The organism is Microvirga tunisiensis (genome assembly GCF_009296175.1).
Lineage (GTDB): Bacteria > Pseudomonadota > Alphaproteobacteria > Rhizobiales > Beijerinckiaceae > Microvirga > Microvirga tunisiensis.
In genome coordinates, this window is sequence record NZ_VOSK01000011.1 from 1 (window position 1) to 57,671 (window position 57,671).

At 63.3% G+C, this 57,671-nt stretch carries 50 protein-coding genes and 1 tRNA gene (1 of these 51 running past the window's edge); 7 read left to right on the top strand and 44 right to left on the bottom strand.

The window, feature by feature from the left end; all coding sequences use genetic code 11:
* Positions 1-122 precede the first annotated feature (122 nt).
* The 31 genes from FS320_RS05775 to FS320_RS05930 form a co-directional block, all read right to left on the bottom strand.
* On the bottom strand, positions 123-389 hold the full coding sequence (locus FS320_RS05775) for a helix-turn-helix domain-containing protein (protein ID WP_244626989.1): 267 nt from the start codon (positions 387-389) through the stop codon (positions 123-125).
* A 215-nt stretch (positions 390-604) separates the two neighbouring features.
* Positions 605-1,405 carry an MBL fold metallo-hydrolase gene (locus tag FS320_RS05780; RefSeq protein WP_152710146.1) on the bottom strand — a complete coding sequence of 267 codons (801 nt, stop codon included), beginning with the start codon at positions 1,403-1,405 and terminating at the stop codon, positions 605-607.
* Positions 1,402-2,211 carry a TatD family hydrolase gene (locus FS320_RS05785; protein WP_152710147.1) on the bottom strand — a complete coding sequence of 270 codons (810 nt, stop codon included), beginning with the start codon at positions 2,209-2,211 and terminating at the stop codon, positions 1,402-1,404. Before FS320_RS05785 ends, FS320_RS05780 begins: the two co-directional genes overlap by 4 nt.
* Positions 2,212-2,269: 58 nt before the next feature.
* The gene (locus FS320_RS05790) at positions 2,270-3,601 is read right to left on the bottom strand and encodes a family 1 glycosylhydrolase (RefSeq protein WP_152710148.1); all 1,332 of its coding nucleotides are present in this window, start codon (positions 3,599-3,601) and stop codon (positions 2,270-2,272) included.
* Between the two features lie 48 nt (positions 3,602-3,649).
* Positions 3,650-5,200, bottom strand: coding sequence for a methionine--tRNA ligase (gene metG, locus FS320_RS05795; protein WP_152710149.1), 1,551 nt, complete (start codon positions 5,198-5,200; stop codon positions 3,650-3,652).
* A 44-nt stretch (positions 5,201-5,244) separates the two neighbouring features.
* A complete protein-coding gene (locus FS320_RS05800; protein WP_152710150.1) occupies positions 5,245-6,309 on the bottom strand; it encodes a DNA polymerase III subunit delta' in 1,065 nt (354 codons plus the stop codon).
* Positions 6,299-6,973: a dTMP kinase gene (gene tmk / locus FS320_RS05805; protein ID WP_152710151.1), complete on the bottom strand. Its 675-nt coding sequence runs from the start codon at positions 6,971-6,973 to the stop codon at positions 6,299-6,301. The genes FS320_RS05800 and tmk overlap by 11 nt, the downstream gene beginning before the upstream one ends.
* Complete coding sequence (locus FS320_RS05810; RefSeq protein ID WP_152710152.1) at positions 6,973-8,190, bottom strand: D-alanyl-D-alanine carboxypeptidase family protein; 1,218 nt, start codon at positions 8,188-8,190, stop codon at positions 6,973-6,975. Before FS320_RS05810 ends, tmk begins: the two co-directional genes overlap by 1 nt.
* A 127-nt stretch (positions 8,191-8,317) precedes the next feature.
* The gene (locus FS320_RS50170) at positions 8,318-9,244 is read right to left on the bottom strand and encodes a septal ring lytic transglycosylase RlpA family protein (protein ID WP_338105296.1); all 927 of its coding nucleotides are present in this window, start codon (positions 9,242-9,244) and stop codon (positions 8,318-8,320) included.
* Positions 9,245-9,802: 558 nt separating this feature from the next.
* Positions 9,803-9,892 (bottom strand) — tRNA-Ser (locus FS320_RS05820).
* Positions 9,893-10,006: 114 nt separating this feature from the next.
* Entirely contained in the window at positions 10,007-18,502 is an 8,496-nt protein-coding gene (locus FS320_RS05825) for a DUF4429 domain-containing protein (protein WP_152710154.1), read from the bottom strand.
* A gap of 8 nt (positions 18,503-18,510) precedes the next feature.
* Positions 18,511-19,959 (bottom strand): HlyD family type I secretion periplasmic adaptor subunit, encoded by a 1,449-nt coding sequence (locus FS320_RS05830; RefSeq protein ID WP_152710155.1) that lies wholly within the window; start codon positions 19,957-19,959, stop codon positions 18,511-18,513.
* Positions 19,956-22,142, bottom strand: coding sequence for a peptidase domain-containing ABC transporter (locus FS320_RS05835; RefSeq protein WP_152710156.1), 2,187 nt, complete (start codon positions 22,140-22,142; stop codon positions 19,956-19,958). The genes FS320_RS05830 and FS320_RS05835 overlap by 4 nt, the downstream gene beginning before the upstream one ends.
* Positions 22,139-23,803 (bottom strand): peptidase domain-containing ABC transporter, encoded by a 1,665-nt coding sequence (locus tag FS320_RS05840; RefSeq protein WP_162002849.1) that lies wholly within the window; start codon positions 23,801-23,803, stop codon positions 22,139-22,141. The genes FS320_RS05835 and FS320_RS05840 overlap by 4 nt, the downstream gene beginning before the upstream one ends.
* A 455-nt stretch (positions 23,804-24,258) precedes the next feature.
* On the bottom strand, positions 24,259-25,221 hold the full coding sequence (locus tag FS320_RS05845) for a catechol 2,3-dioxygenase (RefSeq protein WP_152710197.1): 963 nt from the start codon (positions 25,219-25,221) through the stop codon (positions 24,259-24,261).
* A gap of 65 nt (positions 25,222-25,286) precedes the next feature.
* A complete protein-coding gene (locus tag FS320_RS05850; protein WP_152710158.1) occupies positions 25,287-26,420 on the bottom strand; it encodes a 5-methyltetrahydropteroyltriglutamate--homocysteine S-methyltransferase in 1,134 nt (377 codons plus the stop codon).
* A 24-nt stretch (positions 26,421-26,444) separates the two neighbouring features.
* Positions 26,445-27,179, bottom strand: coding sequence for an ABC transporter ATP-binding protein (locus FS320_RS05855; protein ID WP_152710159.1), 735 nt, complete (start codon positions 27,177-27,179; stop codon positions 26,445-26,447).
* Positions 27,172-27,924 carry an ABC transporter ATP-binding protein gene (locus FS320_RS05860; RefSeq protein ID WP_152710160.1) on the bottom strand — a complete coding sequence of 251 codons (753 nt, stop codon included), beginning with the start codon at positions 27,922-27,924 and terminating at the stop codon, positions 27,172-27,174. The genes FS320_RS05855 and FS320_RS05860 overlap by 8 nt, the downstream gene beginning before the upstream one ends.
* Position 27,925: 1 nt before the next feature.
* Positions 27,926-28,963 (bottom strand): branched-chain amino acid ABC transporter permease, encoded by a 1,038-nt coding sequence (locus FS320_RS05865; RefSeq protein ID WP_152710161.1) that lies wholly within the window; start codon positions 28,961-28,963, stop codon positions 27,926-27,928.
* A gap of 19 nt (positions 28,964-28,982) precedes the next feature.
* The gene (locus FS320_RS05870) at positions 28,983-29,837 is read right to left on the bottom strand and encodes an ABC transporter permease subunit (RefSeq protein WP_162002850.1); all 855 of its coding nucleotides are present in this window, start codon (positions 29,835-29,837) and stop codon (positions 28,983-28,985) included.
* Positions 29,838-29,897: 60 nt separating this feature from the next.
* Entirely contained in the window at positions 29,898-31,061 is a 1,164-nt protein-coding gene (locus FS320_RS05875) for an ABC transporter substrate-binding protein (protein ID WP_152710162.1), read from the bottom strand.
* Between the two features lie 38 nt (positions 31,062-31,099).
* Entirely contained in the window at positions 31,100-31,855 is a 756-nt protein-coding gene (locus FS320_RS05880; protein WP_152710163.1) for a GntR family transcriptional regulator, read from the bottom strand.
* Positions 31,855-32,829 (bottom strand): PDR/VanB family oxidoreductase, encoded by a 975-nt coding sequence (locus FS320_RS05885; protein ID WP_152710164.1) that lies wholly within the window; start codon positions 32,827-32,829, stop codon positions 31,855-31,857. Before FS320_RS05885 ends, FS320_RS05880 begins: the two co-directional genes overlap by 1 nt.
* An 8-nt stretch (positions 32,830-32,837) precedes the next feature.
* A complete protein-coding gene (locus tag FS320_RS05890; protein ID WP_152710165.1) occupies positions 32,838-33,920 on the bottom strand; it encodes an aromatic ring-hydroxylating dioxygenase subunit alpha in 1,083 nt (360 codons plus the stop codon).
* A gap of 164 nt (positions 33,921-34,084) precedes the next feature.
* The gene (locus tag FS320_RS05895) at positions 34,085-35,263 is read right to left on the bottom strand and encodes an ABC transporter substrate-binding protein (protein ID WP_152710166.1); all 1,179 of its coding nucleotides are present in this window, start codon (positions 35,261-35,263) and stop codon (positions 34,085-34,087) included.
* A gap of 102 nt (positions 35,264-35,365) precedes the next feature.
* On the bottom strand, positions 35,366-36,382 hold the full coding sequence (locus FS320_RS05900) for a Bug family tripartite tricarboxylate transporter substrate binding protein (protein ID WP_152710167.1): 1,017 nt from the start codon (positions 36,380-36,382) through the stop codon (positions 35,366-35,368).
* Between the two features lie 20 nt (positions 36,383-36,402).
* Positions 36,403-36,777 (bottom strand): YciI family protein, encoded by a 375-nt coding sequence (locus FS320_RS05905; RefSeq protein ID WP_152710168.1) that lies wholly within the window; start codon positions 36,775-36,777, stop codon positions 36,403-36,405.
* Positions 36,778-36,781: 4 nt separating this feature from the next.
* Positions 36,782-37,648: a class III extradiol dioxygenase family protein gene (locus FS320_RS05910; RefSeq protein WP_152710169.1), complete on the bottom strand. Its 867-nt coding sequence runs from the start codon at positions 37,646-37,648 to the stop codon at positions 36,782-36,784.
* 2 nt (positions 37,649-37,650) lie between these two features.
* A complete protein-coding gene (locus FS320_RS46990; RefSeq protein ID WP_202882833.1) occupies positions 37,651-38,751 on the bottom strand; it encodes an alpha/beta fold hydrolase in 1,101 nt (366 codons plus the stop codon).
* Between the two features lie 107 nt (positions 38,752-38,858).
* Entirely contained in the window at positions 38,859-39,842 is a 984-nt protein-coding gene (locus FS320_RS05925) for a Bug family tripartite tricarboxylate transporter substrate binding protein (protein WP_152710170.1), read from the bottom strand.
* Positions 39,843-39,909: 67 nt separating this feature from the next.
* Positions 39,910-40,794 (bottom strand): amidohydrolase family protein, encoded by an 885-nt coding sequence (locus FS320_RS05930; protein WP_338105299.1) that lies wholly within the window; start codon positions 40,792-40,794, stop codon positions 39,910-39,912.
* Positions 40,795-40,941: 147 nt separating this feature from the next.
* Between FS320_RS05930 and FS320_RS05935 the strand changes: the two genes are divergently transcribed.
* From FS320_RS05935 to FS320_RS05955, 5 genes are all read left to right on the top strand, one after another.
* Positions 40,942-41,904: a LysR family transcriptional regulator gene (locus FS320_RS05935; RefSeq protein WP_162002851.1), complete on the top strand. Its 963-nt coding sequence runs from the start codon at positions 40,942-40,944 to the stop codon at positions 41,902-41,904.
* Between the two features lie 96 nt (positions 41,905-42,000).
* On the top strand, positions 42,001-43,089 hold the full coding sequence (locus FS320_RS05940; protein ID WP_152710173.1) for a 4-oxalomesaconate tautomerase: 1,089 nt from the start codon (positions 42,001-42,003) through the stop codon (positions 43,087-43,089).
* 30 nt (positions 43,090-43,119) lie between these two features.
* On the top strand, positions 43,120-43,842 hold the full coding sequence (locus FS320_RS05945) for a PIG-L deacetylase family protein (protein ID WP_152710174.1): 723 nt from the start codon (positions 43,120-43,122) through the stop codon (positions 43,840-43,842).
* Positions 43,839-44,531 carry a 4-carboxy-4-hydroxy-2-oxoadipate aldolase/oxaloacetate decarboxylase gene (locus tag FS320_RS05950; RefSeq protein ID WP_152710175.1) on the top strand — a complete coding sequence of 231 codons (693 nt, stop codon included), beginning with the start codon at positions 43,839-43,841 and terminating at the stop codon, positions 44,529-44,531. Before FS320_RS05945 ends, FS320_RS05950 begins: the two co-directional genes overlap by 4 nt.
* A gap of 36 nt (positions 44,532-44,567) precedes the next feature.
* A complete protein-coding gene (locus FS320_RS05955) occupies positions 44,568-45,386 on the top strand; it encodes a DUF1932 domain-containing protein (RefSeq protein WP_152710176.1) in 819 nt (272 codons plus the stop codon).
* A gap of 184 nt (positions 45,387-45,570) precedes the next feature.
* Here FS320_RS05955 and pobA read toward each other — a convergent pair whose 3' ends face one another.
* On the bottom strand, positions 45,571-46,740 hold the full coding sequence (pobA, locus tag FS320_RS05960; protein ID WP_152710177.1) for a 4-hydroxybenzoate 3-monooxygenase: 1,170 nt from the start codon (positions 46,738-46,740) through the stop codon (positions 45,571-45,573).
* Positions 46,741-46,885: 145 nt separating this feature from the next.
* Here pobA and FS320_RS05965 point away from each other — a divergent pair, with 145 nt between their 5' ends.
* On the top strand, positions 46,886-47,779 hold the full coding sequence (locus FS320_RS05965) for a helix-turn-helix domain-containing protein (protein ID WP_162002852.1): 894 nt from the start codon (positions 46,886-46,888) through the stop codon (positions 47,777-47,779).
* Positions 47,780-47,898: 119 nt separating this feature from the next.
* Positions 47,899-48,066, top strand: a complete 168-nt coding sequence (locus tag FS320_RS45810; protein ID WP_162866258.1) for a hypothetical protein — start codon at positions 47,899-47,901, stop codon at positions 48,064-48,066.
* A 6-nt stretch (positions 48,067-48,072) separates the two neighbouring features.
* Here FS320_RS45810 and FS320_RS05970 read toward each other — a convergent pair whose 3' ends face one another.
* The 12 genes in view from FS320_RS05970 to FS320_RS06025 are tightly spaced (at most 53 nt apart) and all read right to left on the bottom strand, a layout consistent with a single transcriptional unit that may run on beyond the window.
* A complete protein-coding gene (locus FS320_RS05970) occupies positions 48,073-49,140 on the bottom strand; it encodes a 3-carboxy-cis,cis-muconate cycloisomerase (RefSeq protein ID WP_152710179.1) in 1,068 nt (355 codons plus the stop codon).
* 13 nt (positions 49,141-49,153) lie between these two features.
* Complete coding sequence (pcaF, locus tag FS320_RS05975; protein WP_152710180.1) at positions 49,154-50,359, bottom strand: 3-oxoadipyl-CoA thiolase; 1,206 nt, start codon at positions 50,357-50,359, stop codon at positions 49,154-49,156.
* Between the two features lies 1 nt (position 50,360).
* Positions 50,361-51,149 carry a CoA-transferase subunit beta gene (locus tag FS320_RS05980; protein WP_152710181.1) on the bottom strand — a complete coding sequence of 263 codons (789 nt, stop codon included), beginning with the start codon at positions 51,147-51,149 and terminating at the stop codon, positions 50,361-50,363.
* 2 nt (positions 51,150-51,151) lie between these two features.
* Positions 51,152-51,997: a CoA transferase subunit A gene (locus FS320_RS05985; RefSeq protein ID WP_152710182.1), complete on the bottom strand. Its 846-nt coding sequence runs from the start codon at positions 51,995-51,997 to the stop codon at positions 51,152-51,154.
* Positions 51,998-52,018: 21 nt separating this feature from the next.
* A complete protein-coding gene (pcaG, locus tag FS320_RS05990) occupies positions 52,019-52,645 on the bottom strand; it encodes a protocatechuate 3,4-dioxygenase subunit alpha (RefSeq protein WP_152710183.1) in 627 nt (208 codons plus the stop codon).
* Entirely contained in the window at positions 52,645-53,370 is a 726-nt protein-coding gene (pcaH, locus tag FS320_RS05995; protein ID WP_152710184.1) for a protocatechuate 3,4-dioxygenase subunit beta, read from the bottom strand. Before pcaH ends, pcaG begins: the two co-directional genes overlap by 1 nt.
* Positions 53,371-53,423: 53 nt before the next feature.
* Positions 53,424-53,831, bottom strand: a complete 408-nt coding sequence (gene pcaC / locus FS320_RS06000) for a 4-carboxymuconolactone decarboxylase (protein WP_244626990.1) — start codon at positions 53,829-53,831, stop codon at positions 53,424-53,426.
* Positions 53,824-54,618 (bottom strand): 3-oxoadipate enol-lactonase, encoded by a 795-nt coding sequence (gene pcaD, locus FS320_RS06005; protein WP_152710185.1) that lies wholly within the window; start codon positions 54,616-54,618, stop codon positions 53,824-53,826. The genes pcaC and pcaD overlap by 8 nt, the downstream gene beginning before the upstream one ends.
* Positions 54,619-54,626: 8 nt before the next feature.
* Entirely contained in the window at positions 54,627-55,343 is a 717-nt protein-coding gene (locus FS320_RS06010) for an ABC transporter ATP-binding protein (RefSeq protein WP_152710186.1), read from the bottom strand.
* A complete protein-coding gene (locus tag FS320_RS06015; RefSeq protein ID WP_152710187.1) occupies positions 55,324-56,088 on the bottom strand; it encodes an ABC transporter ATP-binding protein in 765 nt (254 codons plus the stop codon). The genes FS320_RS06010 and FS320_RS06015 overlap by 20 nt, the downstream gene beginning before the upstream one ends.
* Positions 56,085-57,053 carry a branched-chain amino acid ABC transporter permease gene (locus tag FS320_RS06020; RefSeq protein ID WP_152710188.1) on the bottom strand — a complete coding sequence of 323 codons (969 nt, stop codon included), beginning with the start codon at positions 57,051-57,053 and terminating at the stop codon, positions 56,085-56,087. Before FS320_RS06020 ends, FS320_RS06015 begins: the two co-directional genes overlap by 4 nt.
* 46 nt (positions 57,054-57,099) lie before the next feature.
* On the bottom strand, positions 57,100-57,671 hold the 3' portion of the coding sequence (locus FS320_RS06025; RefSeq protein ID WP_152710189.1) for a branched-chain amino acid ABC transporter permease. The gene runs 292 nt beyond the window's last position; the window shows 572 of its 864 coding nt (coding positions 293-864); its start codon lies off the right edge, out of view; it ends in the stop codon at positions 57,100-57,102.

A 57,671-nucleotide genomic window follows, 5' to 3' on the forward strand; every position in this document is an offset into this window, starting at 1 on the left:
CTCCTGATCGAGCCGGCTCATGCGCTCCTCCGTGTCGTCCCGTGACACGGTAGGTCGACTTCAACCGGAGGCGACATCTCGTAAATCTGGCCGTCGCCTTACTCACACATTCGCGCGTCGCGCTACACTAATGTCGGACCGAAATCGGCATAGTTGGCCTTGATGAGCGCCAGAGCCTCGGTACGCACGGCCGCCGGATAACAGCGGTTGCTGGGTTTGCCGCGACGCGTGGACACGAGGGCTTTGGGGCCATGAGCCCGATAGGCCTTGAGGAGGCGGAAGACCTGCCGGCGGGTGAGCCGCATCAGCTGGGCAGCCTCATGGACGGTGATGCGCTCTGCCATCACGTCGTGCAGAACATGCATCCGATCGATCTCGGGACGGCTCATGGCAAGGACCACCATAGAAACGAAGCTCTCTGCTGCAAACGACACCGGGAGGAGGTGACATTTGTAACGAGGAGAGCGGTGACATCTCTATCGAGGGTCTACAAACAAAATTCGCATAAGATATATTATGGAACTTAAATTGGTCCGGCTTCGGAGAGAGATACGCTTGTGGCCGTTTCCACCGCGCTTTTCCGGCTCCCTCGTGACGTTCAGCGTCAGCGCGCTTCGATCTGCAACCCATCGTAAGCGGGTTCGATATGCTGCGGCAGCTCTCGCCGCAACGTCTCGTAATCCAGGTCCGTGTGCAGGTTCGTCAGGATGGCGCGTTTCGGCCTGACCTTCTCGATCAGCTCCAAAGCTTCCGACAGCGAGAAATGCGACGGATGCGGCGTGTGGCGCAAGGCATCCAGGATCAGGATCTCCAAGCCCTCCAGGCTCGACAGGCTCTCCTCGGGCATGTGGCTCACGTCCGGCGCGTAAGCGATACTGCCGAACCGGAAGCCCAAGGCATCGATATCCCCGTGGACCATCCGGAACGGCAAGGCCTCAATGGCGCCGCCTGGCCCGGGAACCGCGGTCGTCACGCCAGACTGCAGATGGCGCATCTTCAGGATCGGCGGATAGCTGCTGCCGGCCGGCGTATCGAAGCAGTAGCCGAACCGTATCTGGAGCAGTTCGCTCGTCATCCGGTCGGCATAGACCGGGATCCGCTGATGCTGGACAATGGCGAGCGGACGCAGATCGTCGATCCCATGGATATGGTCCGCATGCTCATGGGTGATGAGAACGGCGTCGAGGCGCCGGACATCGGCTCCAAGAAGCTGCTCCCGTAGATCGGGAGTGGTATCGACAAGAACGGCCGTGGTCGAACCCCCAGGGCCCGTTTTCTCGACCAGAATCGAGCAGCGCCGGCGGCGATTCTTGGGGTTGGAAGGATCGCAGGCGCCCCAACCCACGCCGACGCGCGGGACGCCGGCTGAGGATCCGCAACCGAGGATCGTCACTCTCAAGGTCATGATGCGAGCGCCTGTCCCGATGCCGCGTCGGCAGCGGCTGCCTTGGAAAACAGGCGGTAGAAGTTCGCCGTCGTTAAAGTGGCGACGTCCTGATCTGTCATTCCGGTGACGTCCGCGAGTACATGGGCGGTGTGAGCCACGAAGGCCGGCTCATTGGTCTTTCCGCGATGCGGGACAGGGGCCAGATAGGGCGCGTCCGTCTCGACGAGCAGACGCTCATGGGGAATGGCCGCCGCGATCCGGCGGATCTCCTCCGAGTTCCTGAAGGTCAGGATGCCGGAGAAGGAGACGGAGAGCCCGAGCTCGACGCCGACCCGAGCCAGCTTCTCGCCGGACGAGAAGCAGTGGAGAACCGCATCGAAGCGCCCTCGCCTCATCTCCTCGGACAAGATTCGGATCATGTCCTCGTCGGCGTTGCGGGCATGTATGACCAACGGCAATCCGGTTTCCCGAGCCGCCTCGATATGGGTACGAAACACCCGCTGCTGCACGTCGTGCGGGCTCTTGTCGTAGTGATAATCGAGGCCAGCTTCGCCAATGGCGACGCAGCGCGGATGCACGGAGAGCTCAATCAGCCGCTCGGTCGGCACATCTGGTTCAGCGGCCGCATTGTGAGGGTGCGTTCCGACAGTGCAGAAGATGCTGTCATGCGCCTCGGCCAAGGCACGGTAGGACTCGAAGCGCGACACATGGGTTGAGATCGTCACCAGGCGCCCCACGCCGGCAGCAGAGGCCGCGGCCAGAACCTCGGGGAGGCGACTTTGAAAGTCCGGGAAATCCAGGTGGCAATGACTGTCAACCAGCATGGGTGAAGGCGCCCTCCTCTGCGGCGGCTAGCTGCATAAATCGGATCAGCTCATCCGTCTACCGACGTACGCCGTGCGCCGTTGCCACTGGCTCGTCGTCTTCCTTGGCCTCCTTGTGCAGCATCTTGCGCAGCCTCTCCTGATGCCTGCGGACTGGAGCCTCGTCTTGGTCCTGAGGCCGGACAACGGGCACAGCCAGGCACACGCTCTGGGCCGGAAGCACATCGCACCAGTCATGGATCAGCTGCTTGTAGCAGCGCCCCACCGGACGGATGTTGCGATCGAGATCATAGAGACCCACGGGCGTGACTCGGTTGTTTTCCTCCCGAAGCGCGGTATCCCAATCCATCTGGTCGGTGAGCGAGTACCAGGTGAACCCGACGATGGGCACGCCGGTATTGCGGACCCTCAGCACATTCGCCCATTGCTTCCAGAGCCAGTTGACGGCCTCGTCGCCGTTGGGACCCTCCATGAGGTTCGTCTCGGTGTGCATCACCGGCAGCCGGTAGCGTTCATAATATTGCCGGGTAATCTCGTCGTAGCCGAATATGTCGCCGGCCGCCCTTGTGTTGCCATCCGCCTGAACCCTGTGCTCGTTGGTGACGTAGTAGTCGTTCCCCATGATGCAGTGATGGCGCAGGGACGAGCGGCTGAGGAAGAAATGGTACTCGTCCCGCGTCATGCCGCTATCCATCAGGAATTCGTACATTTCGGAGTCGAGCCGCCGGCCGTAATTCAGGTCGAGTGACAGGAAACGCCGGGCATTCATGATCTCGGCCGGCTTGATGGCAGCCGGATTGTCCGCATGGAAATACTCGGACGACTCGCTCTGGATGAACAACGCGTCCGGGCGAACCTTCAGGATCCGCTCCATGGCCAGCACATTGGCCATCACGATGTGCTTGAGAGCCGTCACGAAAGCTTGATCGCTGCGCAATTGCTCGTTCCACCAGCCATAGGCAGCCGAGAACTGGGCGCAGATGAACATCTCGTTGATGGGCGTGTAGAGCTGAACCCAGGGAAAGCGGCGCGCGAAGTCTTCAGCGTAAGTTGCGAAAAGTTCAGGGAAATCTGGATTTTGAAAGTTGCCGATCCAATCCGGAACGCCGAAGTGACAGAGATCGACGATGGGGATGATATTGCGGCGCAGGATCTCGGCGAAGGTCATGTCCGCGAAGGACCAGTCGTAACGGCCCGGACCGATGAAGGTCTTGTGGAGTGGTGGACCGTAGCGCAGGACCTGGATGTCGAGTTCGTCCAGAAGCTCGAAATCCGTCCGCCAATGGGTGTAATGGCCGCATTTCTCCATCTGATCGATGCGCGTGCGGCCATTATTGATGGTCGGGATGCTGTTCTCGATCCCGGTGGCGAACATGAAGGTGGTGAACATCGTGCGCTTCCGCTGAGGGCCCCTCAAAGGCCAATCAAAGCGGACGCGTCAGGACGCCTCCGCCTCGATATAACGCGGGAAAATCGGTGCAGGTTGCGGAAGGGCCGTCCCAGCCACCAGGCGATGCTCCGGCCCGACGGCAGCAAGCACCCTACCCTCCAGCGGAATCGCCAGCAGGTCGAGAAGCTTGGCAGCTGCCGTCGGTACGAACGGCTGAGCCAGAATGCCGACTGCCCGCAACACCTCGGCCGTCACATAAAGGACCGTGTTCATCCGCGCCGCGTCGCTCTTGCGCAGCACCCAGGGCTCCTGAGACGCGAAATAACGATTGGCCTCCGCCACCACGGCCCAGATCTCGGCAAGCGTGGAGTGGACGGCAAAATCCTTCATGGCCGCCCTCGTCTTCGTCGGCAAGGCATCCGCCAGCCAGAGAATGTCCTGATCGGCCTGGGTGAACTCGCCGGGCTGCGGCACGGCGGAATCGCAGTTCTTTGCGATCATGGACAGGGAGCGCTGGGCCAGGTTGCCGAGATCGTTGGCCAGATCCGCATTGATGCGGTTGACGATGGCCTCGTGCGAGTAGTTTCCGTCCTGGCCGAAGGGTACCTCACGCATGAAGAAGTAGCGGATCTGGTCGACGCCATAGATGTCGGCGAGGTCAAACGGATCGACCACGTTCCCAACCGACTTCGACATCTTCTCGCCCTTGTTGAGCAGGAACCCGTGCCCGAAGACGCGTTTCGGCAGCGGCAACTCGGCCGACATGAGGAAGGCCGGCCAATAGACCGTGTGGAAGCGCACGATATCCTTGCCGATGATATGCACGTCGGCTGGCCAATAGTGCCAGCGCGGGTCGCTTTCGTTCGGGAAGCCGCAGCCGGTCACGTAGTTGTTGAGGGCGTCGATCCACACGTACATCACGTGCTTCGGATCACCCGGCACCGGCAAGCCCCAATTGAAGGTCGTGCGGCTGATCGAGAGATCCTGCAGGCCGGAACGGACGAAACTCGTGATCTCGTTGCGGCGGGTCTCCGGACTGATGAAGTCCGGATTGGCCTCATAATGGGCGAGGAGCCGGTCCTGATAGGCTGACAGGCGGAAGAAATAGCTCTCCTCTTCGATCCACTCGACCGGCGTACCCGTCGGCGCGCGCCAGCTGCCGTCGGGCTGCTTCGTCAGCTCACTCTCGTCGAAATAGGCCTCGTCCCGGACCGAGTACCAGCCGGAATACTTCGAGAGATAGATATCGCCCTTCTCCTGCATCCGGCGCCAGAGTTCCTGGGTCGAGGGCAGGTGATCGGCATCCGTGGTGCGGATGAACCGGTCATAGGAGCAGTCGAGCCGGTCGGCCATAGCCTTGAACTTGGCGGCCATCTCATCGACGAAGGCCTTGGGCGTCGTGCCGCTCTTATCGGCCGTCTGCTGAATTTTCAGGCCGTGCTCGTCCGTGCCTGTCATGAAGAACACATCGTAGCCGTCGATGCGCTTGAAGCGCGCGATCGCATCGGATGCGACGACCTCGTAGGCATGACCGATATGGGGGGCCCCATTCGGGTACGAGATAGCCGTGGTGATGTAGAACTTCTGCTTGTCGGCCATGTCGAATCCTAAGTCCTGAAATCAAAAACCCTTCGGACGGGGCTTCAAGCCGCTCGCCGAACCGCGTCGGCGAGATCGTCGAATATCGTCAGGATGAAGGGCCGACGGTCGAGGTTGAACACGTCGATCTCGCGCGCCGAACGGTCGATCTTCTCACATACCTCTACCAACGGCGCAAGGCGGGACGCGCCGAGCCCTGCCCTCTCGTGAAGCCTCTCCGATACCCAGCGCTGCACCGTTTCCAGGGTCAGCTCATAGCTGTCGTCCGCATCCCGCCTGGCGAGAGCTTCCGCAAGTGCGAGGACCTGCTTGGTGTCGGTTTTCGGCAATCCGTTCAGAAGCCGTGTGACCTGATCGATGAAAGCAACCTTGTCGGCGTCGAGCAGTTCCAGGGTGCGCCGAACAGAACCTTCCCCATAGCGCAACGCCTGATCCACCACATCCTGCGGGATATCGGTCCAGGGGGAGCCGAGGGAAGCGATGGCCCCTTTGATGTCCCTTTCCTCGAGGGGGCGGAGCAGAAGGCGCCGACAGCGCGAACGGATAGTGGGGAGAATCCTTTGGGGAGCATGGCTGACGATCAGAAAGAGCGAGCGCGGCGGCGGCTCCTCGATCACCTTGAGCAGCGCATTGGCGCTTGAGATCGTCAGGTCCTCGGCGCTGTCGACGACACAGACCCGGTAGCCGCCATCGGCCGCCGTGGAGCCGAACATGCCAAGCGCCCGGCGGACCGCATCGACGGGAATGGTCGCCGACGGCCCCTTCTTGTCCGTAGCCGGAGCCCTCCGCAGAACCGAAAGGTTAGGATGCGAGAGAGCCACCACCTGGCGCGCCACATGCGAGTCGGCAGGCACATCCAGGCTTGAAATGGCTCGATCATTGCTCTTTCGGGGATCAAGAACCGTTCGCGCGACGCGATAGGCCAGGGTCGCCTTGCCGATTCCCTGCGCGCCGCCAATCAACCAGGCATGGTGAAGACGACCGCTGCGAAGGCCTTCCAGGAAGGCTTCCTCACCCTCCCGATGGCCGAAGAGGGCGAATTGCTCCCGGGGATGCGGCGCACCCTCGAACTGATCCGGTTCGGCCACGTCCTGATCGTCACGCGGCATCGGGGGACCTCACCGCCTGTTCGGTCATTTGAGGAAGGCGCTCTTGCAAGGCCGCCCAGATCGCGGTTTCGACCTCATCGGGATCCTGGTCCGCATTGATCACCACGCACCGTTTCGGTTCGGATCGGGCAATGGACAGATAGGCCTGACGAAGGGATTGGTGGAAGGAGATATCCTCTTCCTCAAACCGATCCGCCCCCTCGCCTTTCCCTGCCTGCCGCGCTCCGGCCCGAGCAAGTCCGGTTTCGGCAGGAAGATCGAGGATGAAGGTCAGGTTGGGCTTCACACCCTGCAGGGTCACCTTCTCGAGCTGGTCGATCAAACCCTTGTCGATATTGCCCAAGGAGCCCTGATAGGCTCGGGTCGAATCCGCGAAACGGTCGCACAGAACGTGGATCCCGCCCTTCAGCGCCGGCCCAATGGTCTTGTCGAGGTGGTCGATCCGGGCTGCGGCAAACAGCAGGGCCTCTGCGAAGGGTCCGAGTTGCTTGGCATGTCCCCCTAAGATGAAAGCGCGCAGTTCCTCGGCATACGGAGAGCCGCCGGGCTCGCGAGTCACGAGAACAGGCTGGGCGAGGTGTTGCAGCCGGCTTTTAAGCCTCTCGATCTGGGTCGACTTGCCCGCGCCCTCCCCGCCCTCGAACGTGATGAAGCAGCCTGCCATTAAATGCCTTCGATCACGCTCGTGAAAGCGCGGCGGACCCAGCCCGTGCTGAATTCCAGCAGGCCGTCCAGGGCCCGCTGACTCAGCGTCCCTTCCTGGACGTCCTCATTGGCGTAAAGCGGCATCTCGAGAGCCTGCATGTCACCCCGATTGACCTGGAGCCGGGCCACTTCGGTTCCCTTCTGGACAGGGGCCTTCAGAGGACCGGTATAGACGATGCGAGCGGTGACCCGTTCGCCTTCTCCACGAGGCACAAGTACACGAATTGGCTTCTTGGACACAAGCGGGAGCGATCGCCTGTTCCCACCGAAAACCTGAGCTTCGCCGACAACCTGCCCCTCAGCGAAGAGCTGCTGGGTTTCGAAGGCCCTGAAACCCCAATCCAGGAGTTTTCGGGATTCAGCCGCACGATCCTTCGCCGTCTTGAGACCATTCACGACCACGATCAGGCGCTGATCGTTCTGGACGGCTGATCCGATCAGGCCGTAGCCCGATTCATCGATATTGCCGGTCTTCAGCCCGTCTGCCCCAATATCGAGGAACACCAACGGATTGCGGTTCTGCTGGCGGATCTTGTTCCAGGTAAACTCACGCTCGCCGAAGATCTTGTAGAGGTCCGGATATGTCTCGATGATGTGAAGGGCGAGCTTCGACAGGTCCCGTACGGTGGTCTTCTGCTCCGGATGCCCGTAGCCGGTCGCGTTGCGGAAAGTCGACTTCGTGAGACCGATCTGCTTGGCCCGCTCGTTCATCATGCGGGCAAAATTGTCTTCCGTACCGGCAACACCCTCGGCAATGGCGATGGCCGCGTCGTTGCCCGATTGAATGATGAGGCCGCGCAGCAGATCCTCGAGCCGGATGGGTGTATTGACCTTGGCGAACATGGACGAGCCGCCGGAGCCCGCTCCCCCTTTCCGCCAAGCGTTCTCCGAGATCGTGAACTCGCTGTCGAAACTCAGGCGACCGTTCTTGATCTCGTTGAAAACCACCTCGGCCGTCATGGTCTTGGCCATGCTGGCAGGTGCGGTCAGTTCATCGGCATTCTTCTCGAAAAGGACCGCGTGGCTTCCTGCGTCCATAAGGATGGCGGTGGGCGCGCTGGTCTGAAAATTCTGCGCCTGCGCCTGCGCCACTTGCGGCCAAGCGGACACAAGGGAGATGGCACTCCACACAAAACCAAACACCGCCAGGCATCGGGCGACCTTAACGTGACGCATCGTCAAATTCTCCAGGATATTCCCCTAGGAGACCCCGAATCTGTAGCGCGTCAACAACAAATCAACGCCCGGCCACGCTAGCCTGTGCGAGATGTTACATAGATCGGGTCGAGTTGAATTCTACGAGCTACCGAAGCACGAACTTCGAAGGATTGGCAGCCGAATATGCGCCGCTTCTCTGGAAGCCGGACGGCGCGTTGCTGGCGGGTGCCTCGTAGAGACTGGCGACCATCGGGCGCGACGCGGGAGCTGTCCCGGGAGCCGCTGAGCTGATCCGCGCGATCGGGCTTGCCGCACCCGGGATCGTTCCAAGGTCGAACGGACGCTCAGGCGGAAGCGGCACATTGCTGGCAACGGCGCCGGATCCGGCGGACTGGGGAGTACGAGCCGGTACCGAATAGGCCTCATCGTCAGGCTCGTAGGTACGAAGGGCGATGGCCTGGCGAGGAGCGTTCGGCCGTGGCGTCGCCTGGGCCACCATCGTCGGAGCCGAGCCGGTCAGGGTTGCCGGCTGCCCATCCGTCCGGAGGCTCGCCAAGAGAATCCGGTCATCGCTGCCGTTGGTGGAGGCGCGACCGACATACTCGACCCGCACTCGCGCAGTCCCCGACTGCCGGAAGCCAAGTGCCGCGGCAGCCCGTTCGGATACGTCAATCACGCGGTTGCCATGAAACGGACCGCGATCATTCACGCGGACGATCATGGAATTGCCGTTCTGGAGATTCGTCACGCGGGCATAGCTTGGCAGCGGCATGGTCGTGTGGGCGGCCGCTATCGAATCGCGATCGAAGACCTCGCCATTGGCTGTCATGCGGCCGTGGAAATTAGATCCATACCAGGAGGCTAGACCCTCGCTGGCCCGCGGCGTTTCATTCGGAACGTAGGTGCGGCCGGCAACCGTATATGGCTTGCCTACCATGTCGCGGCCGCCGCCCTTCGGAATAGGCTGGCCATCGGCGACAACCTTAGGGCTCGGAGCCACGCCATATTTGGGATCGATGCCCCCTCTGACATTCGAGGAGCAGTTAGCTGCAGTCAGTGCGATCGCGGTCACGCCTGCAATGCGGAGGAGAGTCCATTGATTGAAGGAAGAGACACTTCCCTTCAATCCGGTTTTCGCTTCAGCGCGATCACAAAGCATATCGTCTCGCATCCTATCGTCTGTACGGTGCACGGCGTTGCCCCATTGCCCGGACATCAAGTCAAAGTGGTTTGCGGGTCCTTAAAAAGAGGTTAAACGGCCGCGCTTGTCAATGGCTCAGCTCTAGAAATGAAACATTGTATCATTTGATAGATTTAGCCTATGGATCAATAAGATCCATCGGAATCTGTCAGTAAGACTTTAACGGAGACCGGCCTGAAAACTGCCGAAAGTGGCAAGGCGGCGGAATTCGACAACGAAGCTCTCATCGCAGCAGCTCGAATAGATTTCCTATTTAGATCAGGCCCTTAGCACGCATTGATCATCCACGTGCCGTCAAGAGGTTTTGGCAAATGTCTATTGACCGTTTGCCTCGGGCTCCCGGTCAGATTCACGAGCTCATTTTGCGATGACTTGGTTAACGAAACGATCGCACCTGCCCGAAAGCCAAGCACCGACGGATCTGGAGAATGGCGGAGGGGGTGGGATTCGAACCCACGGTGGGCTTGCACCCACGGCGGTTTTCAAGACCGCTGCCTTAAACCACTCGGCCACCCCTCCAGAAGCGGAGAAAACGCTCCGGCTCCATGCCCTCTCTAAGACCGCCGCCCCGGATCCGTCAACTCAAACGGTCCGCTTCATCAGGCGGAAGGCCTCCTTTCGCCCAAAGCATCCTCACGACCAATGGGACCGCGCGGTATCGACCTGGAAGTCGTCGATGGGTTGAATGTGGTCGGAGGCAGGCTGGTCAAGGTTCACGGATGCGTGCGACACCGTCGTCGATGCATCATTGGCGTCGATTTGCTCAGTCCATGCGCCCACAGCCCCGTGGCTCGGGTCGGTTGCGCCGTCCGCCATCAGCAGAAGAATGTCGGAACCGGACAAGTCCTGGGTGGTTCCGACATCCGCAGCGGCCATGAGGCCGTGAGCCTCCGCTTGGGCGGGCGGAGGATCGTCCACGACGACTTCGACAGTCTTGGATATCGAGGCTGCCCCGTCGCTGTCACGCAATGTCACGGCGATGCTGCGTGATCCGGCAGTGAGACCGGACGCGTCTCCACTCTCCAGAACCAGAGATTGCAGCACGGCTGCATACGTCGCAGGATTGGCATTGCCACTCAGGGTCAGGGTGCCGGTACCGATGGCATATCCGCCGCCCACCACCTCGATCCCGGTATCGCCGATCATCATGCGCCCGTTCTCGCTGTGGAGGGCGTAGCCGTCGAAGTCGAGACGGTCGCTGGGCTGCGCCCCCGACAAGGTGGTGGTCGCGCCGCCGAGCTGCGGACTGTCAATGTCCTGGACCTGTGCCGAACCGATCGCATCCGCCTGATGTGCCCCGGCTCCCGCATGGGCCGGTGCCGTCAGCAGCACTTCCGGTGCGTCGTTCACAGCGTCGATGGTCACCGTGAAAGGCATCGTCTTCGTTGCGGTCTGACCGGTGGCTTCAGTGCTGGTGGCCTGAAGGGTCAGATGGAGAGCGCCGTTCCAATCCTCGGCAGGGATGAGCTGGAGACCGGCCAGATTGCTCGCAGGCACCCTCCACTCGCCATTGCCGATTGCCTCGCCGTGGGAGAGCTTGAAGTTGCCCGGAATCCCGAGAATGCTGACAGACAGCGTCTCGGATCCATCGGTATCGACAAGTGCTGCGGACAGGTTCAGCGGGATCGTGTGATCCTCCTGCCCCACTGCACTGGCTGCGGTCACCACCGGCGCATCGGCAACCGCGTTCACGGTCACCGTATGGGAGCCGGTCACTTCCTGGCTCACGGTGATGCCATTGCCTGTATCCGTGATGGTTGCTTTCAGGGTCAGGCTGAAATCGGCATCGCTGTGATCCGCGAGCCGGATCGACACGAGACCCGCACGCAGGTCGGCGGTCGAGACCTGCCAAGTACCGGGCCTGAGCTCCGAACCGAGACTCAGGCTGGCACCTGTCGGAAGGCCCGACACCTGGGTGAATTCCGACCAAGTCTCGGACCCGTCGTTGTCCTGGAGCGTGAAGGTCGGATTGAGCAGGATCGGAGTGTCCTCGTCTCCCGTACTCGCGCCATTGATCGTGCCGGAATCCGTCACCGGGTTGAGATTTACTTTGAAATCCACTGAGGTATGAGCAGTCGATCTCCCTGCACTCTCGGCGGAGATGCCGGTGAGCGTGAGGGTAAAGGAGCCCGAAGCCTGCGGCGGTGGCGTGAAGGTCAGCCCATTGAGCTGCGCCGGTGTGAGAAGCCAGCTGCCGTCGGTCTGCTTCGTACCCGCATTGAGGCTCGCGCCGACCGGTACTCCGCTGAGCACGAAGCTCAGGCTCTCCGATCCATCGGTGTCCTGCAAAGCGCCACCCAGGCCTGTGAGGCTGATCGTGGTGTCCTCGCTGCCGGAGAAATTGACCACCGTTACATCCGGTGCGTCCGCCACGGCATCGACCTGGACCCGGAAGGTCGCTTCGCTCGTGGCGGTCCCTCCGGCGCTTTCTTGAGTGATGGCAGTCAGGGTGAGAGCAAATGTGCCCGAGAAGTTCTGCGGCGGGGTAACGGCAAGGTGTGGCAGGTCGGATGGAGACACGATCCAGGTTCCATCCGCCTGGCGCGTGCCATGGTTGAGGGTGGCCCCAGCCGGCATATCCGAAATGACCACCGACAGCATTTCGGAGCCGTCGCGGTCAGTCAGGGCTGCCGAGAGATTCAGGGCGATCGGCTGGTCTTCCAGACCCGATTCATCACGGGCGCTCACGACGGGTGTGTCGGCCGCGGCATCCACCTTCACCTGGAACGTGGCATGGGTAGTCGCCACCGAGCCGTTTGACGTCTCGCGCGCATGGGCCTGCACGGTCAGATTCATGTTCCCGCTCCAATCGGCGGGCGGCGTCACGGTCAATCCGGTGAGTTGCGACGGCGTGAGCGTCCAGCTGCCGTCACCGTTGTTGATGCCTTTGGAGAGCCGCGCGCCTTCCGGCAGTCCCGCGATCACGACGGAGAGCACTTCCGATCCGTCAGTGTCGATCAGAGATGCAGAGAGGTCGAGCGTAATCGTCCCGTCCTCCTGACCGGTCGCGTCATGCACGGTCACTCTCGGGGCGTCCGCAGACGGCGTGATCGAAACGGCAATCGTCCGGCTCGTCTCCTGCGGGTCGCCGTTGCTCGTTTCCCGGGTTGTCGCGTCGACCTTCAGAACGAAGGTTCCGTATGCGTTCGAAGGCGGCACGAAGCGCAAGCTCGCGATGTTCGCCGGATCGATCGACCACTTTCCGTCAACGACATTTATGATGCCGTCACCCTCGAGACGAGAGCCTGCCGGCAGACCGGAGATGACAATTGACGTGACGGTCTCGCTCCCATCGCCATCTCCTGTGGTAACGGAGAGATTGAGCGGCACCGCCGTATCCTCTACGCCGGTTGGCGGGTTGGCGCTGATGACGGCATCATCGGCGACCGCAACGACCTCCACATTCAGCGCAGTCTTCGTGGTCGTCTTGCTGCCCGTGGCTTCCATCGAAATTGCGATGACTTCCAGTTTGATCGTGCCGGAGAAATCTGCCGGAGGCGTCAGGCTCAGGTTATTCAGCTGGTCGGGTCGCAGAACCCACGCCCCGGTCATCGGATCTTTCACACCGGCCGACAAATTTGCGCCTGCGGGCACGCCTTCGATGCGGATGCCGAGTGTTTCCCTGCCGCCATCCGTGTCCTGGATGCCGGCTTTGATCGACAAGGCGATGCTACGATCCTCGTCGGTTCTTGCGTCCTCGATTTTCAGGTCCGGTGCCTGTGCAACAGGAGGGCTGACGGGTACTGTGCCCGACCCGTCGCCACCGGTGCCTCCACCTCCACCGGCAGGCGCCGTGACCGTCACCGGGACCACTTCGCTCGCCTCGGATTGGTCACCCTCCCGCTCGACACCGACAGCCGTCACGGTCAGGTTGAAGCTCCCGGTGAACCCGGTAGGCGGACGGATGGAGAGTGTCGGCAGAGCCTCGACCGGAACGAGCCATAATTTGTCACCGGCCGGAATGCCGGCCGAGAGGGTTGCTCCGTCCGGCACATCCCGAATCCAAATGTACAGCGTTTCGGAGCCATCGGTGTCGCCAGGGACGGCGGTGATGTGGAGCGGAATCCGACCCTCATCCGGGTTGATGCTGTTGTGACCTGTGCCATTCGCCGCTGAGAAGGTCAGCACGGGCGTATCGGCATCGCCGGTCGGATCCACCACCATCTGCCCGCCGATCGTGGCCTGTACGCCACCACTATCCTCGATCGTCATTGTGACATGCAGGGTGGCAGCCCTGTCGCTGTCGTGGGGCATGGTCAAGGTCACGCCGGCCATGTCGCGAGCGGAGATCTTGTAGAACCCGTCCCCATCGGCGCTGACAACAGTTTTATCTGCCAGGCGCAGGACGGCGCCGCCGGGGATCCCGCTGATGAGAATGTCACCGACAACCTTCTCCGAGTTGTCGCTGTCTCGCAGACCAGGGTTGAGATGCAGCGCGATAGGCTGATCCTCCGTCCCATGCATGGTCCCCCAGTTTCCGGAGGTTCCGTCGAGACCGCCCACGGCAGGGACATCCACCACTGCCTTCACCTCAACGGGGAAGTTGACGGGCGTTGTTGCCTGGTTGCCTCCCCGCTCCTCCTGCGAGATCGCAGTGACAGACAGGTTAATGGTCCCCGAAAAGTTGGCCGGCGGCAGCAGCGTCACCAGCCTGGCCTCGTCGGCCGTCAGGGACCAAACTCCCGGACCGCGATAGGTGCCGTGGGAGAGGATTGCGCCGTCAGGCACTCCCCTGATCACGAAACTGAGCGTCTCGGATCCATCGTTATCCGGCAGGGTAGCCGTGAGATTGAGAGCGATCGGGTTGTCCTCGAAACCGCTGGCGCCGGTAACATCCATGACGGGAGCGTCGGCGACGGCCCGTACCGTCACTGAAATGTCCTGCGGCTCGCTTTCGGCTCTGCTGCCATTGGGCTCCGCCGAGATGACGGACACCTTTACGCTGAAGTCTACGTCCGAATGCGCAGGAGGCGTGATGGTCACGCTGTTCACCCGAGCGGGATCGACCGACACGCTCCCGTCGACGATGGACAATTCCACGCCGCCGGCTCGCACCACCGCTCCAACCGGAATGCCCGTGATCCGGAAAGCGACGATTGTTTCCGAACCGTCCCGATCCGTGGTCCAGGCCGCCATGTTCAGTGGGATTGCAGTGTCCTCGTCGCCCACCGCTGGAGCAACGCGCAGTCCCGGCGCATCGGCCACCGCATCGACCGTTACCTGGAAGGGCACTTCTCGCACTTCCGTTTTGCCGGTCGACGTTTCTTTAGCGGTCGCTTCTATCTTTAGATTCAGCGTGCCTGAGAAGTCCGCCGGCGGCTTCAGAGATAGGCTCGAAAGATCCTTTGCGTCTACGAGCCAGGAACCGTCCGACTGGAATGTACCCTTCGTCAGGGACGCCCCGCTTGGCACGCCGTAGATCCTGACGGTCAGGGTTTCCGATCCATCCGTATCGACCAGCGAGGCCGAGAGGTTGAGTGCAATCTCCTGATCTTCCTTCCCGGACACGTCCGTAGCGCTCACGTTCGGCGCATCGGTCACCGCTCTAACCTTGACGTCGTAAGTGCCTGTTACATCCTGGCTGATCGTCTTCCCGTTACCAGTGTCGTTCAGGGTTGCAGTGAACGTCAGGGTGAAATCTACGTCGCTGTTTTCCGGCGGTTTGATCGTTACCAATCCCGCTCGGAGATCCGCGGTGGAAACCGTCCAGACTCCGCCCACCAGCGTTCCCCCACTGAGCGTAGCGCCTGGAGGAACACCGGAAATCTGCGTGACGTCGGACCACTTTTCCGATCCATCATTGTCGGGCGTATCGAACTTCGGACTAAGCTTGATCGACGTATCCTCATTGCCACTGACGGAGCCGCTGATGCTGCCGTCATCCAGCACCGGATCGAGATTCACGGTGAAGTTGGCCGAGTTCAGAGCCTTCGCCGCCCTGGGATCGCTCTCCGTCGCAACGGCCGTCAGCGTCAGATTGATTGTGCCAGATATGTTCGCCGGCGGTGTGAGGACCAGGCCTTCGAGCTGGGCCGGCGTGAGAAGCCAGCGGCCGTCCCCCTGTTTGATGCCGGCATTGAGCGTTGCACCCGAAGGCACGGTGAGCAGGAAGCTCAGGCTCTCCGAACCGTCGATGTCGTGCAGGGCCCCACCCAAACCCGTGAGGGTAACAGGCTCGTCCTCGCGACCGGAGAAGTTCGCCACCTTGACGTCAGGGGTATCGGCAACCGCGCCGACCTGCACGCGGAAGTCGACCGTGCTGATCGCCGTATCGCCGCTGCGCTCCTTGGAGGTCGCCTCGATGCGCAGGTTCAGGGGACCGGAAAAATCATGGACTGGAGTGAGCGCCAAGCGCGGAACGTCGGCAGGAGACACGCTCCAGCTGCCGTCCACCTGGCGGGTGCCGTGGGACAGCGATGCGCCAGCAGGCACGCCGAAGATGACGACCGACAGCACCTCCGAACCGTCCTGGTCCTTCAGCGTCGCCGAGAGGCCGAGCGGAATCGACGTATCCTCAAGGCCGCCAACGTCATGTGCTGTGATCTGCGGTGCATCGGCAACCGCCTCCACGTCGACCTTGAACGGGGCGCGGACGATCTCGGACGATCCGTTGGAGGTTTCCCGCGCCTGCGCCACCAGGGTCAATGCCATGGTGCCGCTCCAGTCGACCGGCGGCGTCAGGGTCAGTCCGGAAAGCTGTGAGGGCGTCAGGGTCCAGCTGCCATCGCCATTGTCGATGCCGGCGGAAAGACGTGAACCGGCCGGCAGTCCCTCGATCACGACCGAGAGAACCTCCGAGTTGTCGGTATCGGTCAGGGCTGCCGAGAGGTCGAGCGCAATCGGCCGATCCTCTTTCGTGGCCGCATCGTGCACGCTCACGTCGGGAGTGTCGGCGATCGCCTCGACGTGGACCTGGAATGGTGAATCGGTCGTCGCTATCGCACCGTTCGTGCTCAGCGCGGTCGCGCGCAGGGTCAGGTCGATCGGGCCAGAATAGTTCTTCGGGGGCAGGATGGAAAGATCGGCCAGATCGGCCAGGTTGACCTGCCAGCTGCCGTCGGCGGCACGAGAGCCGTGCGACAGCGACGCGCCCGCCGGGACCCCAAGGATGCTCACCGACAGGACTTCCGAACCGTCCGTATCGGTCAGGGCCGCGGAGAGGCTCAAGGCAATCGACTTGTCCTCCCAACCGGAAGCATCATCCGTGTTGACCACGGGGGCATCGGACACGTTGTCGACCTGTACCTGGAAGTTGGCGCTCCGCGTCGCCGTCGAGCCGTTCGAGCTCTCGCGGGCGGTCGCCTGAAGCGTCAGGTTGATCGTTCCGGAGAAGTCCGATGGCGGCGTGATGGAAAGATGGGTCAGATCGGCGGCAGACACCTCCCAACTGCCGTCAGGTTGCCGAGTCCCGTGCGAGAGGGATGCGCCAACCGGCACGCCGAGGATGCTCACCGACAGGATTTCCGATCCGTCGTCGTCGACGAGCGCGGCCGAAAGATCGAGCGGGATCGGCTGATCCTCATCTCCGGACACATCGGCCGCCGACACCGCGGGAGCATCGGCAACGGCGGCGACGGCGACCGTATGGGTTCCCGTCACCACCCGGCTGACGCTCGTGCCATTCGCACTGTCGGTCAGCGTCGTTGTAAGGGTAAGGGTGAAATCCTCATCGCTGTGCTCGGCCGGTCGGATCGTTACGAGTCCAGCGCGCAGATCGGCAGTCGATACCTGCCAAACACCAGGCGAGACTTCGCTGCCACGGTTGAGCGCAGCACCCGGCGGCAGGCCGGCGACCTGGGTGAACTCCGACCATGTCTCCGAGCCGTCCGCATCCGGAGTCGCAAAGGTGGGCCGGAGCAGGATCGTCGTATCTTCCGATCCCTCACTCATGCCGCCGACAGAGCCGGCATCCACGACCGGATCGAGACTCACCGTGAACGTGGCGGAGGAACGGGCGCTTGGCACGCCCGGCTCGCTCTCGGTCGCGACGGCCGTGAGCGTAAGGGTGAATTGTCCGGATGCCTGTGGCGGCGGGGTCAGGGTCAGACCTTCGAGTTGTGCAGGCGTCAGGGCCCAGCGCCCCCCACCAAGCGCCGTGCCGGCACTGAGTGTGGCTCCGGCCGGAACACCGCTGAGCACGAAGCTGAGGCTCTCAGAGCCATCCGTATCACGCAGTGCACCGCCGAGGCCGGCAAGGCTCACCGGCATGTCCTCCTGGCCATAGGCATCGGCGACCATCACGCCGGGCGTATCAGCCACCGCATGCACCTGCCCCTGGAAGGACGCTTCGACGATAGCCGTCGCGCCGTTCAACTCCTGCGACGTCGCGTGCAGTTTGAGGCTGAAGGTACCCGAGAAGTTCGGAGGTGGGATGAGCGCCAGATGAGGCAGGTCCGCGGGAGACACGCTCCAGCTGCCATCGGACTGGCGCGTGCCGTGCGTCAGAGAAGCGCCTTCGGGAACGCCGAAGATCTTGACCGACAGCAGCTCCGATCCATCCGTATCGGCCAAGACGGCCGAGAGATCGAGAGCAACCGGCTGATCCTCCCTCCCTTCTGCGTCGGTGACCTGCACAAGCGGAGGAGAAGCCGCGATGTCGCGCGGCTCTTCCGGCGCCGGCTCGTCCGTCGTAGGTCGCGTAGTCGTATCCTGCTCATCCGGCGACGGGACCTGCGTCATAGCTTGGTCCGATTCCGGGGCGATCGGAGAGCCCGGTACAGGCGAAGTATAGCCCGACGAACCGCGGGCCGTTGCGATCCTCGGCGGTGCGAGGGTGTGTGTTGCAGCCGATGAAACCAGGGTAGACGGCTCAGGCAACGGGGCATCGAGTGCCATCGACGTGCCTGCTTGAGCCGGTGCGTCCAGCACGTCCAATGGCGCGCCCGCCGGACGCTGCGTTGGCTCTGTGGTAAGAGGCATGATGCCATGCGATCCACCCGAGCCTCCTCCGGATGGTGCTCCCGGCACCATGCCGAAGGCCGCAACCGCCTCCGTTCCCCCGACAAGATTGCCGCTGGCGCCGCCGTCGCCTACGGGAACCGTGCGCTGCACGGCACGCAGGGCGCGCAGGGCCTCCTCATCGACGACGCTGGCGTCGAATGGAATGGTCAGGTCAGGTTGCTGGGTCATGGGTGTGCTCAGCGTTCGTGGAAGGATGCCGCCATGGCCGAATAGATCGGCTTCAGCAGGTACTGCAGCACCGTCTTGGTGCCCGTGGTGATGTCCGCCTGGACGGTCATGCCAGCGACGATCCGCGCATGACGCGGATCGTGGCCGACATGCTGCTGTTTAAGAGCGATGCGCGCGCGATAATGCGGCTGCCGCTGCTCGTCGAGGAAGGTGCCCGCCGAAACGCGCTCCACTTGGCCCTCGACGGAACCGAAGCGGGCATAGTCGAAGGCCTGGACCTTCACGTGCACCGGCTGACCGACCTCGATGAAACCGATGTCGCGCGGCATCAGCCGGACGTCGGCCACGAGTTGCGTGTCCTGCGGCATGATCTCGGCGACCAGCCCGCCGGGCGGCAGGACGGTACCGGATCGATGGACCGCCAGCCCGCGCACGACGCCGCCGATGGGCGCGCGCAGCATGATGCGCTCGGCACGGTCTTCCAGCTTGCGGACGACTTCCGTCGTCTCGGCAATGTCCAACGCGACGCGCGCCGCTTCCTGACGGGCCTCGTCCACCGCGGCGGACTGCGCCTCGACGACGCGGGCTTCAGCCTCGGCCAGACTGCGTTGCGCTGTGGCGCGCTGTCCGGTCAACCGCTCATGCTCGGCCTTCGCACTCATGGAAAGCCGCTGCGCTTCCAGCACCGAAAGGCGGGTCGTCAGGCCGTTGCGGGCGAGTTCCTCGCGAATCCCGAGTTCCTTGGAATGCAGCTCCATCTGCTCCTGCACGGCGGCGATCTGCCCCGCCATCGTCGCCAGATCGCCGCGTCGCTGCGCCACCTGCTCCTGCAGAACCGACACGCGATCGGCCAGAGCCCGCAGGCGCGCGTTCAATGCGGCGCGCTGCGGCTCGACAAAGCGACCCGACGTCAAGGGGGGGACGGTCTGCGCATCCCCGCCCGCATGGGCGACCATCCCGGCCGCCGGTCCCTGGCGGCTGCGCGTATCCATGGCAAGGACATTGCCATCTGCGGCCGCCGCAAGGCGTTGCGCCTGCAACTGCAGGGACTCGAGCCGGTGACGCGCCTGCGACAGCTCGGATTGCGCCACAGCATCATTCATACGCAGCAGAGGCTGCCCCGCCTCGACCGCCTCGCCTTCGTCCACAAGCACCTCGGCGACGATTCCGCCCTCGAGATGCTGAACGGGCGCGGGCGCGGCCGTCGGAGTGATCTCGCCCACGCTCACTGCGACCTCCGGTACATGGGCCAGGGCCGCCCAGGTCAGGCCCGCGGCAACAAGGAGCCCGGTGCCGAGCACCACGGCTCGCTCCAGGCCGCTGACGCGCAGCTCTTCGAGCGCCAGCACATGACCGTCGGGACGCGGCTGGCGGCTGGCACGCGGCAAGAAGCGCCGGTCGACGCTCGGAGGCAGGATTTCGCCGTTGGCGAGAGATGTTGCGGTCTTGCTCATCATGCAACTTTCGAGCTGTTGGCAGCGGACAGGTTCGCGAAGGCGGCATTCGCCAGCGACGGGCCGATGGGAGCTCTTGTGGGACGGGGCCCGCCGGGAGCCGTCTGCTGGTCGAGTTCTTCCACCTGCCCATCGCGCAGGCGCAGGACGCGATCCGCCAGCCGGATATGGCTCGGCCGGTGCGTTGCCATGAGGATGGTGCAGCGGCCGCGGCGCGACGCGATGACGTCGGTGAAGGCCTTCGCGCAGGCGTCGTCGAGCCCGGCGACCGGTTCGTCGAGCAGCAGGATCGGCGCGTCGCGCAACAAGGCACCGGTGAGAGCGATGCGCTGCAGGATGCTGCGCGGCAGCCGGCCGCTCTGGTTGTCGCCGACACGGGTGTCGAAGCCCTGGGGGAGAGACTCGATCGTCTCCAGCACGCCGGCCTCCTCAGCCGCTGCGCGCAGTTCCGCGTCGGACGCACTGGGGCGGGCGAGACGCAGGTTCTGCGCCACGGTGCCGTACAGAAGCCCCGGCGATTGCGGCACCCAGCCGATGCTGCGACGGAGTACGGCAGGGTTGAAAGAACGCACGTCATGGCTGTCGATTCGCACCAAACCGCCCTGCGGCCTGTAGAGACCGGCGATCAGCAGCAGCAGAGTCGACTTGCCGCTGCCTTCGGCACCCGTCACGGCGACGACCTGTCCCGGCTGGATGGCGAAGCTGGCACCGGCCAGGACCGGCTCGGATTGCGGGAGATAGCGCAGGGTCACGCGCTGGAACACGATGGCGCCCTGCTCCGGCGGTGCCATGCGCGCCTCGAGCGGCGGAGGCCGCTCGGTCTCCAGAGCCATCAGCCCATCGACCTGGCGGATGGAGGCCTGCGTCTGTTCCCAACGGGAGAGCATGACGAAGCAGGTCTGCATGGGGCCGAGAATGCGCCAGATCAGCATCATGCCGGCGATCAACGCGCCGGCCGTCATGGCGCCTGCCAGAACCGAAAGCACCCCCATGACCACGGCGGCCAGCCCCGACAGGGTGACCAGCGCCTGGCTCGTGGCGAGCACCGAACCGGCGAGCGTGCTGACCCGCGCCGAGGATACGGCGGCCGCAGCGGCTGCAGAGGAATAGCGGTCGATCCAGCGTTCCTCCGCTCCAACGAGCTTGAGGGTCCGAACGGTTTCGAGCGCTTCCACTGCCAGCGCTTCTCTCATCTGGTTGGCGCGGGCGGCCTGCTCGATCGCCAGTCGCATCGGTCCGCGGGAGATCAGGAACAGGATGACGAAACCCGCAGCCGTGCCCACGGGCACGAGCGCGATCCAGCCTCCCAGCACCAACATCAGGACGATCACCAGCAGGGTGAAAGGCATGTCGAGCAGAGCGACGGCGAAACTGCCCGTGAGGAACTCGCGGATCGCTGCGAAATCGCGGAGGCGCGACACCTGGGAGGCCGTTCCTGCCCGCTCCACCAGCGCGGTCGGCAGTGACATGAGCTGCGTGAAGACAGCGCTCGGCACGAGGCGGTCGAGCCGCTCGGCAATGCTCAGCAGAGCGCGTTGCCGGATGGCGCGGAAGGCAACCTCGAGAAGGATGGCGGCCGCTGCGCCCGCAACGAGCATCGGCAAGGTTTCCGGGCTGTAGCCCGCGATCACGGTATCAAACACCGTCATGGTGAACACGGGTACGGCGAGACCAAGCACCGCCATCAGACCGCTGACGCCGAGCAGGGCGGGCAGATCGCCGCGGAAGCGTCGTGCAATGCCGCTGAACCAACTCTGACGCGGGGCCCCGGCGTCCGTATCGATGACGAGCATCAATGTGCCCCGTAGCGCATCGGGATCGCAGGGCTCAACCTCGCCGGTCGCACCGTCGAGGAGCAGGACCTGCCCCTCTTCATCTCGATAGACGATCGCCGCCGCATCGCCCGCCGGGAGCAGGATGGCAGGCAGACGCCTCGGATCCAAGGTGCCCCGCGACAGGCGCTCCATCCGGGTCGGATAACCGAGGATGGCAAGGGTGTTCCGCACATCGGTCAGGTCGATGTCCGGTTTGACGTGCGGGAGAGCCGACAGAAGATCGTCCGCACTGCCGGGCCATTCCATCAGCCAGAGCATGGTGGAGAGGCAGCGGGCGAGATCGGAGGGAGCCAGCAGATCGTCCGGCAGTTCCAGTGGGGCGCGCGAGCGGTCTTCTCTTATCGGGCTCATGACACGCGCTCCAACCGGCTGTCCCGGATCGCATAGACCCTGTCGGCGATGTTCAAGGTGGAGGGCCGGTGCGTGACGATGACCACCGTCACCCTGCCCCGCAGATCCGCCAGCAGGCGGGCAAGGCGGGCATCGCTGTCTCCGTCGATCTGCGATGTAATGTCGTCGAGGAGCAGGATGCGCGGCTCTTCCACGAGTGCACGAACGACGCCGATGCGTTGGGCTGCACCGCGCGGCAACGGCGTGGCGGCCACACCGACCTGGGTATGCCAGCCGCCCGGCAGAGCACTGGCAACCTGATCCAATCCCAGTTCCGTTGCCAGACGGAGGGCCAGGCCCTCCCGCTGCGGCTGGTGCATGGTCAGGTTCTGCAGCAGTGTGCCACGGACCAGCGCGGGATCGGGCGGCACCAGTGCGACCAGCCGGCGCGCCGGCCCGACATCGACCTCGGCGAGATCCTGTCCATCGATATGAACGCGACCGCTCGTCGCCCTCAGGTCGCCTGCGATCAGGCGCAGCAGAGCCGAACGGCCGGACCCGTTGGAACCCGTGATGCCGACGATCTCGCCGGGCTGCGCTTCCAGATTGAGACTGTCGAACAGCCAGTCGGAATAGCGAGGGTTGCGGAAGCGGACATCCTGCAGAAAGACGTGCCCCGCCGATATCTGCAACGACGGCCGGTCGGGGCTGCGCTCCTGCGGAAGGGCGCCAATCTCCGCGACGCGTCTCTTGCTCTCCTTGAGCGATTGCAGGCGCGACCACAGGGCAACGCCGCCGAGGAGCGGCTGCATGGTGCGACCGACCAGCATCGTGCAGGCGCCGAGGCCGCCGACGCTGAGATGCCCGTTCAGCACCATATGGCAGCCGAAGGCCGCCACGCCGACGGTGGCAACCTGGGCCAGCAGCATGCCGCCCTCCTGCCCCATCGAGATCGTGTGCGACAACTTCCGGCGCAGTTGGGCAGAGCCGATCTGCAAACGCTCGTAGCGCCGCTCGAGCAAGGGCTCGGCGCCCAGCACCTTCATGGAATGGATGCAGCTCAGGGTATCGAAGAGAAAGTTGAAGCGGCGCTCCTCGGCCATAGCGAGGTTATGGGCGGCGTGGCGCACGCGATGCCCTGTCAAAGCAGCCAGGAGTCCAACACCCGCCAGAAGCGTCAGAGGCACCAGGACGAGCGGACCGGCCAGGTACCAGATGCCGATGAGGTAGAGCAGCGCGAAAGGCAGGTCGAGCATCGCCTGAAGCGCCGGGCCAGACCATGCCTCGCGCAGGGTGCCGATGGCGGAGAGGCGCTCGGCGTAATAGCCGTTGCCATGCGCCTCCAGCGCCGACAGAGGAGCGTTCAGCAGGCACTGCATGGCCTGACGATGCGCCTGCGCCTCGGACGTTGCCGCGACCCGGGCGAGCACCCGACCGCGCACATGGCGCAACAGCGCCTCCAGCAGAACGGCGAAGGCCACCGTTGTGGCGAGCACCGCGAGGGTGCCGACGGCCTTATTCGGCAGGATCCGGTCGTAGACCTGGAGCAGCGCAACGGGAAGAGCCAGGGCCAGCAGAGTGATGAGCAGGGTCGCCTCGAGCACCGGGATCAGGAACGCGATCCCGAAGCGGCCGATCAGACCTCTGAACGGGCGTGTCAGCCAGGGGCCGGAGGACGCCATCGAGGGCGCCCCGGAAGAGACGGCGGACCGATCCATAATGCTACCAATGGCCTTTCGGCCGAGAAAATACTGACGATATCTTTGGTGAAATATACCGGGCTCTCACCGGTATGGCGGGGCGGCATCATGCCTTTGGACCGTTCTCAGCTCAGTGAGAGCCCAACCCGCCATAAGTATCAGCGTATTGCTACACTAGAATTCGGAAATATTTTCTTATAAGTCAACGCAATGTCATGCCCGACATGCCGTTAATGTTTTGGTAAAGTTAATATTGGTCGATATTTGCGTTGCTGAACGCTCATTCAGAGACGTTACGGAAATTTGAAATCAAATCTTATAACGTCCCTCAGGTTCCCCTTGCCGATGGCTCCGACCTATTCTCGAATGCCCGATCAGAGTGAGAGTCAGTATCCTTACCTTTCGGAAAGTCTGCCGGGTTTTCGTAATAGATGATCTCAATCATCAGGATCGACGGGAGGCGTTCCGTAGGTGTGGAACGACTCGACCGTCTTCATGCCCCAGGCCTGTCCCTTCTTGCGCTCCTCCTCCGTCCAGACGATCGGCTTCCAGTCCGGTGCGAGGATGAGGCGGGCGCCGGCGTTGCACACCTCGACCCGGTTGCCGCCGGGCTCGTAGACATACAGGAAGAAGGTCTGCTGAACCGCGTGCTTGTGCGGGCCGGATTCGATGGGCACCCCAGCCTCCAAAAAGATGTCTGCCGCTCTTAAGACGTCCTCGCGGCTGTCGAGGGCGTAGGTCAGGTGGTGGAACCGGCCTTTGGCTCCGGTATGATCGCGGGTGAAGGCGAAGTCGTAGCTCTTGTTGGTCAGCGTCATCCACATGCCGGCTTCGGTGCCGTCATTGAGGACGATCTGCTCGGTCAGTCGGCATCCGAGATACTGCTCATAGAAGATCCGGTTGGCCCGAATATCCGAGGCAAGGCAATTCAGATGGTCGAGCCGTCGGACATTGACGCCCCGAGCCGGAAAACGCTGGGCCTGGTTCTTCAAGGCCGGCTTCAGCTCCGGCGGAGCCTGATACCACTCGGTCTCGTAGTACAGCTCGACGACGTGCCCGTCCGGATCGCGGCACAGGAAGGCCGGGCCGTGGCCAAGATCGCCATCCGTCCAGCCGATATCGTGGCCGGATCCTTTCAGGGCAGCCACACGACGCTCCAATGCCTGCTGGCTGCGCGCGCGGAACGCCATGTGGCCCATGCCCGGCTTCTTCGACGCAGTGAGCTTGAGCGAATGGCGCTCGTAATCGTCCCAGCCGCGGAGATAGACCGAGTCGCCCTGCCGGCCGCTCACCGTCATGCCGAGCACATCGATGAAAAAGCGCAGGCTCTCGTCCGGCTTCGGCGTGAGCAGCTCAAGGTGGCCAAGATGGGCCAGGTCGAGCACCGGTTCGTCTTGCATCATGATGTCTCTCGCGCGCAACAATGGTTGCGAGGGAACCCGAAGGAGCTCCCTCGCCTACCCGATCAAGCTGCCTTTTTGGCTCCGGAGCCGGGGCTGCCCCACACTTCTTCGGCGATCTCGACGATCATGCGCAGCTTGGCCCACTGCTCGTCCTCGGCAAGCGTGTTGCCCTCCTCCGTGGAGGCAAAGCCGCATTGAGGCGAGAGGCAGAGCTGGTCGAGATCGACGTATTTGCTGGCCTCGTCAATCCGGCGCTTGATGTCGTCCTTCTTCTCGAGAATGCCCGTCTTGGAGGTTACAAGGCCCAGTACGACGGACTTGCCCTTCGGCAGGAAGCGCAGGGGCTCGAAGCCTCCCGCACGGTCCGTATCCCATTCCATGAAGTAGCCATCGACCGGCATGCGGTTGAAGAGAACCTCCGCGACCGGCTCGTATCCGCCGGACGCGATGAAGGTCGAGCGGAAATTGCCGCGGCACAGATGCATGGTGATCGTCAGATCGTCCGGCTTGTCCTTGAGCGCCTCGCGCACCATGCCGGCATAGATCTCGGGCTGCTTCTCCGGATCGTCGCCGCGCTGGCGCAGCATCTCGCGTTGCTCGGGGTCGCAGAGATAGGCGAACGAGATGTCGTCGAGCTGAAGGTAGCGGCAGCCGGCGTCGTAGAAGGCGTGAACGGCCTTGTTGTAGGCCTTGCCGACATCGGCATAAAAGTCGCCCATGTCCGGATAAACGCCCATGTTCATCATCTTCCGCCCGCCGCGGTAGTGAAGCATGCTCGGACCCGGAATGGTCATCTTCGCCACGCGATCCGTGTTGTCCTTCACGAAGCGGAAATGGTCGATCATCGGATGATGGCCGGAGAAGCCGACCTTGCCGATGACCCGCAGAGCCTTCGCAATGCCGACGCCGCCCTTGAAGTTCATGCCGGAATCGGCCTCGACGGAGGTGACGCCATCGAGATGTTCCAGGAAGTCGAAATGCCAGAAGGCGCGGCGGAACTCGCCATCCGTCACCGCCTGCAGGCCGATCTCCTCCTGGCGCTTGATCAGAGCCCGGATCTCGCGATCCTCGATCTCCTTCAAGGCCTCATCCGAGATTTCGCCATCATGATGCTTGTGGCGCGCCTCCTTCAAGGCGGCGGTCCGGAGCAGGCTGCCGACCATATCGGCGCGGAAAGGCGGTTTGGTGCGTTGCATGGCTATTCCTCTCGTTAGGTTGTTCTAATGCGCGGCCGCGCGCGCAGGCTTTTTCTTGGCGGTGACACCAAGATGCTGCTCAAGAGCTGCCGGATCCTCGATGAGGGACCGGCTCGAACCGGCGTGAACGATCGTCCCGCGGTCGAGAATGACAGCATTGTCGGTCACGCCCAGGATCTTCTGAGCGTGCTGCTCCACGACGACGGCCGACATGCCCTCCCCGCGGATGATGCGCTTCAGAGCTGCCAGCAGCTCTTCGATGATGATGGGCGCCAGTCCCTCCGTCGGCTCGTCCAGCAGCATGAGCTTGGGATTGAGCACGAGCGCGCGGGCGATGGCCAGCATCTGCTGCTCGCCGCCGGAGAGTTGGTTGCCGAGATTGGAACGGCGTTCCTTCAGGCGCGGAAACATCTCGTAGACCCGGCTCACGTTCCACGCCCCTGGACGTGCGACGGCGGTGAGGTTTTCCTCCACGGTCAGCGACTTGAAGATGTTGCGTTCCTGCGGCACCCAGCCGATGCCGGCATGCGCCCGCTTGTCGGGGCGCGTCGTCGTGACGTCCTGACCATCGAGCATGATGGTGCCGCCGCGTTGGCGGGTCACGCCGATGATCGTGTTGAGCAAGGTCGTCTTGCCGGTCCCGTTGCGGCCGAGCACCGCGAGGGATTCTCCAGGCTTGAGGGAGAGGTCGATCTTCGAGATCACGACCGCCTCGCCATAACCTGCGGAGACTTGGCTGAGCTTCAGAAGATCACTCATCGACGCTCTCCCCGAGATAGACGGCCCGGACCCTGGGATCGGTCGAGACCTCCTCGACACTGCCTTCGGTAAACAGCGCGCCATTGACCAGAACCGAGATCCGATCGGCAAAGCTGAAGACCAGATCCATGTCATGTTCGATCAGGAGGACCGAAACATCCCGCGGCAGGGCCGCCACCGTGGCAAGCAGTTCGTGACGCTCGGCCTCCGGCACGCCGGCTGCCGGCTCGTCGAGGAGCAGCACGCGCGGCCGGCATGCAAAGGCAACGGCAATCTCCAGAAGGCGCTGCTTGCCATAGGCCAGGTTCGAGGTGCGCTCATCCAGGACATCGGTGAGGCGGAAGCGCTGGGCGATCTCGACGATTTCGTCGACGATCTCGCGCTTGCTGCCGATCACGCGCCACCAGTCGCGCCCTCCTCCAAGCCGCTCCGACACGGCAAGGCCCAGGGTCTCGAGGGGCGTCATGGCCGGAAAGAGCTGGTTGATCTGAAACGTGCGGGCGAGACCGCGCTGGACCCGCAATTCGGGCCTAAGGCGCGTGATGTCCTCGCCTTCCAGCAGGATCTGCCCGGATGTCGGCGTGAGCACGCCCGTGAGGAGGTTGATGAACGTGGTCTTGCCGGCGCCGTTCGGACCGATGAGAGCATGGCGGGCACCCTGCTCCAACTTGAACGACACGTTGTCCGTGGCCACAAGGCCGCCGAAGCGCTTGATCAGGCCCTTTGTTTCGAGAGCGGCCGCCATATCAGACCTCCCGGGCTGTCGTTGTCTGCAACGGTTGCGGGCTATCCGCCGCCAGGCTGCGTCTCGACCGCGGCCACAAGGCCCTGATCCGATCCGTCAGCCGCTCCCGGCCAGCTAGGACGATGAGAACCAGGATGAGTCCGATCCAGAACTGCCAGTATTGCGGCGTCCAGGCCGAAAGGACATCCTGCAGCACCTTGAAGACAACGGCACCGATGAGCCCGCTATAGAGATAGCCGACGCCCCCGATCACAAGAACCAGCATCACGTCGGCAGAACGGTGGAAGGCAAGCACGTCGAGGGAGACGAATTGCGTCGTCTGCGCCAGCAAGGCACCGGCGACGCCCGCATAGGCCGCCGCCAGCGTATAGATCGTCACGAGGCGGCGGTTGACAGGAATACCTACTGCGCGGGCGCGCAGGGGATTGTCGTGGATCGAGCGCAGCGACAGGCCATAGGGCGACACGACGATCCTGCGCGCGAGAACGAAGAGGACAAATGTCACCACGAGGCTGTAGGTGTAGGCGACCGTCCCGAAGATATCGAACTCGAACAGGCCGAGGATCGGTCCCATGCTGATGCCCTGAAGACCGTCGGCACCGCCGGTCAGCCAGGACATCTTATTGGCCAGTTCACCGAGGACGAGGGCAACGCCCAGCGTCACCATCAGCTTCGTCAGGTCCGAGCCGCGCAGAACGAGGAAGCTGGTGGCGAATCCGAGGATGGCCGCAGCAATCGCGGCGACGCCCAGGCCGACAAGAGGATCGCCCACGCCGTTCCTGGCGAGAATGCCAGCGGCATAGGCACCCAGGCCAAAGAAGGCGGCATGTCCCAGAGACACGATGCCGGCATAGCCGAGGATCAGGTCCAGAGACAGGGCGAACAGACCGATGATCGCGATCTCGTTCAGAATGAGATGGCGCTCCGGCAGGAAGAACAGGGTCCCGGCCGCTACCAGCCAGAAGGCGATCTCGCCCAGGCTCCATCGACCCCTTCTGCTCAGCGCCGACCTGACTTTATCGGCAGTATTGGACTGCATCGGCTTGTTTCCTATCGGTTCAGCGCGCACGGGCGAACAGCCCCTGTGGGCGAAGAACGAGAACGACGATCATGAGCGTATAGATGACGAAGGCACCAAGGCTCGGCACGTAGTACTTACCGGCCACATCGGCGATTCCAAGGAGCAGGGAGGCCAGGAAGGGGCCGGTGATGCTGGTGGTCCCGCCGACAGTGACGACGATCAGGAAGTAGATCATGAACTTGAGCGGGAATGTGGGATCGAGCCCCAGAATTTCCGCACCCAAGGCTCCACCCAGGCCCGCCAAGCCGGAGCCGACCGCGAAGGTGGCGGCGAAGATCACGCTGACATTGATGCCGAGCCCGCGGGCAACACGCGGATCGTCGACCGCGGCCCTTAGGCGGCTGCCGAACCGGGTTTGGGTGAGGATGAATTGCAGGGCGACCACGAGAACGCCGCACACAGCGATGATGAAGCTTCGATACAGGCCGACCTGGATACCGAAAATCTCGACACGCCCTTGAAGCCACGTCGGGATCTGAATCATCTGCTGCTGCGATCCCATGGCGTAATCGACCGCAGCCACGGCCATGAATACCAGGCCGATCGAGAACAGCACCTGATCGAGATGGCTGCGCGTATAAAGCCGCTTGTAGAGCGTTCGCTCGAGCACAAGCCCTGCAAGAGCCGGCACGATGAAGGCCAGCGGGAGGGTCAGGAGGAACGGTACGCCATAGCGGTTCATCAGAACGGCCGTCACATAGCCCCCGGCCATGGCGAAGGCGCCGTGAGCCAGGTTGACGAAGTTCATGAGCCCGAGTGTTACGGCAAGCCCGCAGGCCAGCACGAACAGCAGCATGCCGTAGGCGATACCGTCAAAGAGGATGGTCAGCACCGTTCTCTCCAGGAAACGCGAGACAAGCGCCGCCTCCTGGCGGCGCTTGTCTCATGGTTGTCAGTTGGACTTTGCGGCTTTCACCGGGTCCTTGACGTTCGGGATGGTGGCGAATTCCACGTTGTAGAGCTCGCCGTCCTTGCGCTCGACCTTGCGTACATAGATGTTCTGGATGATGTCGCGGGTCTGCGGGTCGATGGATACCGGACCACGCGGGCTGGTCCAGCTCATTCCCTTCATGGCGTCGATCAAGGCCTGACCTCCGGCGCCGTTGGTCTTCTTCAGGCCCTCGTAGATCAGGTGCATGTCGTCATAGCCGCCGACCGCCATGAAGTTCGGCCGCATCCCGTTGTTCGCCTTCTTGAAGGCCTCCACGAACGCCTTGTTCTCCGGGCTGTCATGAGCGGCGGAATAGTGTTGGGTCGTGATCGCCCCGAGCGCCACATCGCCCATGTTGTTGAGCAGATCGTCATCCGTCACGTCGCCGGGGCCGATCAGCTTGATGCCGCTCTTGTCGAGACCGCGCTCGACGAACTGCTTCATGAACTGGGCACCGATGCCGGAAGGCACGAACACGAACAGGGCGTCCGGCTTGGCATCCGCTACCTTCTGCAGGAAGGGCGAGAAGTCCGGATTGGCGAGTGGCACCCGCAGGTTCTCCACCTGCCCGCCCTTCGCCGTGAAGGCTGAGGTGAAGGCCTTCTCGGCATCGATGCCCGGTCCATAATCGGATACGAGCGTCGCGACCTTCTTGATGCCGTTCTGTGCAGCCCATTCGGCCATCGGCACCGTGGCTTGCGGCAGGGTGAAGCTGGTGCGCACAATATAGGGGGAAGCCTCGGTGATCGTTGCCGTAGCCGCGGCCATCACCACAGCCGGCACCTTCGCCTGGGTGGCGAGCGGCGCCGGGGCAAGAGCCAGAGGCGTCAGGCCAAAGCCTGCCATCACGGCGATCTTGTCGTTGACGATCAGTTCCTGTGCTAGGCGCTTGGTCACGTCGGCCGTGCCGGTGTCATCCTTGACGATGAGCTGGATCTTCTTGCCGGCGACCGTGTCGCCCTTCTGCTGCATGTAGAGCTTCGCGGCCGCCTCGATCTGGCGCCCCGTCGAGGCGAAGGGACCCGTCATCGGCAGGATCAGGCCGATCTTTACCGTCTCCTGAGCCGATGCCGCCCCGGTCAGGGCCAACACGGCCGCAGCCCCTAGGAATGTGCGTCTCAACATATTTCCTCACTCCCTCTTTGGCTTTTTAGCCATTCACCTTAAGCGCGGATGCGCCGTTTGATGAGCGCAGAACCCGGCACAAGGTCCATGTCCCTCTGGTTTGTAAGCGCTCTTTCCAGATTACGATGGGCAATGCGCGCATGCTCGCGCATGATCGCCTCGGCCCGGCTCCCCTCCCGCCGTTCGATGGCGCTCAGCACGCAGCGATGCTGATCCTGGGCCACGGTCAGAATATGATGCAGCTCCGGCGAGCGGGACTGAACGGGAACCAGGGCGCTCGCTGAAGCAAAAGGCAGGGCGCTGGCCCGTTCGAGCTGCCGCGCCAGGGGCGGAGAGTCGGCCATATCGATCAGGATTCGGTGGAACCGGGCGTTCAGTTCGACATATTGCGAGAGGTCGATCTCAAGCATCTCACGGCGGATGACGTCATCGATTTCATCAAGACATTCAGCGGCATGGAGAAGCGCGGAACGGCTGGCGCCATGCTCGGCAGCAAGGCGGACGGCCAGACCCTCGAGGGTTCCCCGAATTTCGATGGAAACGAAGACCTCCTTTTCCGAGAAAGCCTTCACGGAAAATCCGCCGGACGGGATCGCCTCCAGCAGACCCTCTTCCTCAAGCCGGACGAGGGCCATGCGAACCGGGGTTCGAGAGACGCCGAGCCGCTCGACCATCTGCAGTTCGGACACCCGCTCGCCAGGGTTCAACGCCCCACGAAGAACGAGCTCGCGCAGGGCAAGCTGCGCCTTCACGGTCTGAGAGAGCGAGCGGTCGCTGGCTTTGTCCATGCTCATCAGGCTGCCCGATCCGCGGTGTCGATGGTGATGCTGCCGCCGGCGACCCGCGAGACGCAGGTGCAGAGCTTGGTATTGGCAGCCTTTTCCTCGTCGCTGAAGAACACGTCGCGATGGTCGACGATGCCGTCGACCTCCAGGATGTGGAGCGCACACAAACCGCACTCGCCGCGCCGACAGTCGGAGATCATCCCGACACCTGCGGTCTCGAGGGCATCGAGCATGGTCTGGTTCTGCGGAACGTCGACCACGAGGTTGAGGCGGGGAATGTTGACCTTGAAGGGCTGAGAGGCGAAGCGGCCACTGTTGCCGAAGGTCTCGAACCGCAACTGATCGACCGGACGGCCGCTCTGCTGCCATACGCGCTTCGCGGCTTCCAGCAAACCGATGGGGCCACAGACATAAAGCTCACCGCCGGGCGCCAGCCGAGCGATCTCGGAATCGAGATCCACCCTGCCACCATCCTCGTCGACGAACATCTGCAGCCGGTCGCCGATGCGCTCGCGCAGTTCGTCGGCGAGAGCGGCATCCTCTCTGCGGCGGCAGGCATAGAGCATCCGGAAATCGGCATGGATGTCGGCGAGCGCGATCGCCATGGTGTAGATCGGCGTGATGCCGATCCCCCCGGCGAGCAGGAGATATTCCGGTCGGCCCCGGCCGAGGTCGAAGTGATTGCCCGGAGTCGAGATGGTGAGTTGGGCTCCCGGCTTCAGGCTCCACATGTAGGAGGAGCCGCCCCGGCTGTCGCCGAGGAGCTTCACCGCAATCCTGTAGATGCCGTCCGTGCACGGTCCTACGATCGAATAGGATCGCACATCCGGCCGTTCGCCGATCTGCACCGTTACGTTGATATGGCTGCCGGGCTTCGGGATGATGAAGTCTCCCGAAGGCTCGATCTCGAAGAGCCGGATGTCGGGAGTGAGATCCCGTGTCCGGAGCAGCTTCGCGGCCCGCCAGTCGAGTTGCTCGGCCATCGTCGAACCTACTCGGCCGCCTGGCTCGGCACGTGAGGCTGCGGGCCGTATTCATCGTCCAGCATCCCGTCGATCAGCTTGCGCGCCCAGAGTGCGCCGGCATCAATGTTGAGATTGTAGAACGGCATCCGCGGATTTCTGTCGATCGCGATCTGCTGCGCCTCGAGCACCGCGTGATCCTGATCGTAGACACCCTTGCCGTCGTTGACATGGGCCTTGTTGATGTCCCGGGTCAGCTGCTCGTCGTCCGTGCGGAACGTTCTGACGAAGTTCCAGAAATAATGGCAGGTCTTGTCTGTCTCCGGCGTGATGGCGGCCAGGAAGGCTCCGTTGACGCCCTGCGAGCGGTCACCTTGAGGAGCGCCCGTCCCGGTCGCGGCGACGCCCACGTCGCCGACGACGACAGACGGCGCCTGGAAATAGATGATCTGCCACCGGTCCACATGCTCGCCCGGCCTGTCGAGATGCTTGGCCCAGAAGGGCGGCGGTTCGATATCGATCATCCAGCGCGTCACGGTCGCGGTGCGATCGGAATGCGTGACGTCGAAGGGTGCACTGGTGATCGCCTCGTCGCCGATGCTGCCGGCATGGACATAGGTCTCGTGCGTCAGGTCCATGAGATTGTCGATCACGAGACGGTAGTCGCATTTCAGGCTGTAGAAGGTGCCGCCCTCGCCCACCCAATCGGTGCCGTCGTTCCAATGGAAGTCCGGGATCTTGGTCGGATCCGCCAGAGCGGGATCTCCGGGCCAGAGCCAAACGAGACGATGCCGCTCGGCGACAGGATAAGAGCGGACGCAGGCCGATGGATTGATGGTCTTCTGCGCCGGCATGTAGGTGCATCGGCCGGCCGAATTGAAGACGAGGCCGTGATAGCCGCAGATCACCTGATCGCCCTCGAGGCGTCCCATGGAAAGCGGCAGCAGCCGGTGCCAGCAGGCATCCTCCAGGGCCGTTATCTGTCCGTCGGTGCGGCGATAGAGAACCACGTCCTTATCGCAGATGGTCCGGGCTGCGAGCTCATGTTCGATCTCATGGCTCCAGGCAGCGGCATACCAAGCGTTGAGAGGAAAGGCTTTGGCGTGCGTCATCTGTTTTCTCCCGCAAAACAGGTTGTATACAGACAAGAGACGGAAGCAACTATACTTGAGGCTAATGCGGGTGTTTCAAGAGGCTCTTCGAGACGATATTGCCCAGCCTGTATACACAAAATGAAAGCGCCATCGTGTGATGGCGCTCTCGGTCGTCGACAGGCTCAGTTGGACTTTGCGGCTTTCACCGGATCCTTGACGTTCGGGATGGTGGCGAACTCCACGTTGTAGAGCTCGCCGTCCTTGCGCTCGACCTTGCGTACATAGATGTTCTGGATGATGTCGCGGGTCTGCGGGTCGATGGACACCGGACCACGCGGGCTGGTCCAGCTCATTCCCTTCATGGCGTCGATCAAGGCCTGACCTCCGGCGCCGTTGGTCTTCTTCAGGCCCTCGTAGATCAGGTGCATGCCGTCATAGCCGCCGACCGCCATGAAGTTCGGCCGCATCCCGTTGTTCGCCTTCTTGAAGGCCTCCACGAACGCCTTGTTCTCCGGGCTGTCGTGCGCTGCCGAGTAGTGGTGGGAGGTGACGGCGCCAAGCGCCACATCGCCGATACTGTTGAGCAGATCATCGTCAGTGACGCTGCCCTCGGCCAGGAAGCGGATACCGCTCTTGTCGAGGCCGCGCTCCACGAACTGCTTCATGAACTGTGCGCCGACGCCTGAGGGCACGAAGGCCAGTAGGGCATCGGGCTTGGCATCCGCCACCTTCTGCAGGAAGGGCGAGAAGTCGGGGTTCGCGAGCGGCACCCGCAGGTTCTCCACCTGCCCGCCAGCCTTGGTGAAGGTCTCGGTGAAGGCCTTCTCGACGTCGATGCCGGGGCCGTAATCCGACACGATGGTGACCACCCGCTTGAGCCCCTCCTTCGCCGCCCATTCCGCGAGAGGCACCGTGACCTGCGCGGCCGTGAAGCTGGAGCGCACGATATAAGGCGACTGCTCGGGAATGATCGAGGTGGCCGCGGCCATGACCACTTCCGGCACCTTCGCCTGCGTCGCCAGCGGTGCCGTCGCCAAGGCGAGCGGCGTCAGGCCGAACCCTGCCAGGACGGAGACCTTCTCCTGAACGATCAATTCCTGCGCCAGGCGCTTGGTCACGTCCGCCGTGCCGGTGTCATCCTTGAGGATGAGCTGAACCTTCTTGCCGGCGACCGTGTCACCCTTCTGCTGCATGTAGAGCTTCGCAGCCGCCTCGATCTGGCGCCCCGTCGAGGCGAAGGGACCCGTCATCGGCAGGATCAGGCCGATCTTTAGCGTCTCCTGAGCCGATGCTGCTGCCCCACTGAGGGCCAGCATGGCGGCCGCTGCACTCGCGGCATTTATGAAAGTCCGTCGTAGCATTTCTCATTCCTCCCGTTTGAGCCTTCCCCAGCTTTCGTGTCGGGCACTTGCCGGCCTCTTGGTAGGAGTTGGGGAAGGAATGTCTTTTGTTTCTTCAATCCGCTATTCGGGCTTGATCCCGGTACGCTTCACGAGATCGCCCCACCGGGCCATTTCCTTGGCGATGTGATCGCGGAATTCGGCGGGCGTGCTGGTCCAGACCTCCGCCCCCTCCAGCGAAAGCCGCTCGGCGATCTCAGGGGCTGCCATGGCGGTTCTGATTTCGGTGTTGAGCCGATCCACGATGGCCTTCGGCGTTCCGGCCGGAACCAAGATGCCATACCATTGAGACGCTTCGAATCCGGGAAAACCGGACTCGGCCACCGTGGGAACATTGGGGGCTCCCTTGAGGCGCGACGATCCGGAGACCGCAAGAGCCCGCATCGTACCCGCCTCGACATGCTGAAGCAGGTTGGGGGCGCCCGTGAAGGTGAGTTGCACGCGTCCTCCGAGCAGATCTGTCACCGCGGGCGCCGTGCCCCGATAAGGAACGTGGGTCATCGTGATTCCGGCGCGGTCGGCCAGCGCCACCATGGCGATATGCGCCGCACTGCCGATTCCGCCGGAGGCGTAGTTCAGCTTGCCGGGGTTCTGCTTGGCGTACTCGATCAGTTCCTGAAGCGTCTTGGCCGGCACATCCGGGTGGACGACGAGCATGTTGTGCACATTGGCGATGCCGCTGACCGGCTCGAAACTCTTCACCGGATCGTAAGGCAGCTTCGGATAGAGAGCCGGGTTCACGGCGAACGTGCCGATATGGCCCATGACCAGGGTATGACCATCCGCGGCGGCACGGGCAACGGATCCCACGCCGACGGAGCCGCCGGCGCCGGGGCGGGATTCGACGATGACCGGATACTTGAGGGCGCCCTCAAGCCTCTGCCCGAGAAGCCGCGCCAGAATGTCCGTCGATCCTCCGGGCGTGAAAGGCACGACCAGAAGGATGTTCTGACTTGGATAGGTCTGGGCTGCGACGCGCACCGAATAGCCGGCGGACAGGCCGAAAGCCGCTGCTCCCATGAGGATCTGGCGGCGATTGATGGTTGAGTGGGCAGGTCCGCTAAGCGACTTGTTCTGCATATGGCGTTTCCTCTGGCTTCTTATTTTGATGGTGATCGGTATCGACGGTCAGATGTCGACAGAACGGCTTTTTCCGCCCTCCAGGGCGTCATGGGATCGATCCGGTGCGCCTGGAACCGTGACGCCAAAGCGGTGATCTCGATCGACTCGACGAGGCCCGCCAGCGCGAACGGATCGTTCTCCGCAAAGGCTTGAGCCGCCTCGCGGGATGGAGCCTCCAGCACGCCGAAATTGCCGATCGGCGTCTCGCCATCGTCTTCCGTCAGGGCGCTCCCGATCAGCACCCTGGCGAGCCCACCGCCGCCGGTAGCGACATGCTGACGATGCGCATCGCGATGCTGCTCCCGCAGATCGGTTGCATCTGTCCGATGGCGGCAGATCATGAGCCAGTACATGACGTCACGCCGCCGCAGCCGAGGCGGCGGTCGCCCGGTTTTCCATGACGATCATACCTGCCCCCGTCATGGAAGCCGGCACGAAATAATGTTTGTGCCGAACCAGCACGTCCGGGTCCATGGCGCCGCGCATGACGAGCCACATCATGAGTTCCGCACCCTCGCTGCCGAACATCTCGACATACTGCTCGCGCGACATGTTCGCGAGCTTGTCGGGATCGTTGGCGATATCGTTCAGGAAGGCCTGGTCGGCTTCCGGATTGACGAAGCCGGCCCGGGCGCCCTGGAGCTGGTGCGAGAGACCGCCGGTTCCAAGAATGACGAAGCGCTCGTCACTGTCATAGCTTTCGATGGCCTGGCGCAGAACGCGGCCCATCTCATAGCAGCGGCTCGGAAGAGGAATCGGATACTGGATGACGTTGACGAAGATCGGGACGACCTTCACCGGCCATTCCTCGGGCTTGCCCCAGAACAGCTCCATCGGAACCTGCAGCCCATGATCGACCTCGATCTCCTGGCAGATCATCGGATCGAACCGGTTCTCGACGAGTTTGTCGATGAAGTGCCATGAAAAGTCGACGGCTCCCTTGAACGGAGCAATGGCGCGTGGTCCCCACCCCTCGTCGACCGGGCGGTACTCCTCCGCGCACCCCACGGCGAAGGTCGGCACCTTGTCGAGGAAGAACGTGTTGCCGTGATCGTTGAAGATCACCACAGCCACGTCGGGTTTGTTCTCTTTCACCCATTCTTGACCTGGGATGTAGCCGTCGAAGAACGGTTTCCAGTCGGGCGTATCGCGCAGCCCCTTGTCGAGAGCGGCACTGATGGAGGGAACATGGGACGTTCCGAGGCCCCCGATGAGCTTTGCCATTCTTATTTCTTCCCTAAACGATCCCGCAGGAAATCCGCGTGCTCCATTCCCGCCTGATGCGCGCCGATCTCCGTGATGCGAACCGGATCGACGGCCGAGATTTTGAGAATGAAGAAGAGGTTGCCGCCCAGACGCACCATCTCCCGCCAGTTGCGGCTCATCACGGCTTCCTTCTCCTCGGGCGTGAGGCCGAAGCGGTCGAGATAGGCGCTCTCGTTCTCCCGGAACGCCTCCCGATTGGCGGGAGTGCCGAGTCCCATGGCCATCTTGTTGATGCGGTATCCGCGAAGCGACCGCTTGCGATCGAACAGCGGCGTGTCCGGAATACGATCCGAGCTTGGGTCCTCGCCCATCGGTTTCAACTCCCCAGTCGCGGCGCGATCTGCGCTCGTGTTGTCGTTCTTGAATCCGAGGAAGCGGAGCAAAGCCTCGGACACCTGCTCGGGCTGCTCCAGGAGGGACATGTGTCCGCTATCCTCGATCACGACGAGTTCGGCGTTCGGGATTACGGACGCCATCTCCTCATGTTGGGCGAGCGGGCTCCAGCGATCCTGACGCCCGACCATCACCAGGGTCGGGCAGGCGATGTTCGGAAGATGCGGCCGCACGTTCGGCCGGTTCAGGAGCGCCTGGATCTGCCTGTCATGCTGCTCGGGCGTAGCGCGCATGACCATGGCCTTGAGCGGAGCAAGCAGGGTCTGATCCTCGACCCGGCCTTCATGAAGCATCGGCGGCAGCCACCTGTCGGCGAGGGCTTCCATACCCTCGGCAAAGGCCAGATCGATCATGACCTGGCGCTTTGCTTCCTCCCCCTCCCGTCGAGCATCAACGCCCGTGTCGATCAGAGCGAGCTTCTCGATGCGCTCGGGAGCAAGACGCGCCATCTCCATGGCCACGCGTGCGCCCATCGAATGCCCGATTGCGATCAGAGTCCCGTCAGCGAGCGCCAGCGCGGAACGGGCCATGGCCTCGATGGAGGCGAGTTCCGAGAAATCCGCAATGCGGATGTCGGCATAGGGCTCGAGAGCCGTCCTTTGCGCCTCCCAGATGCTGGCATCGCAAAGGAGCCCCGGCAGCAATACGATGGTCGGCCTTTTGCTCATGTGTCCGTGTATCTCTCCTCCCGGCAGGCAAAGATGAGCCAGGGGTCAAAGATGAAGCAAATGGTTTATTTTGAAGGATTGATGAAAATCCTTCATGAGCCTGACGGTTACTGCTTCGGAATACCGGCCTTTTCGATCACCGCCCGCCATTTCTCGATATCAGAGCGAAGGCGCTCGCTCAGTTCGGCAGGAGTCTCGCTGCGGGCCTCGATGCCAAGATCGAGCAGGCGAGCCTTCACGTCGTCCGCCTTCAGAATGTCCTGCAGGGCCTTGTTCAGGGTGTCGATGATAGGCTGGGGCGTTCCCTTGGGGGCGAACAGGGCGTTCCACGATGTCACGTCGAAGCCCTCGATCCCGGACTCCCGCACGGTCGGAACGTCGGGCATGGCGGCGGAGCGGCGCGGCCCGGAGGACGCGATCGCCCTCACCTGCTTGCCCTCGAGCCCCGACTTCACGGCCGCCTGGCTGTCGATGAGCAGATGGGTATCGTTCCTGAGCAGGGAGACCAGCGCATCGGGCGTGCTGCGGAACGGCACATGGACCAGATCGACTCCTGCCTCCGACTTGAAGAGAACCGAGGAGAGGTGCTGGCTGCTGCCGACCGCGACCGTGGCGACGTTCAGCGTTCCTGGCTTGTCCTTCGCCTGCTGAAGGAAATCCTTGAGACTCTTGAAGTTCGAGTCCGCATTGACGACGAAGAGGAAGTCGAACGTGCCGAGGGTGGAAACCGGGACGAAGTCGGACTGCGGATCGAACGGGAGCTTGGCGAAAAGCGGCACGCTGATCGCGGTGCCGTTCGTCAGCATGGTCAGGGTGTATCCATCAGGAGCGCCCGAGAGTGCGGCTCGGGCCGCCGTGATGCCGCCGGCTCCCGGCATGTTCTCGACGATGAAGCGCTGCCCGAGGTTCTCGCTCAGCTTTTCGGACACGATGCGGATCGTGATGTCGGCCACGCCGCCGGCTCCGAAGGGAACCACCACTTTCACGGGGCGCGTGGGATAAGCCGGCTGCGCCTGCACAGGAGCGGATGCTCCGAGGCCCGCCACCATGGCGAGAGCCAGCAGAGATCGTCTCGTGACCGTTCCGAACATGATGTGTTTCTCCCTGATCATTTCATGTGCTGCATCGCCGCCGCCGGCAGGTCTCGTGTCGCGGCTTTCAATCCGCAAAGCGGAAAAGGCGCGCCGGGTTTTCGACGAGAAGCTTGTGCTGAACAGCCGGATCCGGCGCGTAGAGCGGGATGAGATCGACCAGATCGCCATCATCGGGCATGACCGGCACGTTCGGGTGCGGCCAGTCCGTTCCCCACAGGACGCGATCCGGCGCCGCATCGATCAGGGCCTTGCCGAACGGAGCGACATCGTGGAAGGGCGATCCCGCGCGTGAAATGCGCTCAGGGCAGGTAACCTTGACCCAGCACTTCTCATCGCTCCGCACCAGATCGAGCAACGCCACGAAGGCAAGCTGATCGAGGCCGAGGCCCGCATCCACGACGCCCATGTGATCGAGCACGTATGGAACGGGCAGCGCCATCAGCCTGGGTCTGAAGTCGGGAAGCAAGGTTGCGGGAAGATAGAGATCCACGTGCCAGTCGAGGGCAGCAATGCGCTCCACGATCCTGTCGAAGGAGGACATGTCGGGCGCCTTGCCGAGACGCGGCAGGAAGGTGAAGCGGCATCCGGTCATGCCCGCGTCGGCAAGGCGCCGGAGATCCTGGTCGCTGAACGTCTCATCCACGTTCGCGACGCCCTTGTAACGCCCGTTGCTCTGGGCGATGGCATCGGTCACGACCCGGTTGTCGCGTCCATGGGGCGTCGCGTTGACGATCACCGCCCGCTCGACACCGAGACGATTATGCAACGCGCGGAACATCTCCAAAGGCGCGTCCGGTGGCGTATAGGGCCGCTCCGGCACATAGGGATAGCGCTCGTTAGGCCCGAAGATGTGACAATGGGTGTCGCAGGCCTTCGGCGGCAGCTTGAAGGATGGAACGTGCGGATCGGGATGCGGAGGCGGGATCGTCGGCGCTGACGTCGTTCTGATGCACTGACCTTCATGGAACGGGTTTGGCCGCCCATGAAATGCTTCAGCATTAAAATGAAGCAAATGGTTTGTTTTTGGCTATTAGTGAATATACTTCATATATTCCGACGAACCGAGCCTTTGCGTCCCCTTGAGCGAATGAACCCGATGCGCATCGACTTTCTCGGCCTCCACGCCTTCGTCGCCATTGCCGAGCGCGGCAGCTTCCAGCACGCGGCGGCGCATCTCAATCTGTCGCAGACGGCCCTCAGCCACCGGATCCGCAAGCTCGAAGAGGACCTCGGCGTGAAGCTTCTGTCCCGGACGACCCGCGAGGTCTCGCTGACCCAGGCCGGCCTCAATCTTCTGCCCAAGGTGAAGGAGACCATCGAAAGCCTCGCGGGCTCCCTGGACGAGCTCCGCCATGAGGGGCGCAGCCGCCAGGAAACCTTGTCGATCGGATGCCTTCCCACCATTGCATCCGGCCGCCTACCCAAGGCGCTGCGACGCTTCCAGGAGCGGCATCCGGATGTGATGCTCCGGATCTACGACAACTCCGCGACCGAGATCAGCTCTCTCGTCCATGACGGCACAATAGCCTTCGGTATCACCCTCGTGGCGGCGCACCGCTGGGATTTCGACATCGAGATGCTGATCAAGGACCCATTCACGCTCGTCTGCCCCGAGGACCACCCCCTGGCCGCACAATCGGACGTGAGCTGGTCCGATCTCACGGAGGAGCCTCTGATCAGGATCAGTCTCCAGACAGGCAATCGGATCATCATCGACGATGCGCTCGGAAGCCGCCGGGAAGCATTGAGTTGGCGCTTCGAGGTCCAGCACATTCAGACGGCGGTCGCCCTCGTCCGAGCCGGAGTGGCGCTCACCGTTATTCCCAGTCTCGCCTTCGATACGGTCGACGAGCGCGGGCTCAAACTGATTCCCCTGCGCAACCCGAGCGTCACCCGTCAGCTCGGCATCATCTCGAAGCGAGGCACCCCTCTCTCGCCACTCGCCGACGAGTTGCGCAAGCTCATCGTGCAGACATTCGCCGAACCCAAGCACAGGTCCTCGGCGGGACGGATCGACAAACCAGGCGGCAGAATGAAAAAAATTCATCAAAGCCCATAAATAAACCATTTGATGCACCCATACGGCTGATGCACCCTGCCGGCGATCCATTCACCAGCAGGTGGGAGACGGACCATTCAGCCTCGCATTCCTTGCATGATCCTTCGGGGCGGCACCTCCAAGGGTGCCTATTTCCTGGCAGACGATCTTCCGTCCGATCCCGCGCAGCGTGACGCGCTTCTGCTGTCGATCATGGGATCGCCGGACCCGCGCCAGATCGACGGCATGGGCGGCGCTCATCCGCTCACGAGCAAGATCGCCATCGTGTCCAGGTCCAAGCGTCCGGATTGCGATGTGGACTTCCTCTTTGGCCAAGTTGTCGTCGACAAGCCCAAGGTGGACGTCACGCCGAATTGCGGAAACATCCTGGCCGGCATCGGGCCGTTCGCCATTGAGCGCGGCCTCGTCCCGGTTCAGGGTCCGGTCACGCAGGTGCGCGTCCATACGGTGAATACCGGAACGATTGCCGAACTGAGCGTCCAGACGCCTGGCGGTCATGTGGCCTACGGTGGCGATGCCCGCATCGATGGCGTGCCGGGTACCGCCGCGCCCATCGCCGTCGAGTTCCTCGATGCCGCCGGCTCCGTCTGCGGCTCGCTCCTGCCGACGGGGAATGCCGTCGATCACGTCGCAGGTGTCGACGCGACCCTGATCGACAATGGCATGCCCGTCGTGGTGCTCGAGGCGGCTTCGGTCGGTCGAACCGGATACGAACCCCGCGACGTGCTCGACAAGGATACGGAACTGAAGGCGCGGCTCGAGGAAATCCGCCTCGAAGCGGGCAGGCTCATGGGGTTGGGCGATGTCTCATCCAAGGTCGTGCCCAAGATGGCGCTGGTCGCGCCGCCGCAAGCAGGCGGGCATGTCTGCACCCGCAGCTTCATTCCCCACGAATGCCACGCCTCCATCGGGGTCTTCGCCGCCGTGACGGTCGCCACCGCCTGCGTGCTGCCGGGATCTCCAGCGGCCCGTGTCTCCAAGATCCCGCCCGGACGCGAGAAGACGCTTTCGGTGGAGCACCCGACCGGTGAGTTCAGCGTCGTGATCGAAGTCGGCGGAACCGAAGAGAATCCGGTCGTGGAGAGGGCCGGTCTCCTGCGGACCGCGCGCCTGCTCTTCGAGGGCTATGCCTTCGCGCACGAAGCCCTGGCGCATTCGCTCGAGGCCGGCCGCGACGCCGCCTGATTCGACCATCCTTTCTCTACTGAGGCTCTTATGACTCCTGGAAAGACCGGACTTGTCGTCACCGCCCATCCCGGCGACTTCGTGTGGCGCGCAGGCGGCGCCATCGCCCTGCATGCAAAGAAGGGCTATCGCATGAAGATCGTCTGCCTCTCCTTCGGCGAGCGCGGCGAGAGCCAGTGGGCCTGGAAGAAGGGTGACGTATCGCTCTCGGACGTGAAGGCGCAGCGGCGCGAGGAGGCCGAGCGCGCCGCCGGGACGCTCGGAGCCGAGATCGAGTTCTTCGATGCCGGCGACTACCCCCTCCACACCACACCCGAGATGCTCGATCGCCTCGTCGACATCTACCGCGAGCTCAAGCCGTCCTTCGTGCTCACGCACTCTCTGGAGGATCCCTACAACGTGGACCATCCCGAGGCGACGCGCTTCGCCCAGGAAGCCCGCATCATCGCCCAGGCGGCCGGCCACAAGCCGAACCCGGACCTCGCCTACAACGCGCCGCCGGTGTTCCTGTTCGAGCCGCACCAGCCCGAGCAGTGCAACTACAAGCCCAACGTGATCCTGAACATCGACGATGTCTGGGAGACCAAGCGCAAAGCCTTCGAGATTCTCGCCGCCCAGAAGCACCTGTGGGAATACTACACCCGCGTGGCCCTGAACCGGGGCATGCAGGGCGGCCGCAATTCCGGCCGCGCCATGACCTATGGCGAAGCCTATCAGCGAATCTTCCCCCAGATCGTCGAGGAATTGGCATGAAGCCCGTCGTCGTCACCAACACGCCTCGCATCGACCGCTCAGTGGTCGACCGCCTCGCGGAACTCGGCACCGCGACGACCCATGAGGCCATGGGGCGCATCGGTCTCATGAAGCCCTACATGCGGCCGATCTGGGCGGGAGCGCAGGTGGCCGGCAGCGCCGTGACGGTGCTGGCCCAACCCGGCGACAACTGGATGATCCATGTCGCCGTCGAGCAGTGCCAGCCGGGCGACATTCTGGTCGTCGGCGTGACCACCGATAATACGGATGGCATGTTCGGCGATCTGCTGGCCACGTCCCTGAAGGCCAGGGGTGTGGTCGGCCTCGTTATCGATGCCGGCGTCCGCGACGTGAAGACCCTGACCGAAATGGGCTTTCCCGTTTGGTCCCGTGCCATTTCCGCAAAGGGAACGGTGAAGGCGACGCTCGGATCGGTCAATGTCCCGGTGGTCTGCGCAGGCGCTCTGGTGAAGCCCGGCGACATCGTCGTTGCCGATGACGACGGCGTCGTGGTGGTTCCGCGCAAGGAGGCTGAAGCCATTGCGGTCGCGGGCGAGGCCCGCGTCGCCAATGAAGGCTCGAAGCGCGAGACCCTCGCCTCGGGCGTTCTCGGCCTCGACCTCTACAACATGCGCGAGCCGCTGGCGAAGGCGGGTCTGACCTATGTCGAATACAAGGATGAGGACTGACGGTTTCGTCAGCCTCATGAGGAGCGGTGGAACCACATGAGCCTTGAGATTACCTTCATCGGCTATGGAGAAGTCGGACAGCTCTTCTCCCGTCAGCTCGCGACCAAACCGGGCGTGAGGATCACGGTCTATGACATCCTCTTCGACGATCCCCGGAAAGGATCGGAGCTGCGGCAGCGGGCGTCGGGGACCAGCGTTCATGCGGACGACAGCGTCGCCGATGCCTGCCGCGGAGCCGACATCGTGATCTCTGCCGTAACGGCTGATTCCGCCGTTACAGCGGCAGCACAAGCTGCCGCGCATCTCAGGCCGTCGCAGATCTATGTCGACCTCAACTCCGTCTCTCCCGCAACCAAGGAACAGGTGGCTGGTCCGGTCAGGCAAAGCGGCGCGGACTTCGTCGAATTTGCCGTCATGGCTCCTGTGAAGGAGCCTGGAATCGAGGTCCCGATCCTGAGCGGTGGCGAGCGGGCCGAAGAGGTCTCGGCTCGCCTGAACGAACTCGGCATGAAGATTACTCCGGTCAGCACTGGGATCGGAACGGCTTCCGCCACGAAGCTGTGCCGCAGCATCGTCATCAAAGGCATGGAGGCTCTCATGGTCGACTTCACGCTCGCATCGGAACGGGCCGGCGTTGCGCCTGCCGTCCTGGCGAGCCTGAAAGCCTCCTATCCCGGCATGGACTGGGAGAACGTGGCGAAGGTCATGATGTCCCGCGTCAGGCAGCACGGGGTCCGGCGCGCCGCGGAGATGCGGGAGGCCAGCCGGATGATCGATGAACTGGGCCTCGACGGCTCTCTCGCCAATGCCATCGCCGACCGCCACGAGAGTTTTGCCAAGGCAAACGAGACGTAGGTTCGGCCGAGCATCTGGAACTGGCCCCCGTCCCTCGCCTTGAGCACCACCTCTAACACCCCTCCACGTCATGGCCGGCCTTGTGCCGGCCATCCCGATTGTGTGAAGCGCCACGCCTGCCTTAATCGGGATCACCGGCACAAGGCCGGTGATGACAGACGGAGCGGCAATCCAGATGAGACCATCACATTGGAAGCCCCGTATAGTTCTCCGCCAGCGAGCGCGCTGCTGCTTCCGAACTCCTGAGATAGTCGAACTCCGCCCGCTGGATTCGGCGACTGAAGGCGTCCTTGTTCGGGAACGTGTGAAGGATGGAGGTCATCCACCAGGAGAACCGCTCCGCCTTCCAGATCCGCGAGAGCACACGGGCGGAATATCCGTCGATCCCGGCGGAGGATCGGTCGGCGTAGAATGCGATGAAAGCTTCGGCCAGAGCACCGACATCGCTCGCCGCAAGATTCAATCCCTTGGCGCCGGTGGGTGGGACGATGTGAGCGGCGTCCCCCGCCAGGAACAGGCGACCGAACCGAAGCGGCTCGGCGACGAAGCTCCTCAACGGCGCGATGGATTTCTCTATGGAAGGACCCGTCACCAGGTTGTCGGCCGTTTCCTCGTCGACCCTCCGGCGCAACTCGTCCCAGAAACGATCGTCGGACCATTCCTGGACCTGTTCGTCCGCAGGCACCTGAACGTAGTAGCGGCTGCGGGTGGGTGAGCGCATGGAGCAGAGGGCGAACCCGCGCTCGTGATGGGCGTAGATCAGCTCCTCGGCGACCGGCGGTTTGTCGACAAGAATACCGAGCCAGCCGAAGGGATAGACCCTTTCGAACGTCCGGATGGAACCTGCGGGCACGCTGGCGCGGGCAACGCCATGGTAGCCGTCACACCCGGCGATGAAATCGCAGGCGAGTTCGTGCTCCACCCCATCCTTGAGGTAGCGCACCTTGGGCTTGTCGCTGTCGAAATCATGAAGCGACACATTCTCGGCTTCGTAGATCGTTTTCGCCCCTGAGTCGTCGCGTGCCTGCATGAGATCACGGGTGACTTCCGTCTGGCCGTAGACTGTCACCGTCCTGCCGATCAGTTCGCGGAAGTTGAAGCGGTGCTTGTCACCGTCGAAGCAGAGCTCCACCCCGTCATGAACCAAGCCGTCCGCGTGCAATCTCTCGCTGACATCCGCCCTATCGAGGAGCTCGACCGTGCCCTGTTCGAGAACGCCGGCACGAATGCGCCCGAGCACGTAGTCCTGGCTGCGCCGTTCGAGGATGACAGTTTCGATTCCGGCTTTGTCCAGAAGGCGTCCGAGCAGAAGCCCGGCCGGGCCCGCACCGATGATGGCGACCTTGGTCCGCATGCTCAATTTCCTCCGACATGGCAGCCGCAGCCGCCTTCGTCACTTCGGGACACGATGAACCCCGCCCGCCGAACGCCCAATAGACAAAGCGAGCATCGGATTGGACAATTCGAACATTCCGCCGGACATAAAGGATAGGGCAGTCTTGGCCATCGGCAGCATTCCGACTTACGCACTCTATGGAGAAACCGGGAACGATCCGACGGCGGACTGGGTCCATTGCGAGACCATCCAGATCCGCAGTCGCTTGCACAATTACAGGATTCTGCCCCATCGGCACGAGAAGCTGTTCCAGATCCTTCATCTGACCGGCGGCACGGCTGAGATCGTGGTCGATGGCCGGAGCATGCAGCTGACCGGACCGTCCATCGTCACCCTGCCCTCGATGACGGTGCACGGCTACACGTTCTCGCCGAGCGTGCAGGGAATGGTGCTGACCCTGTTCGATAGCCGCCTGACTCATATTCTGGCGGCCATGGACGGCGTCCGAGAGACATTCCGATCCGTTCAGGTGATCAGCCTCCAGGACCACGAGGATGCCGCCCGCTCCTTGGTCGCCGACATGGCCTCCCTTGCGGCCGAATTTTCTGGTCGCGGGTCCGGACGCCTTGAAGCCAAAGAGGCCCGCCTGATGCTCATACTGATCGCACTCCATCGGCTGCAGGGCTCGGGCCAGTCCGCCGGCAATCACGGTCCTGGGCGGAGGGCGCTTCAGCATGCCTTGCGTTTTCGGGAACTCGTCGACCGGGATTTCCGGAGCCATCATCCGATCGAGGTCTATGCCCGCAAGCTGGGCCTGACCTCACCCCACCTCAACCGCATCTGCCGGGAACATCTCGGCGACACGGCGCTCGGCATCGTTCATCAGCGGATCGTCCTTGAGGCCAAGCGCTACCTGACCTTCACCACGTTGAGCGCCAAGGAGATCGCCCTGTCGCTCGCGTTCGACGATCCAGCCTATTTCGCTCGCTTCTTCAAACAGAAAACCGGACTTCCGCCCCTCGCCTTCCGGGCCATGCAGCAGAGCACGATGGCTTGAACCAGCCGGCGCATCGCGCGGAACCGGAGGTTCGCATCAACGATGCGCAACGGATGGATGGATCCGATGCGTTAGAACCCGGACTGGGTCATGGCGTTACCTGCATGAGGAGATACGCCATGTCCGACACCGAGCGAAAGAACCCCGGCGACGAGGATGTGCCGGGCACCAAGCAAACGGGGGAGAACATCTGCCCGACCTGTCACGGATCCGGCAGCATCGGACAGAAGCCATGCCCGGATTGCGGCGGCTCCGGCCGGGTCACCGTTATCGTCGGAGACGCCTGACGGAGGCTACTTTTCAGCCGCCTTCGAGGGTACGAAGCTCATGCTCGCAATCAGGCCGTGAGCCCTGCTCAAGGCTGCGGCTGAGGAGACCACCATCTGCGGCAGCACCATCCACTCGAGAGTCCAGGCCGCTCCGGAACGCTCGTTCTCATGCACCAAGGCTTGATGCAGGGTGCCCAGCATTCCGGCATTGAAGCGGGCGAGCGTCACCAGCACCTCTGCCGGAACCGGATTGGACTTGTGCGGCATGGCGGACGATCCGCCGCCCGATGCCAACCGAACCTCGCCGACCTCGTTCTGCGCCATCAGGGCGATATCCTGCCCGATCTTGCCCAGCGTGCCGGTGAGCAGCGAGAGGAAAGCGCCGAACTCGCCGATCCTGTCTCGCTGCGAATGCCAGGACGGGGCAAGACCGAGGCCGAGGATCTCGGCCATGGCATCGGCCACCGCATCGCCATGACCTTTCAGCTCGCCGCGGGTCCCGATGGGGCCGCCGAGTTGGAGAACGAGCTGGCGCGGCGCGAGAGCCTGCAGGGCTTCCCTATGCCGCTCAAGGGGCTGAATCCAGGTATCGATCTTGTCGGCCGCGGAGAAAGGAAGCGCCTGCTGCATCCGGGTATGCGCCATGAGGCGCGCCGAGCCGTCCCGGCGCTTCAATCCGTCGAGGCTCTGGATCAGCGTATCGAGGCGATGGCCGAGAACCTCGATCACGCTCTTGAGACGCAGGACAAGAGCGGTGTCGATGATGTCCTGGCTGGTCGCTCCCAGGTGAACGGATTGGCCATGGGGTTCGCCAACGGTGGCGCGCAGCTGCTTGACGAAGTCCGGAACGATCACGCCATCCCGAGCCAAGCCTTCGGCGAGCTTGGTCCAATCCGCTTGAAAGCTCTCGCAGACCTCGGCGATCCGGCGCGCGGCCTCCTCACCGATCAGTCCGGCCTTCGCCTCGGCCTCTGCAAGAGCGGCCTCGACCCGCAGCATGGCGGAGAGTTCGGCCTCGTTGGAAAAGAACGCCCCCACCTCCTCGTCACCGACAAGGGCCTGCAGGATGGGAAATGGGAGCGTTTGTGTCATCACGAACCTCGCGTCAGACGGCCTCGAGGGCAATGGCGATACCCTGCCCGACGCCGATGCACATGGTGGCGAGCGCGCGCTTCTTGCCCCGGAGCTTCAGCTCCAGCGCGGCGGTGCCAGTGATGCGCGCGCCCGACATGCCCAGCGGATGGCCGAGGGCGATGGCGCCGCCATTCGGGTTCACGTTCTCGGCATCTTCCGGAATGCCGAGCTCGCGGAGAACCGCGATGCCCTGGCTGGCGAAGGCTTCGTTCAGCTCCACCACGTCGAAATCCGTCGGCTTGATGCCGAGACGAGCGCACAGCTTCTTCGTGGCGGGAGCCGGTCCGATGCCCATGATGCGCGGCGCGACACCGGCGGCGGCGCCCCCGATGACCCGGGCGATGGGCTCGAGCCCGAACTTCCGGACGGCCGCTTCAGAGGCGACGATCAGGGCGGCCGCGCCGTCATTGACGCCGGAGGCATTGCCCGCCGTCACCGTTCCGTCCTTGCGGAAGGGAGTCGGCAGCTTCGCCAGCTGCTCCAGGGTGGTGTCGCCACGGGGATGCTCGTCCCTGTCGACGATGACCGGGTCGCCCTTCCGCTTCGGGATCGTGACCGGCACGATCTCCTGGGCGAGACGGCCGTTGGCCTGGGCCGCGGCCGCCTTGTGCTGCGAGCGCAGGGCGAACGCGTCCTGGTCCTCGCGCGAGACATGGAAGTCGGCCGCCACGTTCTCGCCGGTCTCCGGCATGGAATCGACGCCGTATTGGCTCTTGATCAGCGGGTTGATGAAGCGCCAGCCGATGGTGGTGTCGTAAATCTCGGCATTGCGCGAGAACGCCGTATCGGCCTTGGGCATCACGAAGGGCGCGCGCGACATGGATTCGACGCCGCCCGCGATCATGATCTCCGCCTCGCCCGCCTTGATGGCGCGGGCCGCGGCGATGACCGCGTCCATGCCGGAGCCGCAGAGGCGGTTCATGGTCGTTCCGGGGATCGAACCGGGCAGGCCCGACAGCAGCACGGCCATGCGGGCCACGTTGCGGTTATCCTCACCCGCCTGGTTGGCGCAGCCGTAGATCACGTCGTCGACAGCCTCGAAATCGAGGTTCGGGAGACGCTCCCGGAGAGCCTTCAGCGGAACGGCCGCGAGGTCGTCGGCACGGACGCTGGAAAGAGAGCCGCCATAGCGGCCGATGGGTGTGCGCACATAGGCGCAGATATAGGCTTCACGCATCTTAAGAGCCCTTCTTGCCGCCGTGAGCTTTCTCGGTCCTGGCCTGAAGCTCGCGCAGGGTGGTGAGTTCGAGTTCGGATGGCGGAGGCGTCTCCTCGAGCCGCTCGGAGAATCGGACCTTCCAGCCGCAGGTTTCCTGCACCTTATCCCGGGTCACGCCGCGATGCATCGACACGACGGTGAATTCCTTCGTCTCGGGATCCGGCTTCCAGATCGCCAGATCGGTGATCAGGAGCGTCGGACCCTTGGTGGTGATGCCGAGGCGTTCGCGATGATTGCCGCCCTCGCCATGGCCGAAGGAGGTGTAGAAGTCGATCTTCTCCACCATGCCGCGGGTCGCCTGCTTCATGGTGATGAAGACCTGCCGGCAGGAGGTCGCGATCTCCGGCGCACCGCCGCCGCCGGGCAGGCGCACCTTCGGCTTGTGATAGTCGCCGATCACGGTGGTGTTGATGTTGCCGAAGCGGTCGAGCTGGGCGGCGCCCAGAAAGCCGATCGAGATCCGTCCGCCCTGGAGCCAGTAGCGGAACATCTCCGGCACCGACACCGTGGTCACGGCCGTCTCGCACAGCTCACCGTCGCCGATGGAGAGCGGCAGCACGTTCGGCGCCGTGCCGATGGTGCCGCTCTCGTAGATCAGGGTGATGTCGGGCGCATGGGTCAGACGGGCCACGTTGCAGGCGGCCGAAGGAGCGCCGATGCCGACGAAGCAGACGTCGTCGTTGGACAAGGCCCGCGCCGCCGCGATGGTCATCATCTCGTTGGGCGTGAAGTCTGAGAGGCTGGTCATTCTTACAATCCCTTCACGCGGTCGGCGAACACCTCGGGACCCTTGTCGAGCACGTTCTCGTTCATCCAGGCCGTGAAGAGGTCACGGTCCGCGGAGATCTTGTCCCATTCGAGATAGGCAGCGTTGTCGCGGTCGTAATAGCCGTGCGTGTAGGACGGATGGGCTCCGCCCGGCACGTGCACGATGGATGTCACCGTCCAATGCGGCAGTACACAGAGGTTGGGATGCAGATCGTCGAAATCCTCCACGATCTCCTCGACCGTCACTACCGAGCGCTTGGCGGCCAGAACGGCCTCCTTCTGCACGCCGACGATGCCTTCCACCAGCACGTCCCCTCGCCTGCTGGCCTTCTGGGCATGGATGACGGCCACGTTCGGGCGATGCGCCGGCACGGCCGCGAGTTCCTCGCCCGTGAAGGGGCAGGTGACGCTCTTGATCGACGGATTGACGTCCTTGAGACCCGCTCCGCGATACCCGCGGAACACGGCGCAGGGCAGGCCCGCGGCTCCCGCCTCGTAGGCATTGGCCATGGCCGCATGGCTGTGCTCGACCGTCTCGATGGCCCGTGGCCAGCTGTTCTCGATCGCGTCACGCATGCGGCGCAGCAGGCCGACGCCGGGATTGCCCGCGTAGGAGAAGATCACCTTCTTCACGAGCCCCATGCCGATCATCTGGTCGTAGATGATGTCGGGGGTCATGCGGATCAGGGTGAGATCCTTGATCCCCTGCCGGATCACCTCATGGGCGGCCGCATGGGGAATGAGATGGGTGAACCCTTCGAAGGCGACGGTGTCGCCATCGCGCAGGTTCTCGGCAACGGCCTCCTTGAGGCTCTGGAACTTGGCCATGATATGCTTTCAGATCGACAATCAGATATCGAAGAACACGGTTTCCTTCTCACCCTGCAGGTGGATGTCGAAGGTGTAGGTCGGCAATCCGTTCTCCTCGCCGCGAGAGGCCATGAGGGTCGGAATCCTCACCTTGCGGGCGATCTGCGCGAGGACAGGGCACTCCGCGTTGGCGGCTTCCTCGTCGGCGAAATAAAGGCGGGTGTGCAGGCCGATATTGATGCCACGGGCCACGATCCAGACCGTAATGTGCGGCGCCATCATGCGCCCGTCCTTGTAGGGCACGCGGCCGGGCTTGATGGTCTCGAACCGATATTCCCCGGTGGTGCCGTCGCACGGCTGGCGTCCCCAGCCGACGAAGTTGGGATCGGCTTTTCCGCGCGTCTCGGAGGGGCTGTTGTAGAGCCCTTCCGCATCCGCCTGCCAGATCTCCACGAGAGCATCTCTCAAAACATCGCCCGCTCCGTCGAAGATGCGGCCTTTGACGATGATGCGCTCGCCCTTGGTCTCCGGACCCACCAGCACCAGCCCGAGATCCTCGTTCCAGACGCCGGTGATCTCGACCCAGTTCGGGTTCGTGCCGATGTGAACGTAGGGACCCGCCGTCTGGGAGGGCGTCTCCTTCAGGAAATCAAGCTTCTGAACCATCAGTTCCCCTCCATGCGGTTCTCGAACATGGTCGAGCGCCGGCCGCGCAGGACGATATCGAATTTGTAGGCGAGCGAATCCATCGGCAGGGTGTTCTGCCGGTCGAGCGCCGCGATCAGCTGCTCGACGGCGGCCTTGTCGGGCACCGTCATGGCGATCGGGTCCTGCCAGATCATCGGGTCGCCCTCGAAGTAGCATTGGGTGATCAGGCGCTGCGCGAAGGCATGCCCGAAAATCGAGAAGTGGATATGGGCGGGCCGCCAGTCGTTCACGCCGTTCGGCCACGGATAGGCGCCGGGCTTGATGGTGCGGAACCAGTAGCGTCCCTCCTCGTCCGTGATCATGCGTCCGCAGCCGCCGAAATTCGGGTCGATGGCCGCGAGATAGGTTTCCTTCTTGTGCCGGTAGCGCCCGCCGGCATTGGCCTGCCAGAACTCGACGAGAGCACCGGGAACCGGCCGGGCGTTCTCGTCCAGCACGCGGCCGTAGACGATCATCCGCTGGCCGATGGCCTCGCCGGTCTGCGCGTAGTTGCGGATGAGATCGTTGTCCAACGGGCCGATCTTGGAATGCCCGAAGACCGGACCGGTCATCTCCGAAAGCGTGTTCTCGAGCGAGATGAGCGGCTGCTGCGGCGATCGGAGCACCGACGTCTTGTAGGAAGGCGTGAAGGCCGGCGGATGCCAGGTCCTGTCACGCTGAAAATATTGGCCATTATCCGTCATGTTTCCTCCTTCCGGACCGTGCCTTGGCAGACCCGGCTCCCATGTCTCCAGCCCTACCGCCCCTGATCCGGAGCGGCTTCCATTTCGGCAAATGTCTTCTTGACGATCTTGATGGCGTGGTTGGCCGCCGGCACGCCCGCATAGACGGCCACGTGCAGCAACGCCTCCTTGATGTCCTCCTTGGTCGCGCCCGTGTTGCGGGTCGCGCGGACATGCATGGCGACCTCATCGTCCTGCCCAAGCGCCGCCAGGAGCGCGATGGTCACGATGGAGCGCTCGCGCTTGGTGAAGCCGGGACGTGACCACACCGAGCCCCAGGCCCCTTCGGTGATGAAGGTCTGGAAATCGGAGTCGAACTCCGTCAGCTGCGCGGTCGCCCGGTCCACATGGGCGTCGCCGAGCACCTGACGGCGCACCGCCATGCCCGCCTTGTAACGTTCGTTTTGCTCGTTTTCAGACAAGTCCCGCCTCCTGAAGATGCTGACTGATGAGTTTCGACAGCACGGCAGGCTTCTCGACGCAGGGAATATGCCCTGCCCCGTCGATCAGCGCGAAGCGCGCGCCGGGAATGAGATCAGCCGTGCCCTTGACCACCTCGGCAGGCGTCGAGCCGTCCTGATCGCCGGCGACGCACAGTGTCGGAGCCTTGATCCGGCCGGCATCGGGCCTCAGATCGGCATCGCGGATCGCCGCGCAGGTTCCCGCATAGCCATGATCCGGTGTCCGGACCAGCATGTTGCGCCAGCCTGCAACCTCGTCCTTCTGCGCCTCTCGGAACAGCGGCGTGAACCAACGCTGCAGGACATTGTCGGCAATCGGATCGATCCCGCCGTCCTCGACGGCGGTGATCCGCTCGGCCCAGAGTTCCGGCGTTCCGATCTTCGCTGCCGTGCAGCAGAGCGTGAGCGCCTGAACACGCTCGGGAGCTCGCACGGCAATCCGCTGCCCGATCATGCCCCCGACGGAGAGTCCGACGAAGGCGGCCCTGTCGACCTTCAAGTGATCGAGGAGAGCCAGAAGATCGTCCGTATGATCATCGATGGAGTAAGGCGCTGGCGGCGCATCCGAGAGGCCGTGTCCGCGCTTGTCGTAGAGAACGACCCGGAACCGATCCGCGAAGGCCAGAACGACCTCCTGCCAGATGCGGAAATCGCTTCCGAGCGAGTTGATGAAGACCAGAGCCGGGCCATCCTCCTGCCCGAGGACCTGATTGTGCAGGACGATTCCGTTGACGCGTGTGAATGCCATGCCTTACCTCAATGCAGCGAGCCGACGCCGATGTAATGCTCGACCAGTCCCTGATCGGCGCGCAGAGCCTCGCTCGTTCCCTGCCAGGCGATCCGCCCGCGCTCCAGGATGATGACGGATTCCGCGAAATCGAGAGCGCTTTCCAAGCGCTGTTCGACGAGCACGATCGTCATGTCGCCGCTGGAGGCAAGCCGGGTAAAGGCCGCCATGAGCTCCTCGCAGATGACGGGAGCCAGACCTTCGAGCGGCTCGTCGAGGAGCAGGACGGACGGACGGCCCAGGATGGTTCGCGCCGTCGACAACATCTGCTGCTCGCCGCCGGATAATTGCCAGCCGAGATTGTTCCGCCGCTCGTGCAGGCGGGGAAACATGTCGTAGGTTTCCTGAATGACGCTACGCGGCCGGTCCTTCACCCCGACGATCAGGTTCTCCTCGACGGTCAGCGAGCGGAAGATGTCCCTGGTCTGCGGGACGAGGCCGATGCCTCGGCGGGCCCGCTCCGAGCTCTTGAGCGACGACACGTCCGCGCCACCGATCAGGATCTCGCCGCCATAACGCCGGTTCATGCCCATCAGGGTCGATAGCAGGGTCGTCTTGCCCATTCCATTGCGGCCGAGAATGGACAGGCGCGCGCCGGTGGGCACAGAGAACGAGACGTCCTCCAGGACAACCGTCGGGCCGTAGCCCGCGCTCAATCCGCGGACTTCAAGCGACGCTGCGGGCATGGGCATAGTTCCCCAGATAGGCCTCACGGACCTTTTCGTTGGCGGCGACTTCCGAGGGCAGTCCCTCGAAGATGATCTCGCCCGCCGCCAGCACGACCACGCGCTTGGCGAAGCGGAAGACGAGATCCATGTCATGTTCGATCATCAGCACGGCGAGGCTCGGCGGCAGGCGCTCGAGCGCCTGCTCGATCTTGGGCGTATCGCTGGACGGCACGCCGGCCGCCGGCTCGTCGAGAAGCAGGACCTTCGGCCGAAGCGCAAGGGCGATGCCGATTTCGAGAAGGCGCTGCTGGCCATAGGCGATCTCGCCGACCTTGCGCCGCGCCACGTCCAGCAATCCGAGGGTGGCGAGAATGCCCTCCACCTCGCCGGCCACTTCGGAATTGGCCGTGAAGCGGCTCAGGATCCGCGAGGCCTTTCCCTCCCGTTGCAGGACGGTGAGCGTGACGTGCTCCTCCGGCGTCATCTCGGAGAAGAGCCGCGTCACCTGAAACGTGCGCACAAGTCCCTTGCGGACGCGCCGAACGGCTCCGAGGCCCGTGACATCCTCCCCGCTCAGAACGACGCGACCGGCGCTCGGCTGGAGCTGACCTGTCACCAGGTTGACGAAGGTGGTCTTACCGGCGCCGTTGGGGCCGATGAGGGCGAGCCGCTCGCCCGCCGGCATGGACAGCGAGATGTTCCGGCTGACGGCGAGGCCGCCGAAGTTCTTGGTCAGGCTTTCGACGCGAAACAGATCGTTCATGCCCGACCTCCCTTCATGCGCCTGCCGGATCCCGAGATTTTTTCGAGAACGCCACTCAACCCACTGGGCGCTGCAATCACGACGGCGATGAGCAGAGCGCCGACCATCGTCATCCAGTGGAACGGGTTGATGGCCGACACGATGTGCTCGAAGCCCATGAAGATGACGGTGCCGACAAGCGCGCCATAGAGAGTGCCGAGGCCGCCGAGCACCAGCATCACGAGGGCATTGGCGGAAAGCTCGAAGCTGACGCTGTCCAGGCCGACCACCTGGGTGGAGATCGCAGCCAGTGCACCCCCCATGCCGGCGACCGCGCCCGAGATCACGAACATCTTCAAGAGAACCGGGAAGACGAAAGAGCCCATGGCGCGGATGCGGATCGGGTCCTGCTTGATGCCCCGGCACAGCATGCCGAAGGGCGACGACACGATGAACTTCAGGGCGACGAACACGACGACCAGCAGAGCGAGCCCGAACAGATACGCCGTCTGGCCCCACAGATCGAACTCGAACACGCCGAAAAGCGGGCTCACCGTCAGGCCGGCCAGCCCGTCGCTGCCCCCGGTATAGGCCGAAGCCTTATTGGCCGCTTCATGAAACAATTGGACGATGGCGATGGAGAGGACAAGCTGGGCGAGCCCATGGGCGCGCAGCATGATCGTTCCCGTGAGAAGCCCTGCCACCGATCCGGCCACGGCCCCGATGACGATCAGCGTCAAGGGCTCCGTGACGCCGTTCACGCAGGCGATGCCGGCCGCATAGGCGCCGGCGCCGAAGAGTGCGGCCTGCCCCAAGGTCGCCACGCCGCAATATCCGGTGATGAGATCGATCGAGAGGACGAGAAGGGCAATGGCAATGACCCGGGTCAGGAGCGCGAGGTTGTCCGGAAACAGCCAGTATCCCGCAAGACCCGCGGCGATGATGAGGATCACCCCGATTGCATCCCGCAGCCACCGGCTGCCCATTGAAGGAACCGTTGCGACCTTCTCTGTTTGAGCGACGACCTGCACGTTACTGAGCCCTTCCAAAGAAGCCGCGCGGGAACACGCAGACGATGGCGATCACCGCGGCATAGAAGAAGAAATTGCCGAACTCAGGCATGAGGTAGCGCCCGGTCGTGTCCACCGCCCCGAGCAGAAGACAGGCGACGACCGCACCGGGAATGGAGCCTGCGCCACCGACCGAGACGACGACCAGGAAGGTCACCATGTAGCGCAGGGCATAATAGGGCTCGATGGGCAGGAACTCGGCCCCGACGACGCCGCCCAGGGCCGCCAACCCGATGGCGATGGCGAAGCTGATGGCATAGACCACCTGCGTGCGCACACCGAGCGCATCGGCCATGGCGGCATTGTCGACGGTTGCCCTGAGCTTGATGCCGAAATCCGTCTTCTCGATCAGGAACCAGAGCCCTCCGGCGACGACAGCGCCGCAGGCCATGACGAAAAGCCTGTGCGCGGCAATCGTCTTGAACCCGACATCCACAGGCTGGCTCAGGCTGCCCGGCAGCGGAATGGTCTTCAAGGTCGGACCGAAGAAATAGTTGGTGATGCCGATCACGCAGAACGTGATGCCGATGGTCA

Coding starts and splice junctions, on each gene's coding strand:
- FS320_RS05775 (WP_244626989.1), bottom strand. CDS start 389: ATGAGCCGTCCCGAGATCGATCGGATGCATGTTCTGCACGACGTGATG.
- FS320_RS05780 (WP_152710146.1), bottom strand. CDS start 1,405: ATGACCTTGAGAGTGACGATCCTCGGTTGCGGATCCTCAGCCGGCGTC.
- FS320_RS05785 (WP_152710147.1), bottom strand. CDS start 2,211: ATGCTGGTTGACAGTCATTGCCACCTGGATTTCCCGGACTTTCAAAGT.
- FS320_RS05790 (WP_152710148.1), bottom strand. CDS start 3,601: ATGTTCACCACCTTCATGTTCGCCACCGGGATCGAGAACAGCATCCCG.
- metG (WP_152710149.1), bottom strand. CDS start 5,200: ATGGCCGACAAGCAGAAGTTCTACATCACCACGGCTATCTCGTACCCG.
- FS320_RS05800 (WP_152710150.1), bottom strand. CDS start 6,309: ATGCCGCGTGACGATCAGGACGTGGCCGAACCGGATCAGTTCGAGGGT.
- tmk (WP_152710151.1), bottom strand. CDS start 6,973: ATGGCAGGCTGCTTCATCACGTTCGAGGGCGGGGAGGGCGCGGGCAAG.
- FS320_RS05810 (WP_152710152.1), bottom strand. CDS start 8,190: ATGCGTCACGTTAAGGTCGCCCGATGCCTGGCGGTGTTTGGTTTTGTG.
- FS320_RS05825 (WP_152710154.1), bottom strand. CDS start 18,502: ATGACCCAGCAACCTGACCTGACCATTCCATTCGACGCCAGCGTCGTC.
- FS320_RS05830 (WP_152710155.1), bottom strand. CDS start 19,959: ATGATGAGCAAGACCGCAACATCTCTCGCCAACGGCGAAATCCTGCCT.
- FS320_RS05835 (WP_152710156.1), bottom strand. CDS start 22,142: ATGAGCCCGATAAGAGAAGACCGCTCGCGCGCCCCACTGGAACTGCCG.
- FS320_RS05840 (WP_162002849.1), bottom strand. CDS start 23,803: ATGGCGTCCTCCGGCCCCTGGCTGACACGCCCGTTCAGAGGTCTGATC.
- FS320_RS05845 (WP_152710197.1), bottom strand. CDS start 25,221: ATGCAAGACGAACCGGTGCTCGACCTGGCCCATCTTGGCCACCTTGAG.
- FS320_RS05850 (WP_152710158.1), bottom strand. CDS start 26,420: ATGCAACGCACCAAACCGCCTTTCCGCGCCGATATGGTCGGCAGCCTG.
- FS320_RS05855 (WP_152710159.1), bottom strand. CDS start 27,179: ATGAGTGATCTTCTGAAGCTCAGCCAAGTCTCCGCAGGTTATGGCGAG.
- FS320_RS05860 (WP_152710160.1), bottom strand. CDS start 27,924: ATGGCGGCCGCTCTCGAAACAAAGGGCCTGATCAAGCGCTTCGGCGGC.
- FS320_RS05865 (WP_152710161.1), bottom strand. CDS start 28,963: ATGCAGTCCAATACTGCCGATAAAGTCAGGTCGGCGCTGAGCAGAAGG.
- FS320_RS05875 (WP_152710162.1), bottom strand. CDS start 31,061: ATGTTGAGACGCACATTCCTAGGGGCTGCGGCCGTGTTGGCCCTGACC.
- FS320_RS05880 (WP_152710163.1), bottom strand. CDS start 31,855: ATGAGCATGGACAAAGCCAGCGACCGCTCGCTCTCTCAGACCGTGAAG.
- FS320_RS05885 (WP_152710164.1), bottom strand. CDS start 32,829: ATGGCCGAGCAACTCGACTGGCGGGCCGCGAAGCTGCTCCGGACACGG.
- FS320_RS05890 (WP_152710165.1), bottom strand. CDS start 33,920: ATGACGCACGCCAAAGCCTTTCCTCTCAACGCTTGGTATGCCGCTGCC.
- FS320_RS05895 (WP_152710166.1), bottom strand. CDS start 35,263: ATGCTACGACGGACTTTCATAAATGCCGCGAGTGCAGCGGCCGCCATG.
- FS320_RS05900 (WP_152710167.1), bottom strand. CDS start 36,382: ATGCAGAACAAGTCGCTTAGCGGACCTGCCCACTCAACCATCAATCGC.
- FS320_RS05905 (WP_152710168.1), bottom strand. CDS start 36,777: ATGTACTGGCTCATGATCTGCCGCCATCGGACAGATGCAACCGATCTG.
- FS320_RS05910 (WP_152710169.1), bottom strand. CDS start 37,648: ATGGCAAAGCTCATCGGGGGCCTCGGAACGTCCCATGTTCCCTCCATC.
- FS320_RS46990 (WP_202882833.1), bottom strand. CDS start 38,751: ATGAGCAAAAGGCCGACCATCGTATTGCTGCCGGGGCTCCTTTGCGAT.
- FS320_RS05925 (WP_152710170.1), bottom strand. CDS start 39,842: ATGTTCGGAACGGTCACGAGACGATCTCTGCTGGCTCTCGCCATGGTG.
- FS320_RS05935 (WP_162002851.1), top strand. CDS start 40,942: ATGCGCATCGACTTTCTCGGCCTCCACGCCTTCGTCGCCATTGCCGAG.
- FS320_RS05940 (WP_152710173.1), top strand. CDS start 42,001: ATGATCCTTCGGGGCGGCACCTCCAAGGGTGCCTATTTCCTGGCAGAC.
- FS320_RS05945 (WP_152710174.1), top strand. CDS start 43,120: ATGACTCCTGGAAAGACCGGACTTGTCGTCACCGCCCATCCCGGCGAC.
- FS320_RS05950 (WP_152710175.1), top strand. CDS start 43,839: ATGAAGCCCGTCGTCGTCACCAACACGCCTCGCATCGACCGCTCAGTG.
- FS320_RS05955 (WP_152710176.1), top strand. CDS start 44,568: ATGAGCCTTGAGATTACCTTCATCGGCTATGGAGAAGTCGGACAGCTC.
- pobA (WP_152710177.1), bottom strand. CDS start 46,740: ATGCGGACCAAGGTCGCCATCATCGGTGCGGGCCCGGCCGGGCTTCTG.
- FS320_RS45810 (WP_162866258.1), top strand. CDS start 47,899: ATGTCCGACACCGAGCGAAAGAACCCCGGCGACGAGGATGTGCCGGGC.
- FS320_RS05970 (WP_152710179.1), bottom strand. CDS start 49,140: ATGACACAAACGCTCCCATTTCCCATCCTGCAGGCCCTTGTCGGTGAC.
- pcaF (WP_152710180.1), bottom strand. CDS start 50,359: ATGCGTGAAGCCTATATCTGCGCCTATGTGCGCACACCCATCGGCCGC.
- FS320_RS05980 (WP_152710181.1), bottom strand. CDS start 51,149: ATGACCAGCCTCTCAGACTTCACGCCCAACGAGATGATGACCATCGCG.
- FS320_RS05985 (WP_152710182.1), bottom strand. CDS start 51,997: ATGGCCAAGTTCCAGAGCCTCAAGGAGGCCGTTGCCGAGAACCTGCGC.
- pcaG (WP_152710183.1), bottom strand. CDS start 52,645: ATGGTTCAGAAGCTTGATTTCCTGAAGGAGACGCCCTCCCAGACGGCG.
- pcaH (WP_152710184.1), bottom strand. CDS start 53,370: ATGACGGATAATGGCCAATATTTTCAGCGTGACAGGACCTGGCATCCG.
- pcaD (WP_152710185.1), bottom strand. CDS start 54,618: ATGGCATTCACACGCGTCAACGGAATCGTCCTGCACAATCAGGTCCTC.
- FS320_RS06010 (WP_152710186.1), bottom strand. CDS start 55,343: ATGCCCGCAGCGTCGCTTGAAGTCCGCGGATTGAGCGCGGGCTACGGC.
- FS320_RS06015 (WP_152710187.1), bottom strand. CDS start 56,088: ATGAACGATCTGTTTCGCGTCGAAAGCCTGACCAAGAACTTCGGCGGC.
- FS320_RS06020 (WP_152710188.1), bottom strand. CDS start 57,053: ATGGGCAGCCGGTGGCTGCGGGATGCAATCGGGGTGATCCTCATCATC.